The 57,671-nt window shown below is 45.2% G+C and carries 48 protein-coding genes, 1 tRNA gene and 1 pseudogene (1 of these 50 cut by a window edge); 17 read left to right on the plus strand and 33 right to left on the minus strand.

From position 1 onward, the window contains the following. From ACNKW2_RS07145 to ACNKW2_RS07155, 3 genes and pseudogenes are all read left to right on the plus strand, one after another. Positions 1 to 653 (plus strand): annotated as a pseudogene (locus tag ACNKW2_RS07145) (hypothetical protein); the annotation flags it as partial. A gap of 4 nt (positions 654 to 657) precedes the next feature. Next, entirely contained in the window at positions 658 to 975 is a 318-nt protein-coding gene (locus ACNKW2_RS07150; protein WP_419147937.1) for a DUF2523 family protein, read from the plus strand. Positions 976 to 977: 2 nt separating this feature from the next. Continuing rightward, on the plus strand, positions 978 to 2,171 hold the full coding sequence (locus ACNKW2_RS07155; RefSeq protein ID WP_419147938.1) for a zonular occludens toxin domain-containing protein: 1,194 nt from the start codon (positions 978 to 980) through the stop codon (positions 2,169 to 2,171). Between the two features lie 536 nt (positions 2,172 to 2,707). On the opposite strand, the gene ACNKW2_RS07160 is transcribed toward ACNKW2_RS07155, so the two are convergent. The 6 genes from ACNKW2_RS07160 to ggt all read right to left on the minus strand — a co-directional run bounded on the left by ACNKW2_RS07160 (position 2,708) and on the right by ggt (position 10,193). After that, positions 2,708 to 3,946: a DUF642 domain-containing protein gene (locus ACNKW2_RS07160; protein WP_419147939.1), complete on the minus strand. Its 1,239-nt coding sequence runs from the start codon at positions 3,944 to 3,946 to the stop codon at positions 2,708 to 2,710. Between the two features lie 196 nt (positions 3,947 to 4,142). Beyond that, positions 4,143 to 4,715, minus strand: coding sequence for a MiaE family protein (locus ACNKW2_RS07165; RefSeq protein WP_419147940.1), 573 nt, complete (start codon positions 4,713 to 4,715; stop codon positions 4,143 to 4,145). 45 nt (positions 4,716 to 4,760) lie between these two features. Then, on the minus strand, positions 4,761 to 5,414 hold the full coding sequence (locus ACNKW2_RS07170; protein WP_419147941.1) for a sulfotransferase: 654 nt from the start codon (positions 5,412 to 5,414) through the stop codon (positions 4,761 to 4,763). A 318-nt stretch (positions 5,415 to 5,732) separates the two neighbouring features. After that, the gene (locus ACNKW2_RS07175) at positions 5,733 to 6,437 is read right to left on the minus strand and encodes an SIMPL domain-containing protein (RefSeq protein ID WP_419147942.1); all 705 of its coding nucleotides are present in this window, start codon (positions 6,435 to 6,437) and stop codon (positions 5,733 to 5,735) included. A gap of 121 nt (positions 6,438 to 6,558) precedes the next feature. Continuing rightward, a complete protein-coding gene (locus ACNKW2_RS07180) occupies positions 6,559 to 8,253 on the minus strand; it encodes an NAD-dependent malic enzyme (protein WP_419147943.1) in 1,695 nt (564 codons plus the stop codon). Between the two features lie 173 nt (positions 8,254 to 8,426). After that, a complete protein-coding gene (ggt, locus tag ACNKW2_RS07185) occupies positions 8,427 to 10,193 on the minus strand; it encodes a gamma-glutamyltransferase (protein ID WP_419147944.1) in 1,767 nt (588 codons plus the stop codon). Between the two features lie 82 nt (positions 10,194 to 10,275). Here ggt and rrtA point away from each other — a divergent pair, with 82 nt between their 5' ends. After that, positions 10,276 to 10,860 (plus strand): rhombosortase, encoded by a 585-nt coding sequence (gene rrtA, locus ACNKW2_RS07190; RefSeq protein WP_419147945.1) that lies wholly within the window; start codon positions 10,276 to 10,278, stop codon positions 10,858 to 10,860. 25 nt (positions 10,861 to 10,885) lie between these two features. On the opposite strand, the gene ACNKW2_RS07195 is transcribed toward rrtA, so the two are convergent. The 3 genes from ACNKW2_RS07195 to purE form a co-directional block, all read right to left on the minus strand. Continuing rightward, positions 10,886 to 13,360: a S9 family peptidase gene (locus ACNKW2_RS07195; RefSeq protein ID WP_419147946.1), complete on the minus strand. Its 2,475-nt coding sequence runs from the start codon at positions 13,358 to 13,360 to the stop codon at positions 10,886 to 10,888. Positions 13,361 to 13,660: 300 nt separating this feature from the next. Next, positions 13,661 to 14,809, minus strand: a complete 1,149-nt coding sequence (locus ACNKW2_RS07200; protein ID WP_419147947.1) for a 5-(carboxyamino)imidazole ribonucleotide synthase — start codon at positions 14,807 to 14,809, stop codon at positions 13,661 to 13,663. A 1-nt stretch (position 14,810) separates the two neighbouring features. Beyond that, complete coding sequence (gene purE, locus ACNKW2_RS07205) at positions 14,811 to 15,293, minus strand: 5-(carboxyamino)imidazole ribonucleotide mutase (protein ID WP_419147948.1); 483 nt, start codon at positions 15,291 to 15,293, stop codon at positions 14,811 to 14,813. Between the two features lie 546 nt (positions 15,294 to 15,839). Here purE and ACNKW2_RS07210 point away from each other — a divergent pair. Continuing rightward, positions 15,840 to 16,361, plus strand: coding sequence for a TetR/AcrR family transcriptional regulator (locus ACNKW2_RS07210; protein WP_419147949.1), 522 nt, complete (start codon positions 15,840 to 15,842; stop codon positions 16,359 to 16,361). A 149-nt stretch (positions 16,362 to 16,510) separates the two neighbouring features. Then, positions 16,511 to 17,371, plus strand: a complete 861-nt coding sequence (htpX, locus tag ACNKW2_RS07215) for a protease HtpX (protein WP_419147950.1) — start codon at positions 16,511 to 16,513, stop codon at positions 17,369 to 17,371. Between the two features lie 19 nt (positions 17,372 to 17,390). Here the strand turns inward: htpX and ACNKW2_RS07220 are convergent, their stop codons facing one another. Further along, positions 17,391 to 17,912, minus strand: coding sequence for a GNAT family N-acetyltransferase (locus ACNKW2_RS07220; RefSeq protein ID WP_419147951.1), 522 nt, complete (start codon positions 17,910 to 17,912; stop codon positions 17,391 to 17,393). A 135-nt stretch (positions 17,913 to 18,047) separates the two neighbouring features. On the opposite strand from ACNKW2_RS07220, the gene ACNKW2_RS07225 reads away from it, so the two are divergent. Further along, positions 18,048 to 18,245: a hypothetical protein gene (locus ACNKW2_RS07225; protein ID WP_419147952.1), complete on the plus strand. Its 198-nt coding sequence runs from the start codon at positions 18,048 to 18,050 to the stop codon at positions 18,243 to 18,245. Positions 18,246 to 18,281: 36 nt separating this feature from the next. Here the strand turns inward: ACNKW2_RS07225 and bioD are convergent, their stop codons facing one another. From bioD to bioB, 4 genes are read right to left on the minus strand one after another with little or no spacing between them, the layout of a single operon-like run. After that, complete coding sequence (bioD, locus tag ACNKW2_RS07230; protein WP_419147953.1) at positions 18,282 to 18,977, minus strand: dethiobiotin synthase; 696 nt, start codon at positions 18,975 to 18,977, stop codon at positions 18,282 to 18,284. Continuing rightward, a complete protein-coding gene (locus ACNKW2_RS07235) occupies positions 18,974 to 19,732 on the minus strand; it encodes a methyltransferase domain-containing protein (RefSeq protein WP_419147954.1) in 759 nt (252 codons plus the stop codon). Before ACNKW2_RS07235 ends, bioD begins: the two co-directional genes overlap by 4 nt. A gap of 2 nt (positions 19,733 to 19,734) precedes the next feature. Beyond that, positions 19,735 to 20,880 carry an aminotransferase class I/II-fold pyridoxal phosphate-dependent enzyme gene (locus ACNKW2_RS07240; RefSeq protein WP_419147955.1) on the minus strand — a complete coding sequence of 382 codons (1,146 nt, stop codon included), beginning with the start codon at positions 20,878 to 20,880 and terminating at the stop codon, positions 19,735 to 19,737. Next, positions 20,881 to 21,924, minus strand: a complete 1,044-nt coding sequence (bioB, locus tag ACNKW2_RS07245; protein WP_419147956.1) for a biotin synthase BioB — start codon at positions 21,922 to 21,924, stop codon at positions 20,881 to 20,883. It lies immediately after the preceding gene. 154 nt (positions 21,925 to 22,078) lie between these two features. Between bioB and bioA the strand changes: the two genes are divergently transcribed. Both bioA and ACNKW2_RS07255 read left to right on the plus strand, forming a co-directional pair. Next, on the plus strand, positions 22,079 to 23,368 hold the full coding sequence (bioA, locus tag ACNKW2_RS07250) for an adenosylmethionine--8-amino-7-oxononanoate transaminase (RefSeq protein ID WP_419147957.1): 1,290 nt from the start codon (positions 22,079 to 22,081) through the stop codon (positions 23,366 to 23,368). Between the two features lie 194 nt (positions 23,369 to 23,562). Continuing rightward, the gene (locus tag ACNKW2_RS07255) at positions 23,563 to 24,900 is read left to right on the plus strand and encodes a KamA family radical SAM protein (RefSeq protein ID WP_419147958.1); all 1,338 of its coding nucleotides are present in this window, start codon (positions 23,563 to 23,565) and stop codon (positions 24,898 to 24,900) included. A 114-nt stretch (positions 24,901 to 25,014) separates the two neighbouring features. Here the strand turns inward: ACNKW2_RS07255 and ACNKW2_RS07260 are convergent, their stop codons facing one another. Continuing rightward, the gene (locus ACNKW2_RS07260) at positions 25,015 to 25,449 is read right to left on the minus strand and encodes an AAA family ATPase (RefSeq protein WP_336566358.1); all 435 of its coding nucleotides are present in this window, start codon (positions 25,447 to 25,449) and stop codon (positions 25,015 to 25,017) included. A gap of 237 nt (positions 25,450 to 25,686) precedes the next feature. Between ACNKW2_RS07260 and asnS the strand changes: the two genes are divergently transcribed. Further along, a complete protein-coding gene (gene asnS, locus ACNKW2_RS07265) occupies positions 25,687 to 27,084 on the plus strand; it encodes an asparagine--tRNA ligase (RefSeq protein ID WP_419147959.1) in 1,398 nt (465 codons plus the stop codon). 186 nt (positions 27,085 to 27,270) lie between these two features. On the opposite strand, the gene ACNKW2_RS07270 is transcribed toward asnS, so the two are convergent. The 3 genes from ACNKW2_RS07270 to ACNKW2_RS07280 form a co-directional block, all read right to left on the minus strand. Continuing rightward, on the minus strand, positions 27,271 to 27,885 hold the full coding sequence (locus ACNKW2_RS07270; RefSeq protein WP_336566362.1) for a BamJ family beta-barrel-assembly machinery protein: 615 nt from the start codon (positions 27,883 to 27,885) through the stop codon (positions 27,271 to 27,273). 143 nt (positions 27,886 to 28,028) lie between these two features. Next, positions 28,029 to 28,409, minus strand: coding sequence for a hypothetical protein (locus ACNKW2_RS07275; protein ID WP_419147960.1), 381 nt, complete (start codon positions 28,407 to 28,409; stop codon positions 28,029 to 28,031). Positions 28,410 to 28,461: 52 nt separating this feature from the next. Continuing rightward, a tRNA-Ser gene (locus ACNKW2_RS07280) sits at positions 28,462 to 28,552 on the minus strand. 156 nt (positions 28,553 to 28,708) lie between these two features. Between ACNKW2_RS07280 and ACNKW2_RS07285 the strand changes: the two genes are divergently transcribed. Then, positions 28,709 to 28,858: a hypothetical protein gene (locus ACNKW2_RS07285; protein WP_419147961.1), complete on the plus strand. Its 150-nt coding sequence runs from the start codon at positions 28,709 to 28,711 to the stop codon at positions 28,856 to 28,858. Between the two features lie 396 nt (positions 28,859 to 29,254). On the opposite strand, the gene ACNKW2_RS07290 is transcribed toward ACNKW2_RS07285, so the two are convergent. The 4 genes from ACNKW2_RS07290 to trhO form a co-directional block, all read right to left on the minus strand. Beyond that, positions 29,255 to 32,347, minus strand: coding sequence for an efflux RND transporter permease subunit (locus tag ACNKW2_RS07290; RefSeq protein ID WP_419147962.1), 3,093 nt, complete (start codon positions 32,345 to 32,347; stop codon positions 29,255 to 29,257). Positions 32,348 to 32,349: 2 nt separating this feature from the next. Then, positions 32,350 to 33,366, minus strand: coding sequence for an efflux RND transporter periplasmic adaptor subunit (locus ACNKW2_RS07295; protein WP_419147963.1), 1,017 nt, complete (start codon positions 33,364 to 33,366; stop codon positions 32,350 to 32,352). Positions 33,367 to 33,571: 205 nt separating this feature from the next. Further along, the gene (locus tag ACNKW2_RS07300) at positions 33,572 to 34,582 is read right to left on the minus strand and encodes an L-threonylcarbamoyladenylate synthase (RefSeq protein WP_419147964.1); all 1,011 of its coding nucleotides are present in this window, start codon (positions 34,580 to 34,582) and stop codon (positions 33,572 to 33,574) included. Positions 34,583 to 34,766: 184 nt separating this feature from the next. Next, complete coding sequence (trhO, locus tag ACNKW2_RS07305; protein ID WP_419147965.1) at positions 34,767 to 35,750, minus strand: oxygen-dependent tRNA uridine(34) hydroxylase TrhO; 984 nt, start codon at positions 35,748 to 35,750, stop codon at positions 34,767 to 34,769. Positions 35,751 to 35,958: 208 nt separating this feature from the next. On the opposite strand from trhO, the gene ACNKW2_RS07310 reads away from it, so the two are divergent. Together ACNKW2_RS07310 and ACNKW2_RS07315 are read left to right on the plus strand one after the other, a co-directional pair. Next, complete coding sequence (locus ACNKW2_RS07310) at positions 35,959 to 37,290, plus strand: DEAD/DEAH box helicase (RefSeq protein WP_419147966.1); 1,332 nt, start codon at positions 35,959 to 35,961, stop codon at positions 37,288 to 37,290. A gap of 2 nt (positions 37,291 to 37,292) precedes the next feature. Further along, positions 37,293 to 38,123 carry a CvfB family protein gene (locus tag ACNKW2_RS07315; RefSeq protein ID WP_419147967.1) on the plus strand — a complete coding sequence of 277 codons (831 nt, stop codon included), beginning with the start codon at positions 37,293 to 37,295 and terminating at the stop codon, positions 38,121 to 38,123. A 77-nt stretch (positions 38,124 to 38,200) separates the two neighbouring features. Here the strand turns inward: ACNKW2_RS07315 and ACNKW2_RS07320 are convergent, their stop codons facing one another. Next, positions 38,201 to 39,085, minus strand: a complete 885-nt coding sequence (locus tag ACNKW2_RS07320) for a patatin-like phospholipase family protein (RefSeq protein ID WP_419147968.1) — start codon at positions 39,083 to 39,085, stop codon at positions 38,201 to 38,203. 307 nt (positions 39,086 to 39,392) lie between these two features. Here ACNKW2_RS07320 and ACNKW2_RS07325 point away from each other — a divergent pair, with 307 nt between their 5' ends. After that, a complete protein-coding gene (locus ACNKW2_RS07325) occupies positions 39,393 to 40,664 on the plus strand; it encodes a hypothetical protein (protein ID WP_419147969.1) in 1,272 nt (423 codons plus the stop codon). 58 nt (positions 40,665 to 40,722) lie between these two features. Here the strand turns inward: ACNKW2_RS07325 and ACNKW2_RS07330 are convergent, their stop codons facing one another. From ACNKW2_RS07330 to gyrA, 10 genes are all read right to left on the minus strand, one after another. Next, the gene (locus ACNKW2_RS07330) at positions 40,723 to 43,434 is read right to left on the minus strand and encodes a DUF5666 domain-containing protein (protein ID WP_419147970.1); all 2,712 of its coding nucleotides are present in this window, start codon (positions 43,432 to 43,434) and stop codon (positions 40,723 to 40,725) included. A gap of 227 nt (positions 43,435 to 43,661) precedes the next feature. Further along, positions 43,662 to 44,372, minus strand: a complete 711-nt coding sequence (gene pyrF / locus ACNKW2_RS07335; protein WP_419147971.1) for an orotidine-5'-phosphate decarboxylase — start codon at positions 44,370 to 44,372, stop codon at positions 43,662 to 43,664. 28 nt (positions 44,373 to 44,400) lie between these two features. After that, positions 44,401 to 45,537 (minus strand): lipopolysaccharide assembly protein LapB, encoded by a 1,137-nt coding sequence (locus ACNKW2_RS07340; protein WP_419147972.1) that lies wholly within the window; start codon positions 45,535 to 45,537, stop codon positions 44,401 to 44,403. A gap of 2 nt (positions 45,538 to 45,539) precedes the next feature. Then, entirely contained in the window at positions 45,540 to 45,803 is a 264-nt protein-coding gene (locus ACNKW2_RS07345) for a LapA family protein (protein ID WP_336566378.1), read from the minus strand. 17 nt (positions 45,804 to 45,820) lie between these two features. Next, entirely contained in the window at positions 45,821 to 46,111 is a 291-nt protein-coding gene (gene ihfB / locus ACNKW2_RS07350) for an integration host factor subunit beta (protein ID WP_336566379.1), read from the minus strand. A 61-nt stretch (positions 46,112 to 46,172) separates the two neighbouring features. After that, the gene (gene rpsA / locus ACNKW2_RS07355) at positions 46,173 to 47,840 is read right to left on the minus strand and encodes a 30S ribosomal protein S1 (protein WP_419147973.1); all 1,668 of its coding nucleotides are present in this window, start codon (positions 47,838 to 47,840) and stop codon (positions 46,173 to 46,175) included. Positions 47,841 to 47,938: 98 nt separating this feature from the next. Then, positions 47,939 to 48,655: a (d)CMP kinase gene (gene cmk / locus ACNKW2_RS07360; RefSeq protein WP_336566381.1), complete on the minus strand. Its 717-nt coding sequence runs from the start codon at positions 48,653 to 48,655 to the stop codon at positions 47,939 to 47,941. Positions 48,656 to 48,867: 212 nt separating this feature from the next. Beyond that, complete coding sequence (gene aroA, locus ACNKW2_RS07365; protein ID WP_419147974.1) at positions 48,868 to 50,148, minus strand: 3-phosphoshikimate 1-carboxyvinyltransferase; 1,281 nt, start codon at positions 50,146 to 50,148, stop codon at positions 48,868 to 48,870. Beyond that, complete coding sequence (serC, locus tag ACNKW2_RS07370; protein WP_336566384.1) at positions 50,148 to 51,230, minus strand: 3-phosphoserine/phosphohydroxythreonine transaminase; 1,083 nt, start codon at positions 51,228 to 51,230, stop codon at positions 50,148 to 50,150. Before serC ends, aroA begins: the two co-directional genes overlap by 1 nt. A gap of 204 nt (positions 51,231 to 51,434) precedes the next feature. Beyond that, the gene (gene gyrA, locus ACNKW2_RS07375; protein ID WP_419147975.1) at positions 51,435 to 54,107 is read right to left on the minus strand and encodes a DNA topoisomerase (ATP-hydrolyzing) subunit A; all 2,673 of its coding nucleotides are present in this window, start codon (positions 54,105 to 54,107) and stop codon (positions 51,435 to 51,437) included. 263 nt (positions 54,108 to 54,370) lie between these two features. Between gyrA and ubiG the strand changes: the two genes are divergently transcribed. The 3 genes from ubiG to nrdA form a co-directional block, all read left to right on the plus strand. Beyond that, positions 54,371 to 55,081 (plus strand): bifunctional 2-polyprenyl-6-hydroxyphenol methylase/3-demethylubiquinol 3-O-methyltransferase UbiG, encoded by a 711-nt coding sequence (gene ubiG, locus ACNKW2_RS07380; protein ID WP_419147976.1) that lies wholly within the window; start codon positions 54,371 to 54,373, stop codon positions 55,079 to 55,081. Then, the gene (locus tag ACNKW2_RS07385; protein WP_419147977.1) at positions 55,078 to 55,725 is read left to right on the plus strand and encodes an HAD family hydrolase; all 648 of its coding nucleotides are present in this window, start codon (positions 55,078 to 55,080) and stop codon (positions 55,723 to 55,725) included. Before ubiG ends, ACNKW2_RS07385 begins: the two co-directional genes overlap by 4 nt. A gap of 357 nt (positions 55,726 to 56,082) precedes the next feature. After that, a protein-coding gene (gene nrdA / locus ACNKW2_RS07390; protein ID WP_419147978.1) for a class 1a ribonucleoside-diphosphate reductase subunit alpha crosses the window boundary here: on the plus strand, positions 56,083 to 57,671 show its 5' portion. The gene runs 697 nt beyond the window's last position; the window shows 1,589 of its 2,286 coding nt (coding positions 1-1,589); it begins with the start codon at positions 56,083 to 56,085; its stop codon lies beyond the right edge, outside the window.

The raw sequence follows: 57,671 nt of genomic DNA on the forward strand, positions 1-57,671 counted from the left end.
GCGGCGATGATGGCTCAGGCGGCGATGATGGCTCAGGCGGCGATGATGGCTCAGGCGGCGATGATGGCTCAGGTGGCGATGATGGCTCAGGCGGCGATGATGGCTCAGGCGGCGATGATGGCTCTGGTGGTGATGATGGCTCAGGTGGTGATGATGGCTCAGGTGGTGATGATGGCTCAGGTGGTGATAACGGCTCAGGCGGTGATGATGGCTCAGGCGGTGATGATGGCTCAGGCGGTGGTGATGGCGACCAACCATGTGAGGGCGACGACTGCCCCGATAGTGACTCCGAACTGGCTGAACTCTTAGCGGCAATTCTTGGCTCTGTGACCAAAAAGGGCGACCCCACCATGTTTGACCCCGCCAACGCGACCAGCTTTTGGGAATCCGAATACGAAGACGGCTTTCAAGGTGTGTGGGATGAAAAAGCCGAGTCACTAAAAAGCACCGAAGCGGCGCAATTTATCCAACAATTCAAATTCACGGGTGGCGGCGCTGCGCCTGATAACCGCATTTGCTTTAACCTTGGCCAATACATGAATTATGGCTGTAAAGACATACCACTCCCCAGTGCCACCGTGATGGCCTTTATCAAAATCTGCATCTTAGTCACGGCGGCCTTCCTGTGCAGACGCATCATATTTGGAGGATAAGACGATGCTAGCTTGGCTTGTTCAAACGTGGGAAGACTTCAAACTCTTTGTGTATTCCATGATGCTGACGTTCTTTGATGCACTCAAAGACATTTTCTTTTGGCTCATGGAATCACTGCTTGATTTAATCATTGTCATCCTTGATGGCCTCGGCACGTTATTCGATGGCTTAAACGTGGCGCAATACATCAACGCCATCCCGCCAACCACCCAATACTTTGCTACCGCCTCGGGCTTGGGTCAGGCCATGGGCATGATAATTACGTCACTGACCATTCGCTTTTTACTTCAACTCATTCCATTTACTCGGCTAGGGAGCTAATCATGATACACGGAATATCAGGTAAAACAGGGGGCGGCAAAAGCTACGAGGCCGTAGTAAGGCATATCATTCCAACCGTCACCCAACACCGCCGCAAGGTGGTCACTAATCTACCTCTGAACATTGACCACTTTTGCTCAATCTATGGTGACTATTGCCGTGACTTAATCGAAGTCATCGACGGCGAATTTCATAACTACGGCGGTGAGCGTCCATTCTCCAAAAAGGAACATTACCTGCAATACCAGGACTGGCAAAATGACCAGGGCAACCGCGTTTACTTCTTTATTGACGAATGCCAGCTTTGCTTACCGCAGCAGGGCACGGATAAAGAGTTGATCCAGTTCTATGAAATGCACCGGCACTATGGCTTTGACATCATGCTTATCACACAAAACTTTCGAAAGATTAACCGTGATATACGTGATTTAGTCTCGAACCACTACCGTGCCATTAAGAAATCCATGCTGGGGCAAGATGACCAGTACATCTTAAAAGTGCATGACGGCGCAAGCGCATCCAATGCTACGGTCGTGGCTACCCATGAACGCCACTATGAAGCCAAGTATTTTAAGTTCTATTCTTCGCATACTAAGTCCGATACCGCCATCAAAGAAGCCGCGCCCGCCGACGTAAAGAAATGGTGGGATAACTGGTTTATCAAAGGGGCAGGGGTCATGTTCGCCTTGTTCGTGTTTATCTTAATCATGGCCATTAACAGCGAACCAAGCAAAAAAGGATCAAATCAAGAACAAACACCAACGCCCGCCACTGGCCAAGTCCAAACACAACGAAATTCAGTGCAAAACCTACCACCGAACCCAGCTGGCCAAGACCAACAACCAACGCAAACCCATTACCAAAGACCTTACGTGCCCGAAGAACCTGAGCCACCCAAAGCCAAACACCCATTTCATAAAGTGAGTTTGCACATCAACGGCTGGGCAGAATACACGGATAGAAACCGCATTCGAAAAGACTACTACATTGGCGCGAGCCAAAACGGCCAACTCATCTTTGAAATGACACTGAGAGATTTATTCTTAGCTGGCTATGACGTCACGGTGCGTTCTGGCTGCATGATAGAAATTGCGTGGCAAAGTCATTATCATGACTTTATTACTTGCGATTCACCTAAAATACAGATGATGCCTCAAGAATCTGTTGGTGAAGTTGCTCAAACCGTTACTGAATAAAATTACACTATGTCCAATACTAATCAATATCGGTCATAAGCTATTGATAATTAACGGATTAAATATTTATTTTAATTGTTTTGAGTCTTGTAACAACCTCCCATAATTTACGTTATGTTAAATAGGTTATTGTGAGACAATATGTCCCACTTTCATACTTGAACGTAAATGCCCTACGAAACTTTTCTATTTGGGTCTTCAACTCTAATTATTTTCAATTAACCACTCACTAATCCATAGCTTTAAAGTCTTATATCAAATGATCACCACGTCTTCTGAGGATTGTTGGTTTAATAGAATCCTCTAGTCATAGTTACTGGTGCGCTTATTGCTCATACATGATTAACAGACTGCACTTTATAGTTCATTACATTGCCAGGCTGACGTTGAAGCCCTAGTTAGTTGAGTGATTGGTTCAAACAGTTAAAGACATGAATTGTTTTGTATGAACTTTTTACTTTGCGGTGTGCGCTATTGAAATGATTTAATTGGTTAGCAGGCTTAAACATTCCTAGTGTAAGCCTGCTAATAAGCGATTAGTTATTGCAATCACTATCTGAGACAAACGTCAGATCGTTAATATGCTTTGGACCTTCCATGATAAAGGTGGCTGCGCCAGTGTTTGGATTTAAAGAATAAATTTTGGCGTTTTCATTGGGGTTACGGCCTGAGACATATAAAGTACCGTCGGTTGCTACCGCAAGACCCGATGCCCAATTCACACCGTGCTGCCCTATTAAATCTAGCTCCATGTTGCCTTTATCTAATGAATAAAGTGCTTTTCCAGTAAGAACATAGATAAGGTTGGTGTCTGCAGAGTATGCAATATCACCATGAGAAAAGTCATCACCTGAGTATTTTAGCTTACCCAGCACGGTTTTCTTGGCGGTTTGCATATCAAATTCATACAGATAGGTTTTGCTGCTGGCTAATAGTTTGCTGCCATCAGGGGTAACTGTTGAACGGTAAATTGGCCACGAAACCGTGTTAGCAACCGCTGTTTGTTCATCATAGGCAAGAGAAACACGCCACAACGTAGATTGCTTGCTCGATTTATCTAACTGCTCTAGGAAATACAACGCACCATCATGTGCCGCAATATTTGAGGCTGTGTTTTCAATGCCTTTAACAAAGCTGTAAGTTTGTTCGCTAACATTGAACGCATAAGCTGAGGTGTTATAGCTACTAATACCGTAGAGCCCTGCTGCACAGGTTTGTGGATCTTCAGTGCCTGGGGTTGTTGTGCTATCGTCTTGCTGCTCAGTAACCACTACGTTATCTATAAATGCGCCATAAGAATCAGACTTTCCAGCGCCGCTAAAGCGTAGTTCACTTTGCTCTTTAGTGGCTGTCACAGTAAATTGATAGTGCGTCCAACCTCTTGATATAGCATTCAACGTGGCCAGTTGTTGTCCGGCAAAGCTCACTGTGGCGCGGTTAGTATTATTATTGTCTTCTACTCGAGCAGAATAATAAAAACTGATGTGGTACTTTTTACCAACTGTGGTTTTGATCGTTTGTGAAGCACTGTAGTTTCGGGTTGAGTCCAGTTCCAGATACTGCTCGCCCTGCTCTGGTGTAATGATCCCTAAACTGGCTTTTTGTACTTCAAATTTAGCACCATCATTAGACCAGCCCGGTAATGAGTCCAGTAAACCCCAATTACCTGAAATAGCAGCAGTTGACTCAAATGAGCCGTTAGTAACAAGATTTTCCGCCGCATTACTCGCACCACAAGCACAAAGAATACCTACAACCAGCAGTTTTTTTATCATAAATACACACCACAAAGTAAATTAACTGTTAATGAAAAGCGCATCAGCTAGCACTATAGTATTGATTTATACCTTTGTAATCAAGAAGGGTAAAAGCGTTTATGAATAAATGAGAGTTAAGTTCAAGATAAATTCGACATAATTTGGTACTTAAGTCGTATAAAAACCTCCCCTAGGTTTAGGGGAAGGCCATTTATTAGTGCAGCGCTGCAGTAAATGGGGTGCGTTCACAGATCTCTGCTTCAGCGAGGAGAATTTCTTCTAAACGTTGGTCAATAATCGCTTTGTCAAAATATTCATAACCCAGTTCTACGAAGAGGTTTTTATGTTTTTCTTCTGATTTGGCAATCATGACGTAAAAATCTTTTTCTTTACCTTCGGGCAGGGCTTCGGCAACCAAAGAAAAACGTTCATGTCCCCTCGCCTCTATTACCGCCGCAACTAAAAGACGGTCAATCAAATATTCATCAGTCCCTTGACGGAACAAACCGCGCATACCTTTAATGTATGGATCTTTTTGATCGTTACCGAGTGTGGTGCCACGTTCAGTGAGTAGTTTTAAAACCTGTTTAAAGTGGATCATTTCTTCAATGGCCAAATCCGCCATGGCTCTAACCAATTTGATTCTATCTGGATAATGACCAAGCATGGCCATTGCCATGCCCGAAGCCTTCTTTTCTGCGGCGGCGTGATCTTGTAAAAACGTATCAAAGTCAGCCATGACTTTTTCAGTCCAGCTAAACGGCGTGTGATATTTCAATTCAAACATGATGACTTGTTGTTGATAAGAGTATACGTGCAGTATATCAAACTGCTAGGTGTTGGCGAAGGGTTCGCTATATAGCAAAGTGTCTTTATCGGCTTTCCCGGCTCTGGTGGATTCAACCTTTAAAGGGTGGCTTATCCATTTCCAAGCCGTGACTTTACCACCAATATTAACATGCGGAACCGCGACCGTTCCGGCTTTACCGTTACCTATGTACGCGGCCAGTTGGCTGCCAATATCGGCTTGATCAATTGTCACATCAAGTAAAGGCAATTGATGTTGCTGTGCGAATTGATAAACCTGCTGTTGATGTCGTTGATAACAATCGAACCAAAAGTTATCACTGTCAAAGTGCTTATCAAATTCAGGAAACACAGATAAATAGCAGCGTTTAATGGTGTCATTAAAACCACCACGCTGCGAAAGCAGGTTGTTTTGCATCGCTGTCATTAAGCGCTTAATAGAGGGGAGCCATAGTTCAAATGGTCGTGATAAATGCAGTAATTTACTGCTCGGGTATAAGCTAACGAGGTTTTTATAATCACAAAAAACAGGTGTGTCAGCGAGCAGCTGAGCCTGACCAAGTGCCTCACGGGTGTAAGCAGTGTGGGCCGTTTTAACCCCAAGATGCAGTGCCGCTATGCAAACACTGGTGGTACCGGTGCGTGGTAACCCTGTAACTAAAATCTTCGCTGTGTTCATGACCTGGTTCAAATACGTTATACCAATCCGCATTAATACTTGCTCAATTTGAGGGAGCAAATTCGACGCTAACTGCGTTAAAAATTTCTCATTTAGAACAACTAAATAGCAAAATTTTCGCCTTGCCTACAAGGATGTAGGTACCTTGGCGGTAGCAGGACGCGAGAGCGGTGTTATCGACAGAATTTTCTTGCCTCAAATAGACCACTTAATTAAGCGAATTGGTATTAGTGATCCACTCAAGGCAAGGACATAAATAACAAAACGCCCTCATCATGAGGGCGTTAGTGTAACTATTTATGGTATTAACAACCAGAATTAATCAATTAAATAGACGGCATAGACTTCTGCACTTAATTTGATACTTCCGGTGTTATAGGCATCTTTTAAAGCGCTAGCATCCGCTTCCATTGCCATTGGGGCTGCGCGCATATACGGCCGTGTGGGTGTTTGCATTGGCTGCATTGACACAGAATAAAGCTTGGCCAACTCAACATCAAATTCAGTAGCAAGTTCTTTAGCCGCTTTTTTGGCGTCTTTAATGGCGGTTTTTTTCAGGCTATTAAGAAACTTACTCTCGTTCTCTACCGTAAACTCTGTGTTGTTAAACTGGTTAATGCCGCTGTCGACCAAGGCTTGTAGCAATTTAGGATAATGGCTGATGTGCTTTAGTTTAAGGGTTAAGCTGCGGCTGACTCGAAAGCCCTTAAATTCTTCTTCGTTAGTGTCACGGTTATACCGTGTTTGGCGATAAACATTAAGTTGATCGGCATGAATATCATCGCTGGCGATGTCAAAGCGCTTAGCAATTTCAATTGCTTTAGCCATCACGCTATCAACGTTCTCTTTTGCTTTAGGTAACGCTTTATCTTTTTCGGTTATGGCCACGCGGATCACGGCCGTATCAGGCTGCACCTGCATAAATGCGGTGCCTTTAACGTATAAGTGGGGCGCGTCAGGTAAAGCACCTGCAAAGCTAAGTCCTGATAAGCACAAAGCGAAAAGTCCGGTAAGTATGCGCATTTTCTGCTCCTAAAAATTCATTCCCTGCTATTCAAGCACATTTGCATTAACTACTCCTGAATTCTGCTCTTGCGGTAACAATGATTAACAAAAAGGCCGACATAATGTCGGCCTTAAACGATTAAATACTACAGCGTTTGTAGTTTCTGTATTCTGGCAGCCAGTAGTTGCGTTCAATGGTCGCCCAAATGGCATCGTCTTCCATTTCCAGTGCCGCGCCCTCTTCCATGGCCTTTTTCGCTACCGCAAACGCAATGCGTTTACTTAGCGGCTCAATTTCGGTCAGTGCCGGTAATAAGCTGCCTTTGCCTGTATTGGCTCGGGGCGATGACTCAGCTAAAGTTTCGCTGGCCACCATCAACATACTGTCAGTGATACGATTCGCTTTAGCTGCTAACACACCTAAGCCAATACCAGGGAAAATATAGCTATTATTACACTGTGGGATCACTGTGGTCTGGTCGTTATGTACCACCGGCTCAAACGGGCTGCCGGTTGCCACAATGGCTTGACCATCGGTCCAAGCAATCACGTCTTTTGGATGAGCTTCAACCTGACGTGATGGGTTACTTAGTGGGAAGATGATCGGTTGCTCACAACCGGCGTGCATTGCTCTTATCACCTGCTCGGTAAATAAGCCTGCCTGCCCAGATACACCAATTAGAATATCTGGTTGCGCACAGTGCATTACGTCAAGCAAGGAGGCGTATTCACCACTGTAAGTCCAGTCTTTTAAGTTCTCATGCTGCTGTACAAGCGCGGCCTGAAAATCTCTAAGGCCTTCCATTCCTTCGGTCAATAGACCAAAGCGGTCAACCATAAATACTTGGCTGCGAGCCTCGGCATCTGAGATCCCCTCAGACACCATTTGACTAATGATTTGCTCAGCAATACCACAGCCTGCAGAGCCGGCGCCAACAAACACCACTTTTTGCTCCGACAGTTTGGCCCCTTTGACCCTACAGGCCGCTAACAATGAACCCACAGTAACGGCTGCAGTGCCTTGTATATCGTCGTTAAAGCTACAAATTTCATTGCGGTAGCGTTTCAATAACGGCATGGCATTAGGCTGTGCAAAGTCTTCAAATTGCAATAATACATTCGGCCAGCGACGTTTAACGGCTTTAATAAATAGCTCTAAGAACTCATCGTATTCCTCTTGAGAAATACGTTTATGTCTGGCGCCCATGTACATAGGGTCGTTCAGAAGCTTTTCGTTGTTGGTACCAACATCCAACATCACCGGTAACGTATAAGCTGGGCTAATACCGCCACATACGGTGTAAAGGGCCAGCTTACCAATTGGGATCCCCATGCCGCCTATACCCTGATCGCCTAGACCTAGAATACGCTCGCCATCGGTGACTACGATTACTTTTACTTTGCCTTTAGTGGCATTGCGTAAGATATCATCAATGTTATAGCGGTCTTCATACGAAATGAACAAACCACGAGAGCTGCGGTAGATATCAGAAAACTTTTCGCAGGCATCGCCCACCGTCGGGGTGTAGATGATGGGCATCATTTCTTCTAAATGATCTCGTACTAAACGGTAATAAAGGGTTTCGTTATTATCCTGAATAGCACGTAAGTAAATGTGCTTATTTAAGTTATCGTTAAAGCTGGAATACTGTTGGTAACAACGTTCAACTTGTTCTTCAATGGTCTCGTAGCGTGGTGGGACTAAACCGGCAAGGTTAAAGCTTTCGCGTTCACGCTGAGAAAATGCACTGCCCTTATTTAACAGTGGCGTTTCGAGTAGCGTAGGACCTGAGTATGGGATATAAAGATAATTTGGATCAGATTTTTTAGTCATATTTACAAGCTGGACACTAATTTTTTAGTCTAAAGGTTCATTATTGTCGAAAAGGATTAAATTACAATGAATTTAGTGCTCATCAGACCAATATTAAAAGTGAGCCAAAACACCTAAACTATTGGTTTTGGCTGCACTTTATTGTAGCTTAAAAGCGTTAGCGACACTATGAGTTATTCGCTGCTTTCTCCTAAAGCAACCCCTTCTCGACGTGGATCGGCACCACCTTCTAAGTATTTGTTATGCACTGCAATGGCATGCAGACCAGAATTGAGGTCGCGGACCTGTACGCGATGGCCTTTTTGCTCAAAATAGTCAGCGTGCTTAGCAAGCTCCGTTCCTTTTTCTAAGGTGGTGTATTTATTGCGATTGGTGATCTTAGGCAAATCGATTGCCTGTTGTGGTGATAACCCCCAATCTAATACGCCTACAATGGTCTGGGCAACGTAGTTAATAATACGACTTCCCCCAGGAGAGCCAACTATCAGCTTTAATGAGCCGTCTTTGTTAAACACCATTACTGGCGACATTGAACTGCGCGGGCGTTTTTTCGGTTCAACCCGGTTCGCTACCCATTTATCGCCAACTTTGGGTGATAAGGCGAAGTCAGTTAATTGATTATTAAGCAAATAGCCATTGACCATTACGGTGGAACCAAATGCCATTTCAATGGAACTCGTCATGGAAATGGCGTTACCTTGGTCATCAACAATCGACACATGAGTCGTTGATGGTAACTCGTAACTGTCATCCATGGCATACGCAACCTGCCCCGCGGTTGGATCGCCAACCGGAAAATTATTATTGTCGTTGTCGCCGATAAGTGCACTACGTCCTTGTAGATATTCTTCATTCAATAACGCTGCAGTGGGAACCGTGGTAAAGTCTGGATCGGCCACGTAATAGTCACGGTCGGCAAACGCCAGCCTCGAGGCTTGGGTGAATAAATGCAAGGCTTCTAGGTCGTTGGCTTTATATTGACTGAGCTTAAATGGCTCAAGAATTTTAAGCATCTGCAGCACAGCAATGCCACCGCTGCTTGGTGGGGCCATCGAGCACACTTTATACTCATGGTAGTTGCTGCAAATGGGGTCTCTCACCTTACTTTGGTATTGCTCTAAGTCACTAAGTTGCAGCTTGCCTGGGGCAATGTTTGAATTTTGCACTGCCTGAACCAGTTTAGTGGCATTTTGACCTTCATAAAAAGCATCAATACCTTGATAGGCTAACTTAAAGTAAAAATTAGCCAACTCTGGATTTTTCTTGGTCGTGCCAGCGCGAAGCGCTTTGCCATTAGGATAAAAATACTCTTTCGCAGGGCTTAACTTGGTCAGGCCGGGGTTAAGGCGTTTTTCCAGTAGCATCTGCAGTCTAGGAGAAACGGTAAAGCCCTCTTTGGCTAATTGAATGGCAGGTTTGAATAGCTCCAGCCAAGGTAATTTACCATATTTATCGTGAGCCTGTTTAAAGGCATGCAAAATTCCCGGCACGCCCACCGAGCGGCCACCAACCACGGCTTCTATCCATCGTACTGCTTTGCCGTTACGGTCTAAAAACAACCCAGCATCGGCGTCTTGTGGTGCCGTTTCACGACCATCAAAGGTGATCAGTTTATCTTTACTTTTATCATAATAAAGAATGAAACCGCCACCGCCAATGCCTGAGGATTGTGGCTCTACCAGTGTCAGCACTAATTGAGTTGCTATCATGGCATCCACGGCGCTCCCCCCTTTGGCTAACATCAGCTGCCCGGCCTTGCTAGCGTATGGATTTGCAGCCACCACCATGTACTTTTCTGCGGTGCGAGCTTGTTTGGCCTCAAAGCCCGTTGCCGCTTCCGGCTCTCGGACTTCTCTTTGAGCTTGCTGCTCTAAGGCTTGGGTATAATTAGAAAAGGTGAGTGTCGCTATCACAGCCAGGGATGCAAGTGTTTGTTTCATAATAATCGTATTACTGACTTCATAATGTTGGCATCATAAAAGCAATTAGGCACAATATGCAAAAATTAAATTACGAAATGCTATGTTTGAGCTGCCATTAGAAAGAAAATACCTGCTGCCGCCGTTATTACTTGCTTGTATTGCTTCAGTATTGATGCTTTTACAATTAGGGCCTATGTTAGACTTTGACCGCAACGCCATCAATCAAGGCGAGCTCTGGCGCATCCTAACCGGGCAATTCATGCACAGTAATGTCTACCACTTGCTACTCAATGTGCTGGGTATTGTATTTATCTGGTTATTGCACGCGGAATACACTCGACCCCGTCAATATGCCTTTAATGTGTTGTTTTTAGCGCTTTGGACTGGGGCGTTAATCTATTTCTTGGCTCCTAATATAGTTGTATATACAGGCTTAAGTGGCTTATTACATGGCGTCATTATTTGGGGAGCGGCGCAAGATTGTCGTCGTAACATGGTCACAGGCTACCTTTTATTTATTGGCGTTTGGCTTAAAATCGGCTTTGAACAAAGCCAAGGGGCCAGTGTTGAAGTGGCACGTTTAATCGAGTCACGGGTGGCAATTGAAGCGCATTTATACGGTGCCGTGGGCGGTGTAATCTTGTTTATTGCTGACTTTCTATATCATCAAAAAAGGCCAGCATAGCTGGCCTTAACACTTCCTAATCATATTACAAATTTTCTTCGAATAACTTGTATATACGACGATATTCGTCGAGCCAGCTTGACGGCTGTCTAAAGCCGTGTGGTTCAACTGGGTATATCGCTGTTTCAAAGTCTTCTTTTTCCAATTCAATTAAGCGCTGCACTAAACGCACTACATCTTGAAAGAAAACGTTATCATCAATCATAGGCGCATTAATTAATAGCGCATTTTTCAAGCCTTCAGCATGATAAATAGGCGAGCTTCTACGATACGCGATTGGATCCACGTCTGGGCGGTTTAAGATATTTGAAGTATAAGGGTCATTATAATAGGCCCAATCCGTAACCGGGCGTAACGCCGCCCCAGCTTGAAATAGATCTGGTTGAGTAAATAGCGCCATAAAGGTCATAAAGCCACCATATGAGCCGCCATAAGTGCCCACCGCACCACGGTCAACATTGGCATTTTCAACCATCCAATCTACGCCATCTGCCAAGTCTTCAATTTCTGGTTTACCCATATGACGATAAATGGCTGTACGCCAATCGCGGCCATATCCTTTAGAGCCACGGTAGTCCATGTCCATTACCACATAACCTTTACTGGCCAGTAAGCTATGGAACATAAACTCTCTAAAGTAGCCTGACCAACCCATATGCGAGTTTTGTAGATAACCTGCACCATGGTTGAAGATCACGGCTTTGCGTTTACCCGTTTCGCCTTCTTTATAATCTGCTGGGTAATACACTTTCGCGTACACTGGTTGCTCTTGATGACTGGATGGTACGGCAATAATTTTTGGCGCAATGAGTTTTTTGTTTAAGAAGGCTTGCGATACAGTATTGGTCAAGCGCTTCGCAGTGGTATTGGCTTTGGCCTCTGCTACATATAACTCCTCTGGCATCATGATCTTAGAATGAGTAAGCAGCAGTTTGCTCTCATCTGGGCTTAGCTCATAATCAGTCATGCCATCTAAATCGGTGATCTGTTCACTGTTACCGGTGTTAAGATTAACGCGATAGATTTCATATAAGCCAGGGTGTTCTTTATTGGCCTTGTAGTAAACGTACTGATTATCAGCAGTGAGTGTCGGTTCAGAGACCACGTACTGACCTGAAGTCATGGCCTTGGCTTCACCTTTTAACGGTTTAACATACAAATGGCTATAACCGCTTTGTTCAGAGAGGTAATACAAGGTATCTTCACCATTTAACCAACCGAAGTCGTTATAGGTATAGTTGATCCAAGCTTCATCATGAAGGCGGTGCTGAGAAACAAATTGCTGTTTATCGAAATCAACAGTGGCAATCCATCTGTCTTTGTTATCCCACGCCCCTAACATCACTGCCACTTGGCTGCCGTCGCTATTCCATTGAATGGCCGACTGGCTCCAGCCCCAAGTATCGATAAGGTTAATGGCACGTGGCGCTTTCTCACTTTGGTAAGTTTCACCGCGAGCTTCTGCGTTCTCACGCTTCACCTCTGCCAGTACGTCTTCATCAAAGCCAGGTAGGGTGTCATAGCTTAAAGCCACTTGCTGTGATTTTGCAATGTCGATAAAGATGACTTCAGACGCCATCGGCTTGGCATCTGCCACGCGCTGTCTTGCTTTAACCGCTTCAATATTGCCGTCTTGGCTTACGTAGTTAGGCATGATATCAGTGTCTGCGCGGCGAGGCTTATCGTCGGTGATCACGGCAATTAGTTTATCACCACTGGGGGCAAGGCTCATTGAAATGAGGGTTTTGCCTTTGCCAAGGTAAAACTGGTTGTCTTGAATGCTGTGATTATTCGCTTTTAGCGCATCATTGCGCTGCTCTTTGTCTAAGCTGTTTTTATGCGTTAATGCTACGTACTCAATAAGTTGGTGCTGCTCTTCAGCAATAAACCCAGAGGGCTCAGCGGTGCCCTTAGGCTCATCTGCCAGGTGTAATTTCACTAACTCCTTCGTCAAGCCAGTCTCTAAGTCCACCGCATACATGGCATTTCCTGAGCGATATGCTAAGCGATTATTAGTTAAAAATTGTGGTGCGTATTCATAATTAGAAGAGTGAGTGATTTGAGTCAGCGCGTTGGTTTTGGTGTTCTTTAGAAAAATATTACCCTTAAACTGATACGCTTGCAGATCGCCTTGATACACGGCATTACTACTGCCTGTGGTATGCAACTCAGCCAGCTCAACCGCAGCAGGCTCAGCGTCAGCTGTGACAGAGAAGAGGTCTCTTAATTCTGTTCCAGCTTGCTTTCTTTTATAAAAAATGGTGTTGCTATCGGCGCCCCAATAAGCGCCCTCTGGTTGGCGCCCTAACCAATCTGGATGCGCCATTGCTTGCTCAAGGGTAATTTGCTCACCGCCAAAATCAACTGGAGTGGCGACCACTGAAGGAACAGGATTGGATTTTACTGCTTGGTTGGATCCAACTTTATCAGCCGTTGCTTGGCAACCGCTTAAAAACAGGGTCGAAGCAACCGCTGCTGAGATGAGAGAGAGTTTTAACATAACAAAGTGCTTTCTTATAGTAGTTAAATTTGTTCAATTTAAGCAGAAATGCACAGCAATATCGACCGCTTTAAGATTAAAAGCCGCTGCGGCAAGATAAAAAAAGGCCAGCAAGGGATGCTGGCCAAATACTCTCTGCGCTCACATAGTCGTTGATGGACAACGAGTATGAAGTGAGGCCTATCCAAGCCTCATAATAATAGACCGCAGTAAAATGGGTGAGTTCAAAAAAAAATTGCAATTTTAGCAAATTCTCTGAACTCAAAATGTATCTTATTGCTGAACAACAAGATAGCGCTATTAATTTAGTAATAGCTGCCTTGCAGTGGCCATTACACCGGGATAATCTTGCTCTGGTAGCACCTCAGCTAACTCAGCTAAGACTTCCCCAAGCTGGTGCAGTGACGCAGCAGAAGCATTGATGTGACCCATCTTGCGACCTGGCTTTTGACTCTTTCCATACCAATGACTGGTGACCCCAGGCACTTTTAGTACAGAGGTGGGAATACTACTTTGACCAAGCACATTTATCATTGCTGTTGGTCGTAATAAGCTCGTATCGCCAATAGGCAAGCCTGCAACCGCACGCATGTGATTTTCAAATTGGCTGACATGGGCACCTTGTTGTGTCCAGTGACCAGAATTATGAACACGAGGGGCAATTTCGTTAACCAGAAGCTGGCCTTCAACATCAAAAAACTCAATCGCCAATACACCAACGTAATCTAATTCAATGGCTAGTTTTTCGAATGCTTGCTCTGCTTGTGCTTGATTAGCCGCTTTTTCTTTACCAGCAACCGACAAGGTTAATACGCCATTGGTGTGTTGGTTTTCGGTCAGTGGATAAATGTTACATTCACCGCTTTTACTACGTACACCGATGATTGATACTTCGCGGTCAAACGGGATCATTTTTTCAGCCACGATAGTATGTGGTGCCTGAGCACTGCCAGCTTGTAAAAAAGCCGACATTTCTTGCCAAATGGCATCAACTTCTTGCTCTGACTTGACTCGCCACTGCCCTTTGCCGTCGTATCCAGCTTGGCAGGTTTTCACCACCATAGGCATGCCTAAAGCCGTAATGGCATCAATAAAGTGCTGCTTTTCGGTGATGATTTTAAACGGAGCACATGGCACTCCAGCTTTTTCTAACAAAGCCTTTTCTTTTTCTCTGTCACCACCAGTGGCAATGGCTTGCTCACCAGGGTAAAACTTACCACTTTGCTGGCATTGAGAAAGCACATCGCTTGGAATATGCTCAAACTCAGCCGTGATAGCATCGGCTTTGGCAATGGCTTGGCTTAATGAGTCAGGATAGCTTTCAAAAGTGACGGGGTTAATCACCGTTTTACTACCAACATCGTAAGCCAAAACGTGAATATCTAGGTGAGTGGCAGACAAGCTCATCATTCTAGCAAGCTGGCCTGCGCCTAAAATGAGGATGTTCATATTATTCCGCAGGGTTTGGGTTAGCGAGTACAGTGTCGGTTTGTGCTTTTCTAAATGCTTCTACTTTGGCGAACAACTCAGGCTGCTGACAACCTAGAATTTGTGCAGCAAGGAGGCCGGCATTCGCAGCGCCAGCATCGCCGATTGCTAAGGTACCTACGGCCACCCCTTTAGGCATTTGGCAGATTGACAGTAATGAATCTACGCCATTAAGAGCTTTTGATTTAACCGGTACACCCAGTACTGGTAAGCTGGTAAAAGCAGCCGCCATACCAGGTAAGTGCGCAGCGCCGCCAGCACCGGCAATAATGACTTTGATACCGCGCTCTGCTGCCGTTGATGCATAATCAGCTAATAACTGTGGAGTGCGGTGTGCAGAGACCACTTTGGTTTCATACTCAACGCCAAATTTATCCAGCATTTCGGCTGCATGTTGCATGGTAGGCCAATCCGATTTTGAGCCCATAATGATGCCAACGGTCATAATAATTCCTCGACTAATTTTGAACGATACTTACCAACTAACGATAAACTGCGGCTTATTCCCCTGCGTTTACTTGCAAAAGTATACGGTCTGGCCCACTGCTGCTTAGAAAGCAGCGAGCTGAAAATGCAGTGATTACCGTTAAAGATACCGTCGCTATTATACCTAAGTTCATCATTAATGCGAAGAATCTACTTAGCGCTTATGACGGTTTAGCTTGAATAGACTTTTTTGCTTGCATTTTACTGGCGTGTGAACGCTTGTAGTAATAAATAAACTGCTTGGGACCCAGGATAATTGCAAGTAAGCCTAACCCCCCAGGAACCAAAACACACTTTAAAACTGGCCCCAAAATAAAACTATAAAAAGTGATAAAAGGAATAAATAGTAAGTACCCAATTAGCTGTGGCAAGATGTTCATGGTATTATCCTTATAAAATTGAACGTGCTCATTTATTTTAGTGAGCACGCTCAATTAACGCAAGTAATTCTCCTGCCTTTACCATTTTGTGGTATAGTATAAGACTTGATATTAGAGATAAGCTTATGAAAAAAAGAGAAATAACTAGAAATAAAATTCTCCAATCTGGCTGGAGTTTATTTCAGCAAAAAGGCTATGCCGACACCACTAGTCGTGAAATTGCACACCATGCTGGCGTTGCATCGGGCACCGTTTTCTCCCACTTTCCAAGTAAGCTTGATATTTTAAAAGTGGCAATGCTACAGCAGTTGGACACAATCATTGCACGTGCTAAGCAAAGCGATCAGCAACACAGCGCAAGATTAAAACTGCGTCATTACGCAAGCCACTTATACCAGTTTTATTTAAGTCATCGCGAATTTAGCAAAGAGCTACTGGGCAACTTAATTTGGCAAGCGCCTTTTTTTCAGCAGCAACTCGAGCTATTTAAATCTTTATTGTTTAGCGAACAAGCTTATCAGCCAGAAAAGGCCGCGCTAATGATGGATAGTTACTTTATGACTCTGTTAGAAGGACTCAACGATCCTAACAGCTCTGTTGATTCTATGCTTGCTACCCTATCGCAGAAGTTAAAATTGATTGCTTAGTTGCAAATGTATGATGTGTTCTTTATGTAATATTCATACAAAATAACTTGTGCTTTTATGTTGCAGCACATATAAAGCATCTTAAGACGGAGTAATAAGCAAGTGCTTGGGAAAATTGCTTCTGTTCTTTTATGTTTAACGAGGTCAACATGAAACGCGTCATTCTTTTCCTACTCACTAACTTAGCAGTTATGCTGGTGCTGGGTGTGGTGTTATCTATTCTAATGTCAGTATTCGGTATATCTAGCCGAAGCTATTCTGGCATCATGATCATCGCCGCAGTATTTGGTTTTGGCGGTGCCTTTATTTCATTATTTATGTCGAAATGGATCGCCAAAAAATCCACTGGTGCTTTTGTCATCGAACAACCACGAAACGAGACTGAGCACTGGCTAGTGTCAACGGTTGCTGCACAATCTCAACAAGTCGGTATTGCTATGCCTGAAGTAGCCATTTACGACAGCCCAGAGATCAACGCCTTTGCTACCGGGCCAAGTAAAAACAACAGTCTTGTTGCGGTCAGTTCAGGGCTATTAAACAACATGGACCGCGACCAAGCTGAAGCGGTTCTCGCTCATGAGGTTTCTCATGTTGCCAATGGCGATATGGTCACCCTGACCTTGATCCAAGGCGTGGTCAATACTTTTGTTATTTTCTTTGCCAAAGTGTTGGCAGGCATTGTCGATAACTTTTTAAATAGCGATGAAGAAGAGTCAGGCGGCAGTTGGACTTACTTTATTTTCGATATGATTTTCCAAATCCTATTTGGTATTTTGGCCTCTATCGTGGTGGCTTATTTTAGTCGCAGAAGAGAGTTTGCCGCCGACCGAGGCGCCGCAGATTTAGTTGGTGCACACAAGATGCGCTCAGCGTTAGAACGCTTAAAGTACAACCATGAATCACAACTCGAAGGCTCGATGATGGCCTTTGGTATTGCTTCAGGCAAATCAATCGCTGACTTTTTCGCGTCACACCCGCCACTGGATGAACGCATCAAAGCTCTTTCTTAATGCCTTAACACGACAGCTCCTATAAATGAGCTGTCGTTTTCTCTGTAATGACTACGTTGTTTATCTCTTTGCGGTATACGTGTTGCTGTGTTAATTCGCTAAAGCCCAGTCTGGTGATGAGTGTTTTTGAACGCAGGTTGTTTGGGTGCACTCGAGCAAATACGGTGTTGTGCTGAAATGGTAACTTACTACGCTGCGCAAAAAGAGCGCTAATGGCTTCGTACATAATTCCTTTGCCCCAGTAGTTTGGCGCTAGCTCATAGCCAATATTGATACCCGCTTCACTATCATGCTCTTGATAGAAACCCACGCTCCCTAACAAACTAAGACGGTGTTTGCTGAATATACCGAAACGACCACCGCAGTTATTCAGTCGCCTTTCTATGTCTAATTGGATCATGCACTTTAAATCAGTGGCAGACAAATTATCACCATAGTCATTAAACTGCTTAACCGCGACATGATTTAATAAAGGCAATAATGCCGAGTTATCTCGGTGTGTAATGGGTCGCAGCAACAGCCGCGCGGTTGTAAGGGCCATAATCAAATGGGTTTGAAATTTTTTTAGATAATAGCACCAATTCGACCAAGTTATTATTCAGATTTATGATCTTTATGATTTATCGTATACTGCCCCTCACACTTACCTTTGGCCATAGTAGTTAGGAACGAATAAATGAGTGATGATTTTGTTGTTATCCCACCAACGACCAAAGTGTACTGCCCGGAGCGTGGAGAGGGTTGGACATTAACGGGGATCACCGGAATTGAAGAGAATACTTCAGTGATGTTTTCAGGGGTTCGCTACACCATAAGCGCCAAGCAAATTGTTGAAGAGCTGTTGCCGAACTACCAAAATAGGCAAGCAGATTAATAGCCAAAAGCGGCCATTTTAGCCGCTTTTATTTGTTTAGCTATTGCTCGACGGCAGTGCCAGTAAATCCAGCAAAGCTTGGTGTATTTTTAGCTTGGGTGTGCCTTCACTGTATGGCGCCGATGCCAACAATGGACAAGGTAAACGCTCGGTTAAACTAGCGACGTTCTCTTCGAACACCGCCATGTTCGGATCAACTTGATTAGCAACCCAGCCAACCACCTTTAATCCTTGCTGTTTTATCGCAGCAGCGGTGAGTAAGGCGTGGTTCAAACAGCCTAACTTCATGCCCACCACTAGGATAACGGGGAGGTTTTGCTCTCGTACCCAATCGTATAAATAGTCTTTATCATTAATAGGCAATGCCCAACCACCCGCTCCTTCGGTAAAAATATAGTCTGCCCCTAACCCTTGAATTTCCTCGTAGCCTTGATTAAGCCTAGCTAAAGTAATATTGATTCCGGCTTGCTGCGCAGCAATATGCGGCGCAATAGCAGGAGCAAAACAATAGGGGTTTATTTGCTCATACTTGCCATGAACCGTTGCCGCTTCCATAAGGCTAATAGCATCCACATTCACCAGCTGACCGAATGCTTCTTCGGCATCCGCTGCTATGGGTTTAAAGCCAATGGCACGACACTGATGTTTGGCTAACAGTTTTAACAGTAATGTGGTGATATAGGTTTTCCCAACTTCCGTGTCTGTGCCGGTGACAAAATAGCTCTGTTTCATTTGCTTAACTCCAAAAAGCCAACTTCATAGCTGACATCAAAGCCACTGTTTGAGCGTGGATAACTGGCCAATAACTTAGTGTATCCAGCCTTGCCTAATAAACCCTGGCGCTTATTATTGCCACGAACATCATTACCACCGATGTTTTTCACTGAGCGCACCGCAGCCAAAGCCGAAGGATAACTATCTATTAAGGTGGTTTGCCGCTGCCAATTTATGCTAAAGCCGGCCTGCAAGGCATAGGTTTTTAACTCATCAAAGGACATAAAATGGTTAACGTGATGACAACTATCGACCCCCTGCCAAGCGGTAGCGATTTCATTTAATGAGCCATCAAGTACAGTGCTAAGTAGTACTTTACCTTTTGCCCTAAGCGCTTGATGCATTTGCAGCAATAAGGACTCAGTGCAAGCGGACCATTGAATCGCAAAATTACTAAAAATGAGATCTACGCTTGCGTCTTGCAATGGTAGCTTATCCATATCGCAACAAACACTGGTTTGACCGCCCTGCTGTAACATCAGTAAGCTGAGATCAAAACCTACGTATTGGCTACAGTAAGGAGCCAAAGCAGGGTGATTTTGATGTGGCCCGCAACCTAAGTCCACTAAACGTGGGTAAGCACGTGCAACCGCTCTACTGTGATGCAACCGTGCTAATAGTGCTTCTGCGGCACGCTTTTGTACTCTTGCGCAATTGCTATAGTCGCTTGCCGCTTTTGAGAAGCAACGCGCCGTGTGGTTGGGTTGTAACATACTTAAACAACCTCCTGGAGTGTTGCAACGAGATCCCTTATGTCGTCGCGGTGGTGCGCTGCAGTAAGGGTTATTCTTAACCGCGCCGTGTTTTGCGGTACGGTTGGCGGCCGGATCGCGCCGACCCAAAAGCCCCGCGCTTGCAATGCATGTTGCGCCGTAATGACATTATCACTGCTGCCCAATATAACAGGTTGAATTGCGGTATCACTTGGTAGCAGCGCTAACCCTGCACTGATCGCTAGTGACTTAAATAAGGCAATGTTTTCGCTGAGGCGTTGGCGTTGCTCTTGTGCCTGAGTAAGGCGCTCTAACTGGGCTAAGGCAATGGCGCTCAGTACTGGCGACAGTGCTGTGGTATAGATAAATTCGCGATTAAATTGCACCATATAATCAATCACAGCTTCACTGGCAAGCACTGCGGCACCCTGACAGCCAATGGCCTTACCAAAAGTAATAATTAATATTTCTGGTTTATGCGTTAAAGTGCTGGTTGAACCCAAGCCATCATCGCCTACAACGCCAAATCCGTGGGCATCATCGACCATCAGCCAAGCCTGATGCTGCTGGGCAATTGCAGCAATTTCTGTAAGCGGTGCAGCATCGCCATCCATTGAGAACACCCCTTCTGTGACAATTAACTTATCACGGGCGTTTGAGCGCTCCAATCGTGCTCGCAAATGGTTGCTATCATTGTGATTAAAACGCTCCAGTTTGGCATTGGCCGCTAAACTGCCGTCAATTAAACTGGCATGATTGAGTTTATCTTGAAACACGGCCGCATTATTGCCTTTGCTTAGTGGCGAAAACAAGGTTTTTATCACACTGCAATTGGCGCTGAAGCCACTGCCAAACAACAAGGCCTTTTGGTAACCCAGCAATTCACATAAACGAGACTCAAGTTGTTGATGAATATCCAGATAACCTGTGACTAAAGCCGAGCTCCGACTGCCACTGTGTAACTCCGGTAGCTCAGCTACATCAAAGTGATGAGCGAGCCCCAAGTAGTCATTGCTAGCAAAATTAATATAGCGTTTACCAGCAACCGTAAGGGTTCGTGCAGAAGCAAACTCCACGGCCTGACGTTGCCGAAGCAGTCCTTCAGACTGTTGCTTAGCTAGAGCCTCTGTGATGAATTCAAAGGCCATTTACTGCGCTTCGTAAAATAACTCAGACGTTGCTTTATCAGCAATGGCGCAGCTGATCGACGCCTCATAGGCTTCGTCAGAGTAGTCATGACGGGTTTCTGGGTTCATGCCCAATTTCTTAATTAAATTCATGTCGGCATCGGCTTCTGGGTTTTCTGTGGTAAGTAGCTTATCACCATAAAAAATCGAGTTAGCCCCAGCAAAGAAACACATTGACTGCATTTGCTCGTTCATCGCTGTACGGCCTGCCGATAAACGCACGTAACTGTGAGGCATCATGATCCGTACCACCGCAATGGTGCGAATAAATTCAAAATGATCTAAATCGTCAACGTCCTCAAGTGGTGTGCCTTTTACTTTTACCAACATATTAATCGGCACACTTTCTGGCTGTTTAGGCAAGTTTGCTAATTGAATAAGTAAGCCATAGCGGTCTGAGGCCTGCTCACCCATACCAACGATGCCACCCGAGCACACTTTCATACCGGCATCGCGGACGTGATCTAGGGTATCAAGTCGGTCTTGATAAGTACGGGTAGTGATGATTTGCTGATAATACTCCGGCGAGGTATCTAAATTATGATTGTAGTAGTCCAGGCCGGCTTCGCGCAGCTCATGCGCCTTGTCATTGTCTAGTTTACCTAAGGTCATACAGGTTTCTAGGCCTAGCTCTTTCACCTCTTTCACCATTTTCGCAATGTAAGGCATATCGCGGTCTTTCGGATCAGACCAAGCCGCTCCCATACAAAAACGCGTGGCCCCTTTTTCTTTCGCAAGCTTAGCCTGCTGCACCACTTTTTCGACTTCCATTAAGCGCTCACGCTCAAGGTCGGTTTTATAGTGCCCTGACTGTGGACAGTACTTGCAATCTTCTGGGCAGGCGCCGGTTTTTATTGATAGCAATGTTGAAATTTGTACTTCGTTAGGATTAAAGTGCTTCCGATGGATGCTCGCGGCGTGAAACAGTAAATCGTTAAACGGCATGGTAAACAAAGCTTTTACTTCGTCGTGGGTCCAATTGTGTCTAAGCGCGCCTAATTCCATAATTTTTCTCTTTCTAATAATGTCGTGCTGTAACCGCGCAAACGCCGATGGCTCAAGGCGGTACAAATTTCGACCAAACAATCTGACGGTGATTGGCTTAGTCTACTTCTTGCCTTAGTATTGTCAACGTTGCACACACCACCTAGGTTTACATATGAACAATAAACAACCAATAGATTTGGATTTTGACCGTCAGCACATCTGGCACCCGTACACATCGATGATTGACCCACTGCCCGTTTACCCCGTTAGCAGAACTCAAGGTAACCGCATTGAACTGGCTACAGGAGAGTCTTTAATTGATGGTATGGCTTCTTGGTGGAGTGCTGTGCATGGTTACGGCCATGAGAAACTGGTTGCTGCAGTGAAAGCGCAAGCGGATAGCATGAGCCACGTCATGTTTGGTGGCTTAACCCACCGCCCTGCGGTTGAACTTTGTCGCTTATTAGTGGCTATGACACCAGAGAAATTAGACAAGGTGTTTCTTGCCGATGGTGGCTCAGTCAGTGTTGAGGTAGCAATAAAAATGGCTATCCAATACTGGCTTAGTCAAGGAAAACGCAATAAAAACAAAATAATGACAGCAAAAAAAGGCTATCATGGCGACACCTTTGCTGCCATGAGTGTGTGCGATCCGGTTAACTCCATGCACAGTATGTATCAAGGCTTTTTACCTGAGCAGGTTTTTGTCGCCGCCCCGCAAAGCAACTTTTATGGCAGCCAATGCCAGGATGAAATAGCAGCGTTAGAGCTGGCCTTTGCTCAGCATCACCAAGACGTGGCGGCATTTATTATCGAGCCCATAGTGCAAAACGCCGGCGGCATGAACTTTTATCACCCCGATTACCTAGTGGCATTGCGCCGACTTTGTGATCAATACGATGTGTTACTCATTGCCGATGAAATTGCCACAGGCTTTGCTCGCACAGGTAAAATGTTTGCCTGTGAACATGCTGGGATTGCGCCAGACATTATGTGTCTTGGCAAAGCGTTAACTGGGGGCATGATGACCTTAGCAGCCACCCTCACCACCTCCGAGGTGGCCATAGGCATTAGTCAAGGCGAAGCCAAAGTGTTGATGCATGGTCCTACTTTTATGGCCAACCCCTTAGCTTGTGCAGCGGCCATTGCTAGCGTGGAAATGATCCGCCAACCTTCAACACTGGAAAACATAGCCCGAATTGAAACCGCATTAGCGGCGCTTGAACGCTGTCGCTCACTGGACGTGGTAGTTGATGTGCGTATTTTAGGTGCTATTGGGGTGGTGGAGTTAAAACAGGCTGTGGATGTTGCCAAGATCCAAGCTTACTTTGTCTCTAAAGGCGTTTGGATCCGTCCATTTGGTAAGCTTGTTTACATTATGCCGCCTTACATCACCAGTGATAGTGATATTGAAACACTCGCGGATGCCATTTATGGCGCCCTCTCTGAGCAGCAGTTCTGATCATAGCATGAGATTATTTTGCCACCACGCTGATTTAATAACCATGGGTGGCAAAAATTCCCTCTAACTAATGAATATTTTCGAATAAATTTGTCTTTTTTGCTACTTTTCGGCGCTTCGACCTGAATTGTCATATTCTACATGTTAGTATGGCGGCTTTTATTATTTGCAAGTGAGAAAGAGACAAAATAGATATGCAGCAAACCGTCCAATTGCAGCCCGCTGAAGCTTATCAGCCACCTCGTTTCACAGTCTATCAGCATCGTCAAATCGATAAGATTGAACAGCTTGATAAATTGCCTGAACACCTACGTTTTCAAATGAAGGTGGTCGCTAACGTTTTTCCATTTCGTGTAAATAATTTTGTTATTGAAGAGTTGATTGATTGGGATAGAGTACCCAACGATCCTGTGTTTCAACTTACTTTCCCACAGCGCGGAATGCTAGATGATGAGTCTTATGAGCAAATGGCTGACTTACTTAGCCGTGATCATACACCTGAAGAAGTATTCAATTTAGCCACAGAGATCCGTCAAAAGTTAAATCCACACCCTGCTGGGCAAATGGAAAAGAACGTTCCTGAATACGACGGTGAACGGGTTGACGGTATCCAGCATAAATACAAAGAAACGGTGTTATTCTTTCCATCACAGGGTCAGTATTGTCACTCGTATTGTACTTTCTGCTTCCGTTGGGCACAGTTTGTTGGTAAAGCAACTCGCTTTAATAACAACGACGCTGAACTGCTGCACAACTACCTAGCAGAGCACAAAGAAGTCACTGATTTACTGATGACCGGTGGCGACCCTATGGTGATGCGCACCGTAAAACTTAAGAACTACCTCGAAGCATTAAAAGAGCCGCGCTTTGACCATATTCGTACCATCCGTATCGGCACTAAATCGTTAACCTTCTGGCCATTTCGATATGTTACCGACCCCGATGCCCAAGAGTTATTGAAGCTACTAAAAGATCTTGTCGACGCTGGTAAGCACGTCTCTATTATGGCACACATTAACCACAAGCAAGAGCTGCGTACTGACGTCACACGTGAAGCCATTAAGCTCATCCGTAAGACTGGCGCACAGATCCGCACCCAAGCTCCGCTACTGAACAACATTAATGTTGATTCTGATATGTGGGCAGAAATGTGGAAAGAGCAAACTCAACTTGGCATGATCCCTTACTACATGTTTATTGAACGTGATACGGGTGCTAAGCGTTATTTTGAAATACCACTGCATAAAACCTGGGAAATTTTCCGCGAAGCCTATAAACAAGTCTCTGGCGTAAGCCGCACCGTGCGTGGGCCATCGATGAGCGCAGGGCCAGGTAAAGTCGAAGTCTCTGGCGTCAGCGAGATTGCCGGTGAGAAGGTGTTTGTACTACGCTTTATTCAAGCCAGAAACCCAGATTGGGTGCAGCGTCCTTTCTTTGCTAAGTATGATGAAAACGCCCACTGGCTCGATGATTTAAAACCCGCTTTTGGTGAAGAAAAGTTCTTCTGGCAGGATGAATACGAAGCCATGTAATGGCAACCACGGCGTAAAGTTCGCAATAATAAAGGGGGCTCTGGATATCAGATCCCCCTTTTTGTATCAGCAGCTCTGCGCGGTTATGCCCTATTTCGTCTTACTATCACCTATTTACCACTCAAATAAGTGCGCCATTTTAGAAATGGTTTTTAACCCCACTCGGTGGCTATTTCTTTTCGCATACAGGTGCTGTAGCGACTTGTCTTTAATCTCGCCTACAATCACCTCTTTTACTTGATACCCCATGGCCGCGGCCGCAGCCGAATACGCCACAAACTCCCATTTTTTAATATTGGTATTATCGACAATCACCAAAGGGATCCCTTCTGCTAAAGCGTTAATAAAGCGAGCCAGGTTGAGGTTGTGGTATTCTGGTAAGCGGGTTTTATCAAAACGATATTCACCATTATGGCTGGTAAAAAAATCATCGGTGGAGCAAATAAAATACTGAGTTTCGTCCCCAGCCACTAAGTCATCGGCTAAGGTTTGGGCGTAGTGCGACTTCCCTGAGCCGGGTAAGCCTCGCAAAATAAAAACTTGTTTCATTGAATTTTGGTCACCACTCTCTATGTAAACTGTGCAAATTTTATAAACTGACAAAGATAATGCCACAGATTAGAAAATTAATCATGGCCTTAGCGGTCATTGCGGTCAGAAATAGCATGAGTTTTTTCCATTTCAGTGTTTTTTTATTGGCGCATCGCAGGTAATATACGGTTTACATGACAATAAGACACACAGTCTTTTATTTTAAGATAATAAATAAATTCATTTGGAGTAAAGATGAGCCACACAGCGATAACGGAGCTACTAGCAGGCACCGTTGCGGTTGATAGCCAGGTTACAATCAAAGGCTGGATCCGTACACGACGTGATTCTAAAGCAGGCATTTCATTTCTAGCCGTCCATGACGGTTCTTGTTTTGACCCAATTCAAGCCGTAGTCCCTAATTCGCTGAATAATTATGACGAAGTGACTCGTCTAACTGCTGGGTGTTCAGTGGCCGTGACTGGCGTTTTGGTGCCATCACAAGGTAAAGGTCAGTCATTTGAAATTCAAGCCAATAGCGTGGAAGTGCTTGGCTGGGTAGAAAACCCAGACTCTTACCCTATGGCGGCGAAACGTCACAGCATTGAATACCTTCGCGAGCACGCGCATTTGCGCCCTCGTACCAACGTCATAGGTGCCGTTACTCGCGTTCGTAACTGTCTTTCACAAGCAATCCACCGCTTCTTCCATGAAAATGGTTACCAGTGGATCAGCACCCCAATCATTACAGCCAGTGACTGCGAAGGCGCAGGTGAAATGTTCCGGGTTTCAACCTTAGACATGAACAATCTGCCACGCACTGACAAAGGTGATATCGATTACAGAGAAGACTTTTTTGGTAAAGAAGCCTTCTTAACCGTATCAGGTCAGCTCAATGGCGAAACTTACGCCAGCGCACTATCAAAAATTTACACCTTTGGCCCTACTTTCCGTGCTGAAAACTCGAACACCTCTCGCCACCTTGCCGAGTTTTGGATGGTTGAGCCGGAAGTGGCATTTGCTGATTTAGATGATATTGCCGCCCTTGCTGAGAACATGCTGAAGTATGTGTTCAAAGCGGTCCTTGACGAGCGTCGCGACGACATGGAGTTTTTTGCACAACGCATTGAAAAAGACGCCATCAACCGCTTAGAGGCTTTCATCGAAAAAGATTTCGCACAAGTGGACTACACCGACGCCATTACCATTTTAGAAAACTGCGGCAAAAAGTTCGAGTTCCCTGTTGCATGGGGCGTGGACTTACAGTCTGAGCACGAGCGTTATTTAGCCGAAGAGCACTTTAATGCACCTGTGGTTATTAAGAACTACCCTCGCGACATTAAAGCATTTTATATGCGCCAGAATGAAGATGGTAAAACCGTTGCAGCAATGGACGTAGTAGCACCTGGTATTGGTGAAATCATTGGTGGCTCACAACGTGAAGAACGCCTTGATGTGCTTGATACGCGTTTAGAAGAAATGGGCTTAAACAAAGAAGATTACAGCTGGTATCGTGATCTACGTCGCTATGGCACAGTACCACACTCTGGTTTTGGCTTGGGCTTTGAACGCTTAGTTGCCTATGTAACCGGCATGGGTAACGTACGTGACGTGATCGCGTTCCCACGTACTAAAGGCAGTGCCACCTACTAAACTGGCAACATACGACTTTTTAAAGCTCCCAATTGGGGGCTTTTTTTATGGCTGATACCACTTAATTAAGCGAATTGGTATTAAGGGGCTATGGCAAATGTCGGGGGAATAAGTCAGGGATAGAGGTAAGATCTGAAATAATATGGCGTAGGATGAGTCGCTAAGGACTCATCCTAAGATAGACGATTAAAGTACGTCTAATAGCTCAACATCAAATACCAGTGTTGAGAAAGGTGCGATTGCTGCACCAGCGCCGCGCTCACCGTAAGCCAGTTCATGCGGTACATATAAACGCCATTTTGAACCTGCAGTCATCATCTGCAATGCTTCAGTCCAGCCTTTGATCACGCCATTTACTGGGAATTCTGCTGGCTGGCCGCGCTCATAAGAGCTGTCGAACGTAGTGCCATTGATAAGAGTACCGTGATAATGAACACGTACTTTTGAATCTTCAGCTGGTTTATCACCATCACCTGTTTCAACAACTTCGTATTGCAAACCAGACTCAGTAACAGTTACTTCTGCACGCTTAGCATTTTCTTCTAGGAACGCTAAACCTTCAGCAGCCAATACTTTTGCTTCTTCTTCGCGACGAGCTTGAATTTCAGCGTTAATTTTTTCAAATGCTGCTTGGATCTCAGGGATTTCAACGCGGAAGCTTTCGCCAGCGTAAGCATCTTTCATGCCTTCGAATACTGAGTTTAGGTTAAGGCCTTCAAAAGGGTTGGCTTTTAGCTGTTCACCCATTTGTAAACCAATACCGTAACTTGCTTTCTCTGCGTCTGTGTTGAATTGAGACATACTCTTTCCATATTTTTGCTTAAAGATGAAGTTGCGATTATATCACAAGCAGTGGCTGCAAGATACCGTGGTTGCTGGTTTATCGAGCAGCGAAGTAATACAGGAAAGAACTTAAATGATAATTTGCTTGGCAAAGGTAAAAATTACTTAACGCTCTGCTCAGCATAGTCTTTTATCTTATCCATGACATAAGTAGCAAAAGGAAGTAATAACACCAGGCCTAAGTTCATTTCATCACTGTAATGACTCAGTGAACCAATAAAATAGTGACCAAAGCCAACGATTGCCATTAAGGCAATCACCACACTGGCTAAATACGGCCACCGGGTTTCATATTTGGTGATTAAATGCCCGACCAAGCAGTTAAATAAAAAGGCATGTAATAACAAGGTGACTAAGCTGGGCTCCGCTTGAGCGTCAATAGAAAGTGTTAATGCCATGGTTAGGCCACTTAAGTAGAAATAACTAAAACCAATCCACAATGAACTGTGCTTGATGACTCTGATATTATTAACTACTGACATACACGCTCCAAACGAAAAAAACCGCCAATTAGAGGCGGTTTTGGGAATGAGGTGGCGGAGAGATAGGGATTTGAACCCTAGATACGCTATTAACGTATGCCGGTTTTCAAGACCGGTGCTTTCAACCACTCAGCCATCTCTCCGTTGTTGGCGCGCATTTTATGCAGAGAACGAAAAAAAGTAAAGCACTATTTTAAAAAACTGTACTTAGTTGCATGAAATTTGCGCCAATTTAGGTATTCTAGTAATACTGTTTTGGCCTTTTGGCTAAAAATGCGAACACACACGAGGCCACGACCATGGCGATAACGATTATCCCAGAGTCAATTACACCGACTACCGTATTTTTGGCAGGCAAGGCTTTTTCCACAATAACCGGTATTGACGACACCAATACCACTGTGCTCAATACTTTGAACGCACGCGAAAAATCAAACCGCTTAGTGTAACTCATCCATGTTGTTAGCAAACCTACAATTGCAATAGGTGCAATTAAACCCATCCAGGTTTGGCTTGTGTAATTGGAAAGCGCTATGGTTGCCGCGCAACCAATTAGGCTCCATATAATCCAAGCTGTCCAATTTTCCCGCTCTTTTAAAAATAAATTACCCATGGCACTTCTTCTTTCAATTAGCTGGTTTATTCTTATTGTTATAGAAAACAGGATTTACTGCTTAAGAGTAGCAAATTTACTGGCTATAAAACAACCACATCGGCTCTGACAGTTTTGATAATAAAAAGTTCAGTTCAATTTATCATTTAAGCCGTTAGCGCCACATTAATGGCTGCATAAAAAAAGCGCAGCCAAAGCCGCGCTTATTGTTAACAGTGTACAGGTCTCAGTTCTAACTGTCTGCTTTATCTAGCTCATTGACCAACATTTTGGTTTCATCGGCTCTAGGCTTGGTAAATCGTGCTAATCCCAAATAAACCACAGGTGTGAGGTAAAGGGTAAATAACACCGCCAAACCAAGTCCGCCAAACACCACCCAACCAATGGCATTACGCGACTCAGCGCCAGCGCCAACCGATAAAATCAATGGCAGCGCCCCGAGTAAGGTAGAAACTAGGGTCATCATAATAGGTCTTAAACGAATGATTGCCGCTTGCTCCACCGCTTCACGGACAGTGCGACCTTTATCCCTGAGCTGATCAGCAAACTCCACCAGCAAGATGGCATTTTTTGCAATAAGACCAATTAACATCACCAAGCCTATCTGGGAATAGATATTCAACGATGTGCCAGTAAGGTATAGCGCTAAAATAGCCGAGGTAATGCCAAACGGCACCGTGATCATCACCACCACGGCGCTATTAACGCTCTCAAATTGTGCGGCCAAAACCAATAGCACAATAACGAACGCCAAAACATAGGTTAACATCACTTCGTTTGCGGTTTCTTCAAACGTTAATGCCTCGCCTTTGAATGCCAATGTCACGCTATCAGGTAACTCCTGATCAGCCAGTTGCCGTAGTTTATTGACTACCTCAGCCATTGGCATGTCTTCAGGTTGTTTCATATCAATTTCAATACTGCGTCGCTGTGCATGCCGCTCCAGCTCAGCTGCCACACCTTCCTCAACAATCACTGCCAAGCTGCTTAGTGGCACTAGATTACCATCACGGCCACCAACGTATAAATTGGCTAAATCACTGGGATCTTTAATAGTATGATTTTGCGACTGCAACATAATTGGGATCGATTGATCGCCGACATTAAGGTCTGCAATATCATCGCCATTGATAGCCGCTCTAAGCGTGGTGGAAATATCACTTAAACTCACGCCAAGCTCTTCAGCTCTGCGCCTATCGATATTCACTCGTAACTGTGGTTGCGAAGGCTGATAGGAAATTTGCACGGGCGCCACTTCAGGCATTTGCTGTTCAACCGCTGCAGCAAAACTTTGCGCCGCTTTGAATATTTCTAAGTAGTCATTACCTAAAAGCGCAATTTCAATGCCGCCTCCTTGGCCACGTAAATTTAAGCTGTTGGCGCCAAAAGCCCGTGCCGGTGCCCCTGGAATATTGCCAAGTGGCCCTCGGATTTTGTCGATGATTTCTTGCTGTGAGAAATGCCGCTCATCCCAATGCTTCAAAGGCACAGTAATAAAGACAATATTTGGGTCCCATTGCCCCACTACCGTATAAATCGACTCTATTTCACCGCTTTCTACAAAGGGTAATAGTATGTCTTCCATTTGCTTCGCTTGGCGGTCCATAAAGTTTAAGCCAACGCCATCTGGGCCGCGGGCAAAAATTCTGATTTTGCCGCGATCTTCTGTTGGCAGTAACTCATTGTCTAATTGGCTATAGAGCGCACCGGACGCGCCGGCAATCATAATGAATACGCCAAGGGTAAGCCAAGCATGACTTAACACCCAGTGGATACTGCGCTGATAAACACCCGCCAATGAATTGCCAAGACTCGAAAATAGGTGTTTTTTGCCGTCTTGCTTTAACTTCAGCTTTGACGTTAACGCCGGCACCAAAGATAAGGCTACGAAAGAGGATATGATCACAGCCCCCGCCAACACACCACCAAACTCACGGAATAACTTACCCGCGGTTGAGGGTAAAAAGGCAATGGGAATAAACACCGCAGCCAACACCGCAGTGGTAGCCACAACCGCAAAAAATACCTCTCGAGTCCCTAGAACTGCCGCGGCTCGACGGCCAATCCCCTCGCCACGACGGCGTTGGATGTTTTCGCTCACCACAATGGCATCATCGACGATTAACCCAGTGGCCAACACCAGCGCCAATAGCGTAAGTATGTTAACCGAAAAGCCTAAGCCCCAAATTAACGCCAATGAACCAACCAAGGCAACAGGGATAGCAAAGGCAGGAATTAATGTAGCGCGCCATGAGCCTATAAACACCCAGAGAGTGAAAATAACCAATAAAATAGTGATAAGTAATGAGTTCAGAACTTCGTCTACTGAGCTGCGGATAAACTGGGCATCGTCTGCGGTGACAAAGAGCTCTAGATCGGGAAACCGCACCTTGCTCTTTTCTACCAAGGCCAATACTTCATCAGATATCTCTATGGTATTGGACTGTGCTTGGCGAATAATCTCAAGGCCAATCACCGGCTCACCATCTAAACGCACCATAGAACGTGGGTCTGCCGGTCCAAAGTACACAGAAGCGACATCGGCGATACGAGTATCCCCGCGAATAATGATGTTACCCACCTGCTCTGCGGTAATCGATGTCGCATCGGCACGAACAATCACTTGTTGGTCGTCGGATTTTAAACTGCCCGCAGGCACATCAAAGGGCGCTTGGCGCAACACTTGTGCGATATCTGGGACTGTGAGGTTGTAGCTGGTGAGTTTTAATGGATCAATCCTTACCCGTAGCACTCGTTCACGGTCACCATTGAGCCTGACATCTGCTACCCCTGGAATGGTTAAAAATTGCGGGGCCAAATCTTTTTCGACCCGCTCTGTTAACCCTTCAAGGGTCAATGAACTGCTACTCACCGTCAGAGATACCACGGCTTCAGCATCGTTGTCTGCTTTAATGATTGATACCCGCTCAACCTCCTCAGGTAAATCACGTTGCACTCGTGATACCGATTCCCTGGTTTCGTTAGCGGCATCGTCTAAGTTGACTCCTGGACGAAACTCCACCACGATCCGAGCACTGTTTTCTTCACTTTGCGCTCGGATGGTTTTCACCCCACTGACTCGAGCTACAGCGCCCTCGAGCTTACTGGTCACTTCGGTATCAACCGTTTCTGGCGAGCCACCTGGAAATGAAGCCGATACCGTCAAGCGCGGCCTATCGACATCGGGCAGCTCTCTGACTTCTACGCCAGCTAAAGCAGCAATACCAGCAATAATGATAAGCAGATTTAATACTACTATTAGAACCGGGCGACGGATCGCCATTGATGGAAGATCTTGTATTTGTGAAATATCCGGCTTGGTCATGACTAATCCTTCGCTATCGCGTTATTGATTGCCAACTCTTGACCTGCTCTCAGTCGCTGAACGCCCTCAACAACCAACATTTCTTGGGCGGCCAGATCCCCTTCAACCAATAATCGACCGGCTAAACGTTGTTGTATTTTAACATCGATGCGCTTCGCTTTACCGTCCACTTCTTTCCAGACATAAGGACCAGTGGCTCCCCAGAGTAACGCCGCTTCTGGTATAACGGCGTATTCCTCACCTTGTAATGTCAGTGCCACGCGAAAACTCATCCCAGGTAGGTAGGCTTGGTTTTGGTTATTAAACACCGCTTTAACTCGTAACGTGCGATCGCTGGGGTTTATCCGAGAGTCGACCTGAGCTATCTCGGCGGCAATTTTGGTTTGACCGTCATTCCATGGTGTCAGCATCACCTGCTGGGTTTGCTCTAACATCGAGTATGCCGACTCGGGGGCTGCAAACTGAACATACAGTTGGTTAAAGTTGTCGATGGTGGCAATGGCTGTTTGGGTGGTTATTCTATCTCCCACTTCAACATCCGTTAGGCCCATTACTCCATCAAAAGGGGCGACCACATGGCGGTCTTGTAATTCATTTTCAGCTTGGGTAACTGCCACTTGAGCTAAATCCCGCTGAGTGATGGCTTGGTCTAATTCATTGACTGGCACTGCGCCGCGTTTTTGACTGTCAGTGAGCCGGTCAACCGTCCGCTGGGCATCTTTTAACAGGATTTTAGCTTCCTGTAATGCCGCCTTTTGCCGCCGCGAGTCTAATTCCACTAGCAACTGGCCTGCTTTAACTTGGTCGCCGGGTTTAAAGTGCACCGCAGTCACCCGATCCCCTATGGCTGGATATAGGGTTACCGATTGTAGTGCTTCGGAGTTTCCCACCACCTCAATGCGTTGGCTACTGCGCTCAAACTGCAATGGCTCAGCAATAACCTGAGCGGGTCTGGCATACAGTGTTGTGCTAACAAAAAGCAACACCGTAAGCAATAACGTAGATTTGAAAGTCGACATACTTACCTTGTATTTGTGAATTGTTTTTGCTGTATTAAGTGTATCAGTATAGTGGTCAATACGAGATTAATTATTCGATAGCTCACAGTTAAGTTGCGATAAATTACAGGATCAGGGATAAAAGGCTTGTTAAGCAGATAAGCATATGTAAAGTAAGGTAAAGTTATGTAAAGAACGCGCGCCTTATAAGCACGCGTTTTGGTTATTATTGCGCCGCGGCACGCATTAATCGGTCATTAACATCGCGCCACTCAGGCGTTTTCGGTGGTGCTTCTAATAGGATTTCAACGGCATTAGATTGATCTAACTGGTGCAAACCATAATACAAACCTTGAGCATAAGCAGGCTTATGTTGCGCTAATTTCAAATCAATCAAATGACCAGGCGGTTGTGTCGCGGCAATGGTGTTTGCCACAGCTTGGCTGTAAAACAGTATGCCTGTGTTTGTCGCTACCCCAGCGCGCAATGTGTCAATTAACTGTGGGCTGTCAACAAGCGTGAGCTTTTTGTTGGGTTGATAGTGCGCTTTTACGTTACCAGGCACAGCAACACTATGCACTGCAGGCTCTGCAACTTCCACAGCCAATACGGATTCGAGCTGCTGCTTGGTTATTGGTCCAGCACGCAATATTCGCGGAGCCTCACCGCTAATATCAAGGATAGTCGACTCTAAACCCACTTCACAGGGGCCGCCATCAAGCACCGCGGCAATTTTCGAGTCTAACCCAAACAACACTTGCTCAGCAGTAGTTGGGCTTATTTTTTTATATGGATTGGCTGAAGGCGCTGCTAAGCCTGTTTTTACTTGTGCCAACAAAGCTTGCATTGCTGGGTGGTTCGGCACCCGAATACCCACGGTATCATGACCACCAGTCACAATACTGCTGACGTGCGCTGCTTTTTTAGCCACTATGGTGAGCGGCCCAGGCCAAAAAGCCGTAGCTAAGGCATTAAAATAGCCAGGTAAGCTTTCCGTCCACTTGGTTACCTCAGCTGCGTTTTCAACGTGCACAATCAGAGGATGATCGGCAGGACGTCCCTTGGCGGCAAAAATTTTCTTCACCGCTTCAGGTTGTCGCGCATCCGCAGCCAGACCATACACTGTCTCTGTGGCAACCGCCACTAACTCTCCTTGAGTCAATAACTCTGCGGCGGTCTTGATAGACTGAGCCTGTTGCGCGATTAAATGTTGAGTTGTGAAGTGAACCTGCTGCACCTTTTACTACGCCTCGATTGCAATTTTGGGGCGAATTATAACCAACACTGCTACGACCATGCCAGTAATAATTGTGTTTTTAGTTTTCAATGCCTCACTGTCATTATTACAACGGCAACCACAGCCAATCTGGTTTACAGAGATAATAAAAAAGGGCCCCGAAGGCCCTTATTAACGCTATTGATTAGCTGGATTTTCGCTGCGCTTCTTTTTGCGCCAATTTTTCTTCTTTACGTTTGCGTATGGCTTCTTGCGCTTCGTGGCCTATGTGACCTTCGCCGCGTTGTTTTGCCAATTCAATTTGTTTTTGCCGTTCAGCAAAACGTGCCTTTTGCTCAGCGGTTAAGTCTTTATAGCAGTGGTGACAAGACACCCCTTCCATGTATTCATCACTTTGCTTTTCGTCTTCCGTAATCGGCATACGGCAAGCATGACATTGGTCGTATGAGCCTTTGTTTAGATCGTGATCAACCGCAACGCGGTTATCAAACACAAAGCATTCCCCTTCCCACATGGTTTCTTCTTTTGGCACTTCTTCAAGGTATTTCAATATTCCACCTTCAAGATGATACACCTCTTCAAAGCCCTGCTCTTTCATGTAAGCCGTTGACTTTTCGCAGCGAATACCTCCGGTACAAAACATCGCCACTTTTTTGTGTTGCTCTGGATTGAGATTCTCTTTTGCCCACTTTGGGAATTCGCGGAAAGTTTTCGTTTTCGGATCGATGGCGTTTTTAAACGTACCAATCTCAATTTCATAATCATTACGAGTATCAACCAGAACAACATCAGGGTCGGAGATCAGGTCGTTCCATTCTTGTGGCTTGACATAGGTACCCACCACTTCTTTAGGGTCGATGCCCTGCACACCCATAGTAACGATTTCTTTTTTCAGTTTTACCTTGGTGCGATAGAAAGGACAGGTTTCATCGAAGGATTCTTTGGTGACTATGTTTTCTAAGCCGGGCTGTTTGTCGAGCCACGCAAGCAGTGCATCGATACCTTCACGCTTAGCCGCAACCGTACCATTAATGCCTTCTTCGGCAAGTAATAGCGTGCCGCGTACTTCGTTGACTTCCATCACATTTAAAAGAGGCTGTCTGATCTCTTGGTAATTTGGTAAAGAGACAAACTTGTACATAGCACAAACAACGTATTGTTCTGACATTGATATTTCCTAGTTTTAAGCTTTGTTTCGCTTACATATCAAACACCACGACATGTAAAACTTGAAAACCGAGTCGCAAACCCGGCGCTGAGGCGCGTATTTTACGGATTTTTACTTGAAATGCAAAAAACACAAATGCTATATCCGAGAGGGTCTATGCTTTGGTATAATTGCGTGTTATTAAAATTCAAGACTTGGAGAAATTGACTTGAGATTCACTGAACTTGGGATTGACTCGCGCCTAGAACAACAGCTAGCCCACCAAGGGATCACGGAACCGACCGAGATCCAAGCGCACGCCATCCCAACGGCATTAGCAGGACATGACGTTTTCGCACAGTCGAAAACCGGTTCCGGGAAAACCTTGGCGTTTTTATTACCGGCGGTGCAACGAGTAATGAAAAACAAAGCGCTAAGTAAACGTGATCCCCGGGTTGTGATTGTTGCCCCGACTCGTGAATTGGCTACTCAAGTATTTTCTGAATGCCGCGCTTTATGTGCCGGTAGCAATATTCAAGTATGTAAGGTTCTGGGCGGGGAAAACTACAATGACCAAGTCAAGGCATTACGCAAAGACCCGCACTTTGTCATTGGTACGCCAGGGCGAATTGCCGATCACATAGAGAACCGCTCGTTATACCTCAGTGGTCTAGAGTTGTTAATCTTTGATGAAGCCGACAGAATGTTTGACTTAGGGTTTGAACAGCAGCTCGACGTGATTAATGACTCAGCCGATCACCGTCAACGACAAACCTTACTCTTTTCGGCGACGTTAGATCATAAACAAGTCGACGCCTCTTCTAGGCAATTATTGCGTTCACCAAAGCGTATTATGCTAAGTAATGCCCACCAGCAACACGAGGACATCAAACAGGCAGTCTATTTTGCCGATCACTTAGATCATAAAGAAGCCCTGCTTAAACACTTTATAAGCCAAGACGATCTCGGCCAAGGGATTATTTTTACCGCAACACGTAACGACACAGAGCGTTTAAGTAAGCTATTAAATGACATGGGTATTAAGGCCATTGCTTTGTCTGGTGAGATGCCACAAAACAAACGTCTAGATATTATGGATAGTTTTAGTCGTGGTATCTATAAAGTGTTGGTCACCACAGATGTGGCCTCACGTGGTCTGGATCTGTTGTCGGTTACGCACGTGATTAACTTTGACTTACCTAAACAAGCCGAAGAGTATGTCCATAGAATTGGCCGTACTGGTCGTGCTGGCTTCAAAGGCTCTGCAATCTCTTTAGTGGGACCAAAAGACTGGGACAGTTATGTAGCCATCAAAAATTATCTTGATGAGCCATTGCCATTTAAAGAAATACCAGAGCTAGTAGGCAAATTTAAAGGCTTTAAGCAAAAGCCACAGCAAAGTAAAAAACGCCCAGTAAAAGAGGCAGATCAACCTAAGCGTAAGCCCAAGGCGAAAAAGCCTAACAAGCCGGTAGTGAAAAAGCCCATTGCACCACCTATCGATATTGATGGTTCAATGCCACTACGCCGTAAACCCAAACCACAAAGCGATGAGGAATAATCATGTTAGGCGAAATTAAACTGCTCACCATCGAAGAACTTAGCGCTGAAGGTGCTTATTTAAATGGCGGTGAGCTTGGTGACGTATTTTTACCTCGCACAGAGGTCCCAACCCACTGTGAGGAAGGCGATTCCGTTGAGGTATTCATCTATCTCGACAACCTTGGCCATGCCACTGCCACCACCAAAAAGCCACTGGCGCAAGTAGGTGAATTTGCCTTGCTGCGGGTGAAAGAAATTAACAAAGTGGGCGCGTTTATGGATTTGGGCATTGAAAAAGACGTGTTAGCGCCTTTCAATGAACAAAAACCAAAAATGCGCGATGGCTATAGCTATTTGGTACGCCTTTACCTTGATAAAGCAAGTCAGCGTATTTGTGCTTCCAGTGCGTTAGGGAAATTTTTAAATAAATCGACCCCAACATACGGCAAGTTTGAGGAAGTGGACCTCATTGTCGCCGCCAAGACCGATTTAGGCTATAAAGTTATCGTCAATGAAGCGCATTTTGGTTTGGTGTTTTTCAATGATGTGTTTAAACGCATGTACATTGGTCAACGCATGAAAGGCTTTGTCAAAACCATCCACGATGAAGACAAAATAGACATAGTGCTAGAAAAGCCTGGGATCGGAAAAGTAAAGGATTTAGGTGAAACCATTTATGCCAAACTAGAAGAAAGTGGTGGTTATCTACCACTTGGGGATAAGTCAGATCCAGAGGCGATTAAGCGCATGTTCTCGACCTCAAAAGCCAACTTTAAAAAGGCCATCGGCGGCCTATTTAAACAAGGCAAAATCGATATTGAAGCCACTTCAATATCAATCCGCAAGCAATAGCGTTAAGCTCTGGGCATTGCAGCTTTGATAGTAGCTGCAATGCTTTGTAGTATGAATCTTTTACTATTGTCTTGCTGCTAAACTGCGGCATCCACTTCGACTGTTTTGCGCCATTTATCTACCGCGTCTAGCCCCAGTTCAAAACCCAATTGATAATCTGACTTTAGAGTCTCAGGGCTAGAGCCTAGGATCATGGATTCCAATGGCCGAGTTGGCGCAATTTGTATCACGTTAACCCCCTCAGGTGGCGCATTCATAAACTCTACGGCATCAGCATAGCGGCTCTGATAGTGTTGATACATTTCAAACATTCGCGGTGATTGCTTTACTTTGCGCATAATGGGTTTTAACCGTTCAAGTACTGGCATCTTGCCATCATCATGGGCTTCGATGGTACGAATCACCCAGATATCTTTTGCTCCTTTACTGTGTGCCCAGCGTACAGGGAGTGGATCGGCAACGCCACCGTCCATCATGCCATGTCCTTGTACTTTAACCGCGGGCCGGTATAAAAACGGAATAGCACTGGAAGCCTTTAAATGATTGAGCATGTTGTCATGCCAAGTATGCAAGTAGTGAGGCTCAAGCGATTCATGATGGCTGGCAACCGCATAAAAATTACTGTCTGGGGTAAGGTTATTAGGCTCGGTTGGGAAGCGAACCTTACCATTGTGTTCAACCTGGTGAAAATACCAGTCTAAGTCAATCACATTGCCACCAGTGAAAAAACGCGCGGGGCGAAAGAATTGCTGCTCAGTAGTCAAGGACTCAATGGCCGTTTGGGCATATTGTCTGGCTCTGGCGCAATAGGCTGCTAGGTTCTGTGCCCCTGCTGACACGCCTACCTTTAAATCAAATGGGGTGAATTTTTTTTCTAAAAAGGCATCTAAAACGCCGGCAGTGAAGATCCCTTTTTGCCCTCCTCCTTCGGCAATGATGGCAGAACGTATTTTATTCGTCATAAGGTTACTCTTCTCTTGTGAATTATTTTTGAGAAGTGACACAACTCACCAAAAGCCTAGTTATAACAATGCTACGCTTTGGTCAACTGTGTAATACTCTTTGTCTTTATTATAGCTGAGGGCGCTGCGTTCGAGTTTCAAGTCCACAATTACTGTTAAAATAATAGTAATACAGCTAACACAAGTTACTGCAACTATTGTAAATTTTGTGTATTTAAAACACCCAGTGTAATTACATGTAATTTACATATTTGCAATTTAAAACTAACCTTTTGTTGCTTTTTTAACTCAAGTAAGGATAGGTAATATGTACCTTAGTGACCCAAAGCAACATAAAGCGTTAAAACCACGCCACTGCATACCCTGTTGGGTGAAACTCACCGCTGCATTAGTGTTCGGTGGTTTGTCGGCTACGGTGACTGCTGCAGACTATCAACTCACGACTCCTGCAAACGATGATGGCCAAGGAAACTTAATTTTCTTAGACCGCCATTACCTGGATTGTGGCAGTGATGGCTTGAGCGCACTGGCACTGTATCGACCATCGGCAACACAAATAGCCTATAATTATCAATGTACAGAACTGTCAGGTTTTACCAATGAAGTGCACTACACACCCCAAAACGACGATGGTGGTGGCAATGTAGTTTACTTAGACCGACATACCATTAACTGCGAAGGCAAGCCGCTGCAATTTATCCACCTCGAGCGCCCTACTAGCGACAGCATCCGTTATCATTACAAATGCGGAGATAAGAAACTCCTCGGCCTCACGGATTACTTTACTAACGCAGACGAAGATGGCGGTGGTAATGCCGTTTATCTTGACAGACAAGCGGTAGCTTGCCCGCAGGGTGAAGTCCTTAGCTATTTGCGACTCGAGCGTCCAACCAGTAATACCATGCGTTATCACTTTAAATGTGGAGAATACGACCCCAGTGCTACGTATGGTTTTACTAATGACTTTGCAGCGGATAATTGGTCGGTTACTGGGGTTGCCAACTCAACCATGACGACCAGTGCTTTGGTTGCTTCCGTTGCCAGTGGTGGCGGTGGCGTCACTGCAAGTATCACTATACCAACAGACGGTAAGATTTTCTTTGATTGGGATATGCAATTGTTTACCGCAGGACAATACGGCGACGTTATTCGCTATAAAGTAAATGGTACGGCTTATGACCTTTCAACCTCTGGAAGTGCTCAAGGAGCTATAACCTCCCTTGCCGTCAGTGGCGGTGATTTATTGCAATTTGAAACCTGGGGCACCACGCAATCGTCAAGCTATATTGCAACGTTCGACCAATTTATATTCGTGGCTGATAAGATTGCACCACAATGTGCGTTTGCAGGTGATAACCAAGGACGAAACGACCCTGGTTTTAGTGGCCAGACATTTGTCTATCAAAATAGCAGTTATGGCACTAACCGCTTCATGTGGGATGGCATTAATAAAGGTGAAGTCACTATTGGCAATAACAGCGTGACCGATAGTAATGGCAATGTCTTCACCCTGGGTGCTTTAGTATCACAGCCATATCCCGATGTTTGGTACTATGAAATCTGTGTCAACATGCCATAGTTAAACTTTTTCCTGTAACCACTAGGGCCTCTGTGCGAGGCCCTAAATAAAAGCGCTGCTAATCTTCAAATTCAATCTCAATGGCAACTAGCTTATCACCCAACGGCCTTGCTTTTACTTCAACCTCTACACCATTGGCGAGTGATTGTCGTTGACCGTGTTTAAATACCGTGTTTTCAGTAATAAACACTTTAGCTCCTTTGATAGTAAAGTGGTCATCGTTATAGTCACTTACTAGTCCTTCTAGCTCGAGTAATGCATCCTCTTGCAGCTCAATTTTTTCAGCTTGAATGATCCGAACGCCCTCTTCAATGACCACCACTCCTTCGACTTCTACGTTGGTACCAACGACAATATCAGTCCAAGAACCATTTTTTATTTCGCTTTGCTCGGTTAAACGAACCCTTGTGTCCAACACTTTTATTTCTGTGTTGGATAGAATTTCTGTGACTGGTCCTTCTATTTCCACGTAGCGGACCGCTTCAAATTCGAGTTTATTGGCCATCAGAAGTTGATCTTGCAAATAACCTTCAACTTCGACTTCTACACCATTGGCAAGCTTGGCAGAATTACCGTTTTTAAATTCCGTTTGCGCATTGAGTTGCACCGTTTGCTCATCGATAACGAAGCGAAACGCTTCATCGGCTAACGACTCAAGTTCACGGATAGTACCTTCAATCTCAAGCTCTGCAATGTCATCACGTTCGACATCGAGTTTTTCGGCGATGAGGATATTATTGTCATCAAGATAGCCCTCTACCTCAACACTAACACCAACGGCTAGATCCGATGCCGTACCATGTTGATACTCAGTTTCGTCATTTGCAGCAACGGCCTGATCCGCGACCACAAAGTCGCTAATAGAATTAAACTGAGAAATGACCCCTTTGACCTCAAGCTCCAGCTTATCTTCGCCGTCGATTTCCACTGCAAGCGCTAATATTGAACCATCAGCTCGTTGCACAGCCTCTACTTCAAGTGTGTCTCCAACGCTAATTTCCCCGTCTTCAAACTCGGTATCTTGGTTGTAAAACACGATTTTATTGGCAAGAGTAAAATGACCATCAATAGGATTCAGTGCAGAAACAACACCATTGAGTTCAAACTCGCGATTATCGAGATCCTCGTCATCGCGCTCAACTTCTACTGCAATAGCAAGTAAAGTTTGGTCTTGCTCTACGTACTCAACTTCGACTTCATCGCCAACCTTAACCTGCTGTAAAAAGGTTTCTAAATCGACTTCATCCTCTAGTTCGAGCTCCGTCGCGCCATTAAGCACAACGGTCTGATTGGCAATCGTTAAGGTTTTTTCAGTCTCATCAATGGCGGCTATGCGCCCTTCTAACTCATATTGGCGCTGAGTTTGTTGCCCAGCTACCGCCAGTCTTTCCAGATCACGAACGATATAGCTATTTTCAAATTGAAAAGCCTCAACTTTAATGACATCACCGCTGTTGAGGTTATCTAGCCGGAGTTGTTGATTGTCTGCTGATGAGTCGTCTTCATACTGTGTGAACTCATCAACCATGTACGTCACGCCATGGAGCATAAACGTGTTTTCTTCTGGATTGGTGGTCTGCACTTTACCCGCAACTTTTATTTCTGAGCGTTTGTCAAAGCGGATATGCTGTGCCTGTAAACCATTGTCTGTATTGACCGCGAGAATATAGACCCGACTATTAATACTGAGATCGCCGCGATCCCCTTTAATAAACTGGGTACTTTGTGCAAGTGTAATAACTTTATCGTTCACTGTGACAGTATTGTCATCCAGCGCCGCCACTAGGCCCTCGATTTTAACTAAACTGCCAATAGCACTGTCGCTAGCGCTTTTAACTTCGACTTTATCGGCAAGTAGTACACCTGCAATGGGCGCATTGGATGCTTCGATTTCCACAATCGTCCCGTCACTGAGTGTTCCTTCAACTTCTTCTGCTTGGCTATAGTCAATGACGAGCTCCCCGACATTAAAGCGTTGCTCGAGTTCGTCAAGTTCACTGATTATCCCTTCTAACTCCAGCTCATCCCCTTGCTCTGCTAACTCAATGCGAGTTGCAATATAGCCCTCTGCTGCTTGTCGAATGGCACTGAGCTCAACATAATCACCTACCGATAAATCGGTAAAGTCTTGTGCTAATTTCGTTTTATCGTCAACGCGATAACTTTGTCCTAACACTCTAAAACTGAGCTGAGCATAGTCAATGGCGCTGATCACCCCTTTGGCAGTGGCGTCATAAACAATGGAGTCGACCACTGCAAATTGACCGTCTGCCCCTTGCTTGCCTTTCAGGTTCACTTTCATGCCTACTTTCAAGCCAGCTTGCTGCTGTGAAGTGGTTTCATATCTCACTCCATTGACAAAAACGCTGCCAAAGCCAGTAACAACCCCCTCACTGTCAACATCAGCGCGGTACGTAACCGTAACACGCTCTTGACCATTATCACTCAGGTTAATTGCGATAGACTCTTGATCTGGTTGATATATGGCTTGATTGACCGCAACTGGGGTTGCTGAAAGCTGGTAACTGCCTGTGGCTAATGCATTTAAACTTGCACTACCATCAAGCGCTTGGCTATAGTTTGCAGGCCCGGTGATCATCACATCAGCACTTGCATCTTCTGGAAGTCCTTGTACCGTCAATTCGAGTGTTGCTGTGTTGGAATTATCGCCTGGGTTGGTGCTATCAGAATCGTCGCTACTGCCGCCGCCACAGGCAACTAATAAACCCGTTGTGGCAAACACAGGGGCTAAAAGCCATTGTTTATTCATATCTAACTCCATTAAAGCTAAAGGAAATAGCTTAGCGTTCTAAAGTAATTAAAGCTGCTTTAGGTTGACTCACTTAACCAACCGAGCAAGCAGGTTTTATCGATACTTTAGAATGTAGTGCTACAAAAATGAATAAGCGCTTAGTATGGAAGATTAACGTTTCCCAGTTTAGGGAAACCAAGAGAGCAGGTAAAATAAAGGCCGCATAAGCGGCCTAAACAATGAATTTATATTGCTGTGATAGTTTGATTGATCTGTTTTAGAGTAGCCGCAGGATCCTCAGCTTGGGTAATTGGCCGGCCTATAACAAGGTAGTCACTGCCAGCTTTTATGGCTTTTTCTGGCGTCATTATGCGCTTTTGGTCGCCGGCATCGCTCCCAGCCGGACGAATACCAGGAGTGACGAGCTTAAACTCTGAGCCTAACTGAGATTTTAGCAATTCGGCCTCTTGAGCAGAACACACGACGCCGTCAAGACCTGACTCTTGCGCTAACTTAGCTAAATATAACACCTGCTCTTGCGGTGTTTTTTCAATCCCTAGCTTCAGCAACTGTCCTTGATCCATGCTGGTCAGTACCGTGACCGCAATAAGTAATGGCGCTTTGTCACCATAAGGTGCCAATGCGGCTTTGGCTTTCGCCATCATTTCGTGGCCACCACTGGCATGCACATTCACCATCCAAACGCCAAGTTCAGCGGCGGCTGTCACCGCTTTGGCGACGGTGTTTGGGATATCGTGAAATTTTAAATCTAAAAATACATCAAAGCCCTGGTCGACCAACTTTTTTACAAACTGTGGGCCAAAGTAGGTGAACATTTCTTTTCCTACTTTTAATCGGCATTCATCAGGAGAGAGCTGAGAAACAAATGATAACGCGGCTGCTTCATTGTCATAGTCCAGCGCTATCAATACCTTTTTTAAATCTTGTGTCGACATAGTAACCCTATTTGGCCAAATCAATAACTTAAAAACCGTCTAATCCACGGCTTGGAGCCAGTGACTCCCAGTGCTTACAAGAAGGGCATAACCAATACATAGTGTGGCTAGTAAAACCACAGTGGTTACATTGATAGTTAGGTTTAGTGGCGATATAAGACGTCACTAATTTATCTATCTCTTGTAAAACGTGTTCTATTTTAGCATTTTTACCGCTAATAAGTTGCAGTAAATAACTAAAGCCTCTAATTGATGGCTCGCGTTTTAAACTATCAGTTAGAAACTCTATGGCTTGCTCAATATGACCTTGCTTAACCAAACCTTGGCAGTGTTTTATTCGGATCAACACGCCGCCTCGCTCTAAAAGCTCGGCTATCAACTCATAAAATTGCTCATGGATATTTAACTGCACATAACAGTACTCAAGATCTTCTAATACCAATGGCGCCATATGAACAAACTGACTGACAAGCTTGCGCCAATAGTAAATGCACTTAACGTAATCGTCCTGCTTAAACGCATCTTGGCCCATTTCGTACAATGGCCTTACCGTTTCATGGGCGAGCGCCGTGGCTTTATCGAATAAACTTGGGTTTGCCTCTTGATTGCCCGCTTCGCAATAAAAGTTGGCGATGGTGGCACAATGAGATGACTTTTTAAACAGAGCAGGATGGGCTTCAAACATGTGAACGCCTTTGCGCCAGTCTCGAGTTTGCGAATAGAGGTTTAAAATGGGGTCCAGTGCTTCTTCAAAGCCGGCTTTGACCAAGATCACGAGATGCTCTTCTGCACTGTCCAATAAGCCTGCTAAAATATAGTCTTGTGCTAATTCTAAGCGACACGACTTAACCACTTCGGCATCTAAGTTAGGCTGTTTCAGTAGCAGTTCATGGATTTTGATTGCCCTATCGAGCTCTCCGCGTTTTCTGAACAAAGACGCTAGCGTGAGATAATGGTCGACTGAGTCAGCAGACACTTCTAAGAGTTTAATGAGGTGTTCAAGCCCTTGATCTTCTTCTCTGTCTAAGAGGAATTTCAAGCCTTTACTGTATTCTGAGGTGATTTTTCTGTTTTGTTCCAGCGCTTGGTTCTTTGCGCTATTTTTTCCCATTACGTAACCATAGGCGGCGGCTACAGGTAAGAGTAAGAACAGCAGCTCGATCATAACTAGCGTTCGGCTGCTTGGCTAAGCTTGCTATTATTTTTTTTCAGGCGATGATTTTGCCATTTTAGCCGAGAAAACACCGAGGCTGTCACAAGTAGGCCAACAACCAGCCCTAGTGCAAAACAAATACTCATTAAGGTTGCAAGCGGCAGTTCAGTACTGGCAATAACAAAACTAACATCAACAAGTTGTGGATTTTGTGTGCCAACTAAAAATGCTATTAATACCGCGACAATAGCCAATCCCTTTTTTAATACTGCAACCAAGTTTTGCTCCGTTAGTTCTATTTATTTAGGCTTTCGTTAACTCTGTCGCGCAGTTCTTTACCCGGCTTGAAGTGAGGAACATACTTGCCGTCAAGTTCGACCGTTTCACCTGTTTTTGGGTTGCGACCAGTACGCGGTGAACGATAATGTAGCGAGAAACTACCAAAACCACGGATCTCAATGCGTTCCGAGTCTGATAATGAGCCAGCCATTTGTTCAAGGATTTCTTTTACTGCATTTTCTACATCTTTTACCGGGACATGCGCGTGTTGCAGAGCAAGTTGTTCTATCAATTCAGACTTTGTCATAACGTTTCCTTAAATGTAAAAGGAAGGGCTCAATGCCCTTCCAATTTTAAAGACTGATTAATTAGTCTTTTTGAGCATTTTTGAAAGCTGCAGCCATTGCGTTTTCGAACGCAGGCTCTTCTTTCTTAAGCTTCTCTAGCGCTTCTTTCTCTTCAGCTTCGTAGATTGCTTTAACTGATAGGCTGATAGTACGGTTCTTACGATCAACACCTACAAATTTAGCTTCAATCTCGTCACCTGCAGATACTACTGAAGATGCATCTTCAACACGCTCTTGAGCGATATCAGCTACACGGATGTAACCTTCAACGCCTTCGATAAGCTCAACAGTTGCGCCTTTCGCATCAACTTCAGTCACTTTACCTTTAACAATAGCACCTTTTTTGTTTGCGTCCAGGTAGTTATTGAATGGGTCAGCTTCGATTTGTTTAACGCCTAGAGAGATACGCTCACGCTCTGGGTCAACTTGTAATACGATAGCAGTGATTTCGTCGCCTTTCTTGAATTCACGTACAGCTTCTTCGCCAGGCGTGTTCCAAGAAATGTCTGAAAGGTGTACAAGACCATCAATACCACCGTCAAGACCGATGAAGATACCGAAGTCAGTGATTGATTTGATCTTACCAGTAACTTGGTCGCCTTTGTTTTGTAGACGAGCAAATTCTTGCCATGGGTTAGCAATACATTGCTTAAGACCAAGAGAAATACGACGACGCTCTTCGTCGATTTCAAGAACCATAACTTCAACAGTGTCACCTAGTGAAACAACTTTTGAAGGGTGGATGTTCTTGTTAGTCCAATCCATTTCAGAAACGTGTACTAGACCTTCTACGCCTTCTTCGATTTCAACGAAACAACCGTAGTCAGTAAGGTTAGTTACACGACCAGAAAGCTTAGAACCTTCTGGGTAACGACCAGCGATAGCTGCCCATGGATCTTCGCCAAGCTGTTTAAGGCCTAGAGATACACGAGTCTTTTCTTTGTCGAATTTAAGAACTTTAACTGCGATTTCGTCGCCAACATTAACGATTTCTGAAGGGTGCTTAACACGCTTCCACGCCATGTCTGTGATGTGTAGTAGACCGTCAACACCACCAAGGTCAACGAACGCACCGTAGTCAGTAAGGTTCTTAACGATACCTTTAACTTCTTGACCTTCAACAAGGTTAGCAAGAAGCTCTTCACGCTCTTGTGAGTTCTCTGATTCGATAACTGCACGGCGAGAAACAACAACGTTGTTACGTTTTTGGTCAAGCTTGATTACTTTGAACTCAAGCTCTTTACCTTCAAGGTGAGTTGTGTCACGTACTGGACGAACATCAACAAGTGAACCAGGTAGGAAGGCACGGATTGAATCAACTTCAACAGTGAAACCGCCTTTAACTTTACCGTTGATAACACCAGTAACAGTCTCTTGCTCTTCACATGCTTTCTCAAGACGGATCCAAGCTTCGTGACGCTTCGCTTTCTCACGAGAAAGAATCGTTTCACCGAAACCGTCTTCGATTGCGTCTAGTGCTACGTCTACTTCGTCGCCTACGGCAACTTCTAGTTCACCAGCAGCATTTTTGAATTGCTCTGCAGGGATTGCACTTTCAGACTTAAGGCCAGCATCAACAAGAACAACGTTGTTCTCGATAGCGATTACTGTACCTTTAACGATTGAGCCTTGCTCAACTTCAAAACCCTGTAGGCTTTCTTCAAATAACTGCGCAAAATTTTCTGACATACTAAATACGTCTCTATAAAGTTAAATTTCCAATTAGCAACCATGCTGCATGGGGTTGTTAAAAAAACACTGGCCTCCTGCCTGTGCCATTAAATCATTTATTTTGGTAAACAGCCCTTGGGAAGTTTACCAGCCACAATGGCGTCCTGAATAAAAGACATAACCTGTTCGAACACTTGCGAAGCGTTGAAATCCGTCGTATCTACGACGACTGCATCGCTTGCAGGAACTAATGGGGCAACCTTGCGATTCATATCGCGATCATCGCGAGCTTTAATGTCTTCTAACAGACCACTTAGTGTAACATCATGGCCTTTTTCATTCAACTCAACAAAGCGCCTACGAGCCCGCTCTTCAGCGCTCGCTGTGAGGTATATTTTTAATTCCGCATCCGGAAAGACCACAGTGCCCATATCACGGCCATCGGCAATCAGGCCGTTTTCACTGCGAAACGCTCTTTGTCGTCTTAGTAATGCTTCTCTTACTCGCGGTAAGGCTGCAATTTTCGACGCCGCAGCGCCCACTTCCTCGTTGCGGATGGTGTTAGTAACGTCTTCGCCCTCGAGTACAATTTTGCTCTTTTTAGATTCTTTATCAATGCTAAATTGCACGTCGAGATTCGCGGCTAATGGCACCAAAGCTTCTTCGTTATCGGTGGCTATCTGATGATGTAGCGCCGCCAACGACAATACGCGGTATATTGCGCCACTATCTAATACATCCCAATTTAAAGTTTCAGCTAACAAGCGACAAACAGTTCCTTTGCCTGAACCACTTGGGCCGTCGACGGTGATAACTGGCATAGCTGCCTGCATTTAGACCTCCTAAAAATGCTCACCTGTTTTTGACGGCGCACAGTATACGTTAATTTAATGAATATATCCTTATTTACCTGCGACTTTTTGTTATATGTCAAATTATTACTTAATATTACAGCAACATGGTAGTAAGGTTCTGGCAATGAAAAAGTGCCCAGAATGGCCGGTCAATGCGGTTACAGCGGTGTCATTAGACACCGCTGCAGGGGTTAATATTGGCTGATGCTTTCCAGCACAGTAAAGTAGCTCGGAAAGGTTTTAGCGGTACATTTCGGATCGTTAATGGTGATGGTTTGACCTCCGACGGCCACCATTGAAAAGCACATTGCAATGCGATGGTCATTGTAGGTATCGACGTCGGTAAGATGGAACTGCTTGGGAGGTGCAATTTCAATGTAGTCGTGCCCTTCTACCACCTCTGCCCCCACTTTTTTTAACTCTGTAGCCATTGCACTTAGGCGATCGGTTTCTTTTACTCGCCAGTTGTAAATATTGCGAATAGCGGTTTTCCCCTCTGCAAACAAGGCCACGGTTGCCAGCGTCATTGCCGCATCTGGGATGGCATTGGCATCGATATCAACCCCCTTTAAGTGGCCTTTACGGACCACAATGCGTTCGTCATACCAATCGATCTCGGCACCAACTTGCTCCATCACATTGGCAAAACCAATATCGCCTTGAACGCTTTGTTTGCCCACACCATTGATTTCCACCTCGCCACCGGCGATTGCGGCTGCGGCGATGAAGTAGGAAGCCGATGAAGCGTCACCTTCCACCATAATGCTGCCAGGAGAGCGATAACGCTGCCCTGCTTTTACCACAAACTGTTGATAGTTGTGATTGTCGACGCTAACACCAAAATGGGCCATGACACCGATGGTAATATCAATATAGGGCTTGGAGACCAGCTCACCTTTAATAGTGATCTTAGTATCACCGCTAAAGAGCGGCGCCGCCATGAGCAAAGCGGTTAAGAACTGGCTGGAAATACTACCGTCTATTGTCACCTCTCCCCCAGTTAATAACTGCCCGGTAATATCAAGGGGTGGGTAGTCCTTATGTTTTAAGTAGCGAATATCACTGCCCAGCGCCTGCATGGCATCCACTAAGTGGCCAATAGGACGCTCTTCCATACGGGGCTCACCAATGAGTTGATACTTTCCAGGAATAGCAGCTAACACCGCAGTTAACGGCCGATATGCTGTGCCGGCGTTACCTAAAAACAAGGGCTCGGAGGGCGAGGAAAACGCGCCGCCATTGCCTTTAACATAGGCCACGGTATTATTTTCTTCGAGGCTGACTTCGACGCCAAGCTGAGTCAGGGCGCCAAGCATGTGGCGAATGTCATCGCTGTCTAATAAGTTGGTTACTTTGGTGGTTCCTTGACACAGAGCAGCCAGTAATAAAATGCGATTCGATAAGCTTTTTGAGCCCGGCAAGGTAACACTGCCAGCCACCTTAGTAATGGGGTTAAGCGTAAGCTGTTCCATTAACTGTGCTCCTTGGCAAACTTATCCATGAACTCAACTAAGGCTTTAACCCCGGCAATTGGCATGGCGTTGTAAATGCTAGCACGCATACCACCAACAAAACGGTGCCCTTCAAGGGCAATCAGGCCGTTTTTCTCTGCGGCCGCTAAAAACGTTTGATTTAAGCTCTCGTCTTTGAGCCAAAACGGTACGTTCATCAACGAGCGACAATGTTTAGCCACCTTATTGCTATAAAAATCGGAACTATCGATGTAGTTATATAACACAGCAGCTTTTTCTTTATTATGTGCTTCCATGGCTTTAACACCACCGATACTTTCTAAATGCTTAAACACCTCGTAGGCTAAATACCAGGCAAACGTCGGTGGCGTGTTATACATACTTTGTTGCTGTGCTTCGATGGCGTAATCCAGTATTGCTGGACGCGGTAGGCCCTTTCGCTCTAACAAGGTTTTTCGAACGATGGCAATACTTAACCCCGACGGCCCAATGTTCTTCTGCGCGCCGGCATAAATTAGGTCGAAATCATCAACATTGATCTCTCGCGATAAGATATTGGATGACATGTCGGCCACAATCGGTGCAGAGGGGTGCTTTGGCACCTCAAATATTTCAATGCCATCGATGGTTTCATTGGGACAATAATGAATATAAGAAGCTTGCTCAGGCAATTGCCATTGTGAGACCGGCAAAATATCAAAGGTATTATCCTCGTCGCGACGAATATTGAGCGCTTGCGTTTGTGTAAACTTAGCTCCTTCTTTAGTGGCCCCAGTGGACCAGATACCGTTTTCAATATACACCCCTGGAGCATTGTCTTGGTGCAAGTTTAACGGCACAGCCGAGAAATGACCACGGCCGCCACCGTGCATAAATAACACTTCAAATTCGTCTGATATGTTCATTAAGCGGCGTAAGCTGGCCTCACAGGCTTTTGCCATTTCCAGGTAAGGCTGGGAGCGGTGGCTGACTTCCATCACCGATACCCCTAGACCTTGCCAATCTAAAAACTCTTTTTGCGCTTTTTTCATTACTTCTACCGGCAGCATAGCCGGACCTGCGCAAAAGTTATAAACCGTCATAATTATCCTCATTCCAAAAATAAACGATACCGTGTCAGCCAGTGTGAATGGCATGGCCCAATATCACCGAACATTCGTTAGCGAACCAATTTCAATAGCAAAAAATATATCAGCCTTAGGGCCTGAGTCATAGTAGCAAATCCATGAAAAATGCTGCAGACATAAAAAAAGCGACCGAAGTCGCTTTTTAGCTATTTTTCTGAGTTATTCCTCAGAGCTAGGATCCGCTGTTTCGTCCGCTTCAGGGACATCCACCACTTCTCCCTCAGGAAGGTCTTCTACTTCGATCTCTTCGATGCGTTGCAGCCCGACCACTTTCTCATCTTCCATGGTACGGATAAGAATAACACCTTGGGTATTACGTCCTACCGTAGACACTTCGTTGACTCGAGTTCGAACTAAGGTACCACGGTTTGAGATAAGCATGATTTCGTCATTATTATCCACCTGTACCGCACCGACCACAGAGCCATTACGCTCAGTCACTTTAATTGACACCACACCTTGTGTCGCTCGGCTCTTGGCCGGATACTCTTCTAACGGTGTGCGTTTACCATAGCCATTTTCCGTTACGGTCAGGATCGCGCCATCCCCTTGCGGTACTATTAACGATACTACTTTGACGTCGTCTGGCATCTTGATACCACGTACACCTGTCGCAGTACGGCCCATTGGACGCAATGCTAGCAGTTCTTCACCGGTTTCAGGGTCGCGTTTAACTTCACCGCTTTCAGCGTCGCGTTGTTTCTCATTGAAACGCACTACCTTGCCGTGTTCGGTAAATAGCATGATGTCGTCTTCACCTGTGGTGATGCGAGCACCAATTAGACTATCGCCTTCATTGAGGTTAATTGCGATGATGCCACTCGCACGTTGTCGGCTGTAGGCCGTAAGTGGCGTCTTCTTGACAATACCGCTGGCTGTCGCCATGACAATAAACTTGTCTTCTTCGTATTCACGCACCGGTAAAATCGTGGTGATACGTTCATCGGCTTCCAGTGGTAGTAAGTTAACGATTGGCTTGCCACGAGCAGCGCGTGATGCCAGTGGTAGCTGATACACTTTCAACCAATATAATCGTCCTGCAGTAGAGAAACACAGGATGGTGTCATGGGTGTTAGCCACAAGCAGTCGCTCGATGAAATCTTCATCTTTCATCTTAGTGGCTGAGCGGCCTTTACCACCACGGCGCTGCGCCTCATAGTCACTAAGAGGTTGGTACTTAACATAGCCCTCGTGAGACAATGTCACTACCACATCTTCTTCGTTGATTAGGTCTTCCAGACTAATGTCATGGGCCGCAGCGGTGATTTCTGTACGACGCTCATCGCCATACACTTCTTTAACCAAGGCCAGCTCATCACGGATCACTTCCATCAAACGCTCTGGTGAAGAGAGAATGTAAAGTAGCTCGGCAATCAGCTCTAGTAGTTCTTTATATTCGCCAAGAATTTTCTCATGCTCAAGACCAGTCAGCTTGTGTAGTCTTAAGTCGAGAATGGCTTGGGCTTGTTGCTCAGATAAGTAATACTGACCGTCACGAATACCCAACTCGGCTGCTAACCAATCAGGGCGCGCGATGTTTTCTTCACCAGCGGCTCTGTCTAGCATCGACTTAACGTTACCTAGCTCCCAAGAGCGTGCAGTTAAGGCTGCTTTTGCCTCTGCTGGAGTGGGTGATTTTCGAATAAGTTCGATGATCGGGTCGATGTTCGCCAGCGCGATGGCTAGACCTTCCAGGGTATGCGCTCTATCACGGGCTTTGCGGAGATCAAATACCGTACGGCGTGTTACCACTTCACGGCGGTGCACAATAAACGCTTCGAGCATTTCTTTTAGGTTAAAGCATTTTGGCTGATTATTATCCAACGCCACCATGTTAATACCAAACACCGTTTGCAACTGAGTTTGGGCATACAGGTTATTGAGGATCACTTCACCGACTTCGCCGCGCTTCACTTCAATGACGATACGCATACCGTCTTTGTCAGATTCATCACGCAGAGCACTGATCCCTTCAATCTTTTTATCTTTAACCAGCTCGGCGATTTTTTCGATTAAGCGCGCTTTGTTAACTTGATAAGGGATCTCATTGACCACAATGGTCTCACGGCCGGTTTTGTCGTCTACTTCGATTTCCGCTTTGGCACGGATATACACTTTACCACGACCGGTTTTGTAAGCCTGTTCAATGCCTTTTTTACCACTGATGATAGCAGCGGTTGGGAAGTCCGGACCCGGAATGTAATCAATCAGCTCTTCAATGGTGATGTCAGGGTTTTGGATCACCGCTAAACAGCCATTGACCACCTCGGTTAAGTTATGAGGGGGAATGTTGGTGGCCATACCAACCGCAATACCCGAGGAGCCATTGACCAATAAGTTTGGAATTTTGGTTGGCAACACATCTGGAATTTGTTCTGTGCCGTCGTAGTTTGGCACATAATCAACGGTTTCTTTCTCGAGGTCGGCCAACAGCTCGTGCGCTACTTTAGCCATACGGACTTCGGTATAACGCATTGCCGCTGCTGAGTCACCATCTACGGAACCAAAGTTACCTTGGCCATCGACAAGCATATAACGGAGTGAGAAAGGCTGCGCCATACGTACGATAGTGTCGTATACCGCGCTATCACCGTGTGGGTGATATTTACCGATGACGTCACCTACCACACGAGCAGACTTTTTATACGGTTTATTCCAGTCATTCTTTAGTTCATTCATGGCGAATAACACCCGACGGTGAACCGGTTTTAAACCGTCTCTCACATCAGGTAATGCACGCCCTACGATCACACTCATGGCGTAATCAAGGTATGAATTTTTTAGTTCATCTTCGATATTGACTGGCAGGATTTCATTGGCGAGATCAGACATTTGACTCCACTTTCCTTCAGTGTCCACCCCATTTGTGTCACACTACAGCTGGTGAAAAGCTGCATTCTGAACGTCAAATTGCTGTTTTATTAAAAGCGTCAAAAACACGCTTTAAAAAGTAGCTGAATTGCCTCAGAGTACCGTCAGGGGCTTTGTTTATTATTAAATTCAACAAGCATGCTATCACACTTTTTGCTGTTTTACAGGTGCTATTTTTATCTAATCCCCTTTATAATGCGCTCAATTAAACGAGGAAGTTTTTTATGACCGAACATCAAAATGTAGACCCAACTGAAATCGCGAAATTCGAAGACATCGCTGAGCGCTGGTGGGATAAAGACGGTGAGTTTAAGCCGCTGCACGACATCAATCCTTTACGGTTAGACTTTATTAATGACAAAAGCCAAGGCCTGTTCGACAAGAAAGTACTGGATGTTGGTTGCGGGGGTGGAATTTTAACTGAAAGCATGGCGAAAATGGGCGCGGATGCCACCGGCATCGATATGGGCCAAGAGCCTCTGAATGTTGCTAAGCTGCACGCCCTAGAAGCCAACGTTAAGGTCGCATACCAAAAGGTGCCAGTAGAACAATATGCTGCAGAAAACCCGGCAACCTTTGATGTTGTGACCTGCATGGAAATGCTCGAACACGTGCCCGACCCTGAGTCTATTATCCGCGCTGTGGCGCAATTGGTTAAACCCGGTGGTCAGGTGTTTTTCTCAACCCTAAACAAAACCACTAAAGCCTATTTATTGGCCATTGTTGCGGCCGAAAAAGTAATGAAAATGGTACCAGAAGGCACCCACGAGCACGATAAATTCATTCGCCCTTCCACCTTAATCACTTGGGCTGAACAGTATGGCCTAAAAGTCCGCGCGGCCACGGGGATCAATTATAACCCACTGACTAAAACCTTTAATCTTAGTAAAGACGTGTCGGTGAATTATATTCTTCATTTTGAGAAGCTAGCATGATCAAAGCAGTTCTATTTGATTTAGATGGCACACTGTTAGACACCAGTGATGATCTCGGTGCGGCGTTAAATCATGTCCTCACCAGCAAGCAGCTTCCTAAGGTCAGTAAGAGCGTTTACAGCAGTGCCATTTCCAATGGCGTTGCCGCGCTACTTGAAGTGGGGTTTGGCGATGACTTAGCGCGCTTTGATAAACAGCAATTACGCCAAGCAGTGCTGGATCATTATCAAGATAATCTTGCCGTTCACTCCCATTGTTTTGCTGGAGTCGCCGAGTTATTGAGCAATCTTAAAGCGCGCGGTATCGCCGTTGGCATAATGACCAACAAACCCGAGTTTTTAACATTTCCGTTACTAACACACATAGCAGAGCTCGCGACTATTGAAGCGGTTGTGTGCGGCGATACGCTGAAAGTGGCTAAACCTCACCCAGAGCCTCTTCTGCTGGTGGCCGAGAAGCTTGGGGTTGCAGCTCATGAATGTATTTACGTCGGCGATGCCGAGCGCGACATTATTGCTGCTAAATCTGCAAATATGATCAGTGCCGCGGCAATGTGGGGGTTTATTCCTTCAAAGCAGCAAGCGTTGGCCTGGCAGGCGGATCTTTATCTTACTAACCCAATGGCGCTACTTACGCACATATAGTGGTATAAAAACAATAAATACCCATATATTGTGTTTTTGCTATAATAGATACGAATTTGTGTAGAAAAAAATCAGTTAAAAAATTTTTTATATTTTGCAGAAAATGACGATCTTAGAGTTGATTTTTCTTTGCTAGTAGATAAGCCGATAGTCATAGGTTAGTAGCTCCTAACATTATGAAATTATCCCAAACTTATCCACAATCGCACTGAAGTTGTTCTCTTGCAAATTAACGCTAACCCCACTATCTTGTGATCCCTAGCTACTAGGGCACCATATATAGTGGTGGTTTGCTAATCAATTTACATCGTGCGATACCATAATAAGCGCGTTCCTAAGGAATACAGGCACATACATATGAACCAACAGCTATCTGTATGCAAAAGAAACGGTCGCAAAGAACCGTTAGACCTAGAGAAAATCCATCGTGTCATCACATGGGCGGCAGAAGGACTAGATAACGTTTCTGTGTCTCAGGTCGAATTGAAGTCTCATATCCAGTTCTATGACGGTATTCGTACTGGTGACATTCATGAAACCATCATTAAAGCTGCGGCTGATTTGATTTCTAAAGAGTCACCTGATTACCAATATTTAGCTGCGCGCCTAGCCATTTTCCATTTACGTAAAAAGGCCTATGGCTGCTTCGAGCCGCCACATCTTTACGATCATGTCGTTAAGTTAGTTGAAGACCAGCGCTACGATCAGCATCTACTGGCTGATTATACTCGCGAAGAGTTTGACGAGCTTAACAACTACATTGATCATCAGCGCGATATGAATTTCAGCTATGCTGCGGTTAAACAGCTTGAAGGTAAATACCTTGTGCAAAACCGTGTCACCGGTGAAATCTATGAGAGTGCGCAGTTTTTGTACGTGCTAGTGGCAGCGAGCTTATTTTCAAACTATCCCAAAGAAACGCGTCTTGACTACATCAAGCGTTTCTATGACGCTGTATCGACCTTTAAGATTTCGCTGCCAACACCAATTATGGCTGGCGTGCGTACACCAACCAGACAATTTAGTTCATGTGTACTTATTGAATGTGGCGATAGCCTCGACTCAATCAATGCTACCTCGTCTGCTATTGTCAAATACGTCAGTCAACGCGCAGGTATTGGTATCAATGCTGGTCGTATCCGTGCACTGGGTAGCCCAATTCGCAATGGCGAGGCATACCACACTGGCTGTATTCCTTTTTACAAGCACTTCCAAACAGCAGTGAAAAGCTGCTCTCAAGGCGGTGTGCGCGGTGGTGCTGCAACCCTATTCTACCCATTATGGCACCTTGAAGTTGAAAACCTCTTGGTATTGAAAAATAACCGCGGTGTTGAAGAAAACCGGGTACGTCACTTAGATTATGGCGTGCAATTCAACAAGACCATGTACAGCCGTTTGATTAAAGACGACTACATTACCTTGTTCAGCCCATCGGATGTGCCAGGCCTGTACGACGCGTTCTTTGAAGACCAAGAAAAGTTCGAACAACTTTACGTGCAATACGAGCAAGATGAGTCGATCCGCAAGAAGCGCATCAAAGCCATTGAGCTGTTCTCTATGTTTGCCCAAGAGCGCGCTAGCACGGGTCGTATTTACTTACAAAACGTTGACCACTGCAACACCCATAGTCCGTTTGACTCTAAGGTTGCACCAATTCGTCAGTCGAACTTGTGTTTGGAAATTGCTCTTCCTACTAAGCCGCTTAGTCATGTTAACGACCCTGAGGGTGAGATTGCGCTGTGTACACTGTCAGCCTTTAATTTAGGTGCCATAAAATCGCTTGATGAATTAGAAGAGTTAGCGGAGCTGGCGGTGCGTGCCCTGGATAATTTATTGGATTATCAGGATTACCCAGTGCCTGCAGCCTACAACGCCACCATGGGTCGTAGAACCCTAGGTATTGGTGTTATCAACTATGCCTACTACCTTGCTAAGAATGGCGTTAA

This window comes from Pseudoalteromonas 'SMAR' (genome assembly GCF_048515945.1).
Classification (GTDB): domain Bacteria; phylum Pseudomonadota; class Gammaproteobacteria; order Enterobacterales; family Alteromonadaceae; genus Pseudoalteromonas.

What these genes read in the sequence shown, in the direction of transcription:
- ACNKW2_RS07150 (WP_419147937.1), top strand. Translation starts at nt 658, where the DNA reads ATGCTAGCTTGGCTTGTTCAAACGTGGGAAGACTTCAAACTCTTTGTG.
- ACNKW2_RS07155 (WP_419147938.1), top strand. Translation starts at nt 978, where the DNA reads ATGATACACGGAATATCAGGTAAAACAGGGGGCGGCAAAAGCTACGAG.
- ACNKW2_RS07160 (WP_419147939.1), bottom strand. Translation starts at nt 3,946, where the DNA reads ATGATAAAAAAACTGCTGGTTGTAGGTATTCTTTGTGCTTGTGGTGCG.
- ACNKW2_RS07165 (WP_419147940.1), bottom strand. Translation starts at nt 4,715, where the DNA reads ATGTTTGAATTGAAATATCACACGCCGTTTAGCTGGACTGAAAAAGTC.
- ACNKW2_RS07170 (WP_419147941.1), bottom strand. Translation starts at nt 5,414, where the DNA reads ATGAACACAGCGAAGATTTTAGTTACAGGGTTACCACGCACCGGTACC.
- ACNKW2_RS07175 (WP_419147942.1), bottom strand. Translation starts at nt 6,437, where the DNA reads ATGCGCATACTTACCGGACTTTTCGCTTTGTGCTTATCAGGACTTAGC.
- ACNKW2_RS07180 (WP_419147943.1), bottom strand. Translation starts at nt 8,253, where the DNA reads ATGACTAAAAAATCTGATCCAAATTATCTTTATATCCCATACTCAGGT.
- ggt (WP_419147944.1), bottom strand. Translation starts at nt 10,193, where the DNA reads ATGAAACAAACACTTGCATCCCTGGCTGTGATAGCGACACTCACCTTT.
- rrtA (WP_419147945.1), top strand. Translation starts at nt 10,276, where the DNA reads ATGTTTGAGCTGCCATTAGAAAGAAAATACCTGCTGCCGCCGTTATTA.
- ACNKW2_RS07195 (WP_419147946.1), bottom strand. Translation starts at nt 13,360, where the DNA reads ATGTTAAAACTCTCTCTCATCTCAGCAGCGGTTGCTTCGACCCTGTTT.
- ACNKW2_RS07200 (WP_419147947.1), bottom strand. Translation starts at nt 14,809, where the DNA reads ATGAACATCCTCATTTTAGGCGCAGGCCAGCTTGCTAGAATGATGAGC.
- purE (WP_419147948.1), bottom strand. Translation starts at nt 15,293, where the DNA reads ATGACCGTTGGCATCATTATGGGCTCAAAATCGGATTGGCCTACCATG.
- ACNKW2_RS07210 (WP_419147949.1), top strand. Translation starts at nt 15,840, where the DNA reads ATGAAAAAAAGAGAAATAACTAGAAATAAAATTCTCCAATCTGGCTGG.
- htpX (WP_419147950.1), top strand. Translation starts at nt 16,511, where the DNA reads ATGAAACGCGTCATTCTTTTCCTACTCACTAACTTAGCAGTTATGCTG.
- ACNKW2_RS07220 (WP_419147951.1), bottom strand. Translation starts at nt 17,912, where the DNA reads ATGGCCCTTACAACCGCGCGGCTGTTGCTGCGACCCATTACACACCGA.
- ACNKW2_RS07225 (WP_419147952.1), top strand. Translation starts at nt 18,048, where the DNA reads ATGAGTGATGATTTTGTTGTTATCCCACCAACGACCAAAGTGTACTGC.
- bioD (WP_419147953.1), bottom strand. Translation starts at nt 18,977, where the DNA reads ATGAAACAGAGCTATTTTGTCACCGGCACAGACACGGAAGTTGGGAAA.
- ACNKW2_RS07235 (WP_419147954.1), bottom strand. Translation starts at nt 19,732, where the DNA reads ATGTTACAACCCAACCACACGGCGCGTTGCTTCTCAAAAGCGGCAAGC.
- ACNKW2_RS07240 (WP_419147955.1), bottom strand. Translation starts at nt 20,880, where the DNA reads ATGGCCTTTGAATTCATCACAGAGGCTCTAGCTAAGCAACAGTCTGAA.
- bioB (WP_419147956.1), bottom strand. Translation starts at nt 21,924, where the DNA reads ATGGAATTAGGCGCGCTTAGACACAATTGGACCCACGACGAAGTAAAA.
- bioA (WP_419147957.1), top strand. Translation starts at nt 22,079, where the DNA reads ATGAACAATAAACAACCAATAGATTTGGATTTTGACCGTCAGCACATC.
- ACNKW2_RS07255 (WP_419147958.1), top strand. Translation starts at nt 23,563, where the DNA reads ATGCAGCAAACCGTCCAATTGCAGCCCGCTGAAGCTTATCAGCCACCT.
- ACNKW2_RS07260 (WP_336566358.1), bottom strand. Translation starts at nt 25,449, where the DNA reads ATGAAACAAGTTTTTATTTTGCGAGGCTTACCCGGCTCAGGGAAGTCG.
- asnS (WP_419147959.1), top strand. Translation starts at nt 25,687, where the DNA reads ATGAGCCACACAGCGATAACGGAGCTACTAGCAGGCACCGTTGCGGTT.
- ACNKW2_RS07270 (WP_336566362.1), bottom strand. Translation starts at nt 27,885, where the DNA reads ATGTCTCAATTCAACACAGACGCAGAGAAAGCAAGTTACGGTATTGGT.
- ACNKW2_RS07275 (WP_419147960.1), bottom strand. Translation starts at nt 28,409, where the DNA reads ATGTCAGTAGTTAATAATATCAGAGTCATCAAGCACAGTTCATTGTGG.
- ACNKW2_RS07285 (WP_419147961.1), top strand. Translation starts at nt 28,709, where the DNA reads ATGGCGATAACGATTATCCCAGAGTCAATTACACCGACTACCGTATTT.
- ACNKW2_RS07290 (WP_419147962.1), bottom strand. Translation starts at nt 32,347, where the DNA reads ATGACCAAGCCGGATATTTCACAAATACAAGATCTTCCATCAATGGCG.
- ACNKW2_RS07295 (WP_419147963.1), bottom strand. Translation starts at nt 33,366, where the DNA reads ATGTCGACTTTCAAATCTACGTTATTGCTTACGGTGTTGCTTTTTGTT.
- trhO (WP_419147965.1), bottom strand. Translation starts at nt 35,750, where the DNA reads ATGTCAGAACAATACGTTGTTTGTGCTATGTACAAGTTTGTCTCTTTA.
- ACNKW2_RS07315 (WP_419147967.1), top strand. Translation starts at nt 37,293, where the DNA reads ATGTTAGGCGAAATTAAACTGCTCACCATCGAAGAACTTAGCGCTGAA.
- ACNKW2_RS07320 (WP_419147968.1), bottom strand. Translation starts at nt 39,085, where the DNA reads ATGACGAATAAAATACGTTCTGCCATCATTGCCGAAGGAGGAGGGCAA.
- ACNKW2_RS07325 (WP_419147969.1), top strand. Translation starts at nt 39,393, where the DNA reads ATGTACCTTAGTGACCCAAAGCAACATAAAGCGTTAAAACCACGCCAC.
- ACNKW2_RS07330 (WP_419147970.1), bottom strand. Translation starts at nt 43,434, where the DNA reads ATGAATAAACAATGGCTTTTAGCCCCTGTGTTTGCCACAACGGGTTTA.
- pyrF (WP_419147971.1), bottom strand. Translation starts at nt 44,372, where the DNA reads ATGTCGACACAAGATTTAAAAAAGGTATTGATAGCGCTGGACTATGAC.
- ACNKW2_RS07340 (WP_419147972.1), bottom strand. Translation starts at nt 45,537, where the DNA reads ATGATCGAGCTGCTGTTCTTACTCTTACCTGTAGCCGCCGCCTATGGT.
- ihfB (WP_336566379.1), bottom strand. Translation starts at nt 46,111, where the DNA reads ATGACAAAGTCTGAATTGATAGAACAACTTGCTCTGCAACACGCGCAT.
- rpsA (WP_419147973.1), bottom strand. Translation starts at nt 47,840, where the DNA reads ATGTCAGAAAATTTTGCGCAGTTATTTGAAGAAAGCCTACAGGGTTTT.
- cmk (WP_336566381.1), bottom strand. Translation starts at nt 48,655, where the DNA reads ATGCAGGCAGCTATGCCAGTTATCACCGTCGACGGCCCAAGTGGTTCA.
- aroA (WP_419147974.1), bottom strand. Translation starts at nt 50,148, where the DNA reads ATGGAACAGCTTACGCTTAACCCCATTACTAAGGTGGCTGGCAGTGTT.
- serC (WP_336566384.1), bottom strand. Translation starts at nt 51,230, where the DNA reads ATGACGGTTTATAACTTTTGCGCAGGTCCGGCTATGCTGCCGGTAGAA.
- gyrA (WP_419147975.1), bottom strand. Translation starts at nt 54,107, where the DNA reads ATGTCTGATCTCGCCAATGAAATCCTGCCAGTCAATATCGAAGATGAA.
- ubiG (WP_419147976.1), top strand. Translation starts at nt 54,371, where the DNA reads ATGACCGAACATCAAAATGTAGACCCAACTGAAATCGCGAAATTCGAA.
- ACNKW2_RS07385 (WP_419147977.1), top strand. Translation starts at nt 55,078, where the DNA reads ATGATCAAAGCAGTTCTATTTGATTTAGATGGCACACTGTTAGACACC.